Source organism: Shewanella sp. 30m-14 (assembly GCF_052977125.1).
Window position 1 is genome coordinate 57,672 of sequence record NZ_JBRILW010000013.1, and the last position, 57,671, is coordinate 115,342.

The 57,671-nt window shown below is 41.0% G+C and carries 51 protein-coding genes (2 of these 51 cut by a window edge); 21 read left to right on the forward strand and 30 right to left on the reverse strand.

The annotated features are described in order from the left end of the window. From ACVBIU_RS11360 to ACVBIU_RS11390, 7 genes are all read right to left on the reverse strand, one after another. A protein-coding gene (locus tag ACVBIU_RS11360) for a replication endonuclease (protein WP_447163797.1) crosses the window boundary here: on the reverse strand, positions 1-2,034 show its 5' portion. It extends 270 nt beyond the left edge of the window; only the first 2,034 of its 2,304 coding nucleotides appear in the window; the start codon lies at positions 2,032-2,034; its stop codon lies off the left edge, out of view. Next, on the reverse strand, positions 2,034-2,288 hold the full coding sequence (locus tag ACVBIU_RS11365) for a hypothetical protein (protein ID WP_447163796.1): 255 nt from the start codon (positions 2,286-2,288) through the stop codon (positions 2,034-2,036). The genes ACVBIU_RS11360 and ACVBIU_RS11365 overlap by 1 nt, the downstream gene beginning before the upstream one ends. Then, complete coding sequence (locus ACVBIU_RS11370) at positions 2,269-2,520, reverse strand: hypothetical protein (protein WP_447163795.1); 252 nt, start codon at positions 2,518-2,520, stop codon at positions 2,269-2,271. Before ACVBIU_RS11370 ends, ACVBIU_RS11365 begins: the two co-directional genes overlap by 20 nt. Beyond that, positions 2,521-2,754, reverse strand: coding sequence for a hypothetical protein (locus tag ACVBIU_RS11375; protein WP_447161154.1), 234 nt, complete (start codon positions 2,752-2,754; stop codon positions 2,521-2,523). 78 nt (positions 2,755-2,832) lie between these two features. Then, entirely contained in the window at positions 2,833-3,279 is a 447-nt protein-coding gene (locus ACVBIU_RS11380; RefSeq protein WP_447163794.1) for a hypothetical protein, read from the reverse strand. Positions 3,280-3,291: 12 nt separating this feature from the next. Continuing rightward, positions 3,292-3,834, reverse strand: a complete 543-nt coding sequence (locus ACVBIU_RS11385) for a phage regulatory CII family protein (RefSeq protein WP_447161152.1) — start codon at positions 3,832-3,834, stop codon at positions 3,292-3,294. 68 nt (positions 3,835-3,902) lie between these two features. After that, complete coding sequence (locus tag ACVBIU_RS11390) at positions 3,903-4,109, reverse strand: DNA-binding protein (RefSeq protein WP_447161151.1); 207 nt, start codon at positions 4,107-4,109, stop codon at positions 3,903-3,905. Between the two features lie 73 nt (positions 4,110-4,182). Here ACVBIU_RS11390 and ACVBIU_RS11395 point away from each other — a divergent pair, with 73 nt between their 5' ends. The 7 genes from ACVBIU_RS11395 to ACVBIU_RS11425 all read left to right on the forward strand — a co-directional run bounded on the left by ACVBIU_RS11395 (position 4,183) and on the right by ACVBIU_RS11425 (position 11,178). Beyond that, positions 4,183-5,250: a helix-turn-helix domain-containing protein gene (locus ACVBIU_RS11395; RefSeq protein WP_447163793.1), complete on the forward strand. Its 1,068-nt coding sequence runs from the start codon at positions 4,183-4,185 to the stop codon at positions 5,248-5,250. A 28-nt stretch (positions 5,251-5,278) separates the two neighbouring features. Beyond that, entirely contained in the window at positions 5,279-5,875 is a 597-nt protein-coding gene (locus ACVBIU_RS11400) for a hypothetical protein (RefSeq protein WP_447163792.1), read from the forward strand. Between the two features lie 43 nt (positions 5,876-5,918). Beyond that, positions 5,919-6,503, forward strand: a complete 585-nt coding sequence (locus ACVBIU_RS11405; RefSeq protein WP_447161148.1) for a hypothetical protein — start codon at positions 5,919-5,921, stop codon at positions 6,501-6,503. Positions 6,504-6,521: 18 nt separating this feature from the next. Then, positions 6,522-7,100, forward strand: a complete 579-nt coding sequence (locus tag ACVBIU_RS11410) for a hypothetical protein (RefSeq protein ID WP_447163791.1) — start codon at positions 6,522-6,524, stop codon at positions 7,098-7,100. 2 nt (positions 7,101-7,102) lie between these two features. Next, the gene (locus ACVBIU_RS11415) at positions 7,103-8,140 is read left to right on the forward strand and encodes a phage integrase (RefSeq protein WP_447163790.1); all 1,038 of its coding nucleotides are present in this window, start codon (positions 7,103-7,105) and stop codon (positions 8,138-8,140) included. A gap of 441 nt (positions 8,141-8,581) precedes the next feature. Beyond that, positions 8,582-9,604: a hypothetical protein gene (locus ACVBIU_RS11420; protein WP_447163789.1), complete on the forward strand. Its 1,023-nt coding sequence runs from the start codon at positions 8,582-8,584 to the stop codon at positions 9,602-9,604. A 380-nt stretch (positions 9,605-9,984) separates the two neighbouring features. Beyond that, on the forward strand, positions 9,985-11,178 hold the full coding sequence (locus tag ACVBIU_RS11425; protein WP_447163788.1) for an integrase domain-containing protein: 1,194 nt from the start codon (positions 9,985-9,987) through the stop codon (positions 11,176-11,178). 460 nt (positions 11,179-11,638) lie between these two features. Here ACVBIU_RS11425 and ACVBIU_RS11430 read toward each other — a convergent pair whose 3' ends face one another. The 13 genes from ACVBIU_RS11430 to ACVBIU_RS11490 all read right to left on the reverse strand — a co-directional run bounded on the left by ACVBIU_RS11430 (position 11,639) and on the right by ACVBIU_RS11490 (position 27,294). Continuing rightward, positions 11,639-12,727, reverse strand: coding sequence for an HNH endonuclease (locus ACVBIU_RS11430; RefSeq protein ID WP_447163787.1), 1,089 nt, complete (start codon positions 12,725-12,727; stop codon positions 11,639-11,641). Further along, entirely contained in the window at positions 12,727-14,499 is a 1,773-nt protein-coding gene (locus tag ACVBIU_RS11435) for a restriction system-associated AAA family ATPase (protein ID WP_447163786.1), read from the reverse strand. Before ACVBIU_RS11435 ends, ACVBIU_RS11430 begins: the two co-directional genes overlap by 1 nt. Positions 14,500-14,511: 12 nt before the next feature. Continuing rightward, positions 14,512-16,137: a restriction endonuclease subunit S gene (locus ACVBIU_RS11440; RefSeq protein WP_447163785.1), complete on the reverse strand. Its 1,626-nt coding sequence runs from the start codon at positions 16,135-16,137 to the stop codon at positions 14,512-14,514. A gap of 8 nt (positions 16,138-16,145) precedes the next feature. After that, positions 16,146-17,852, reverse strand: coding sequence for a type I restriction-modification system subunit M (locus tag ACVBIU_RS11445; protein ID WP_447163784.1), 1,707 nt, complete (start codon positions 17,850-17,852; stop codon positions 16,146-16,148). Positions 17,853-17,867: 15 nt separating this feature from the next. Further along, complete coding sequence (locus ACVBIU_RS11450; protein ID WP_447163783.1) at positions 17,868-20,678, reverse strand: type I restriction endonuclease subunit R; 2,811 nt, start codon at positions 20,676-20,678, stop codon at positions 17,868-17,870. 392 nt (positions 20,679-21,070) lie between these two features. After that, a complete protein-coding gene (locus ACVBIU_RS11455; RefSeq protein WP_447163782.1) occupies positions 21,071-21,646 on the reverse strand; it encodes a recombinase family protein in 576 nt (191 codons plus the stop codon). A gap of 156 nt (positions 21,647-21,802) precedes the next feature. Continuing rightward, a complete protein-coding gene (locus ACVBIU_RS11460; protein WP_447163781.1) occupies positions 21,803-22,897 on the reverse strand; it encodes a tyrosine-type recombinase/integrase in 1,095 nt (364 codons plus the stop codon). Further along, complete coding sequence (locus tag ACVBIU_RS11465; RefSeq protein WP_447163780.1) at positions 22,881-23,372, reverse strand: helix-turn-helix domain-containing protein; 492 nt, start codon at positions 23,370-23,372, stop codon at positions 22,881-22,883. The genes ACVBIU_RS11460 and ACVBIU_RS11465 overlap by 17 nt, the downstream gene beginning before the upstream one ends. Continuing rightward, entirely contained in the window at positions 23,365-23,565 is a 201-nt protein-coding gene (locus ACVBIU_RS11470; protein ID WP_447163779.1) for a helix-turn-helix transcriptional regulator, read from the reverse strand. Before ACVBIU_RS11470 ends, ACVBIU_RS11465 begins: the two co-directional genes overlap by 8 nt. A gap of 126 nt (positions 23,566-23,691) precedes the next feature. Further along, positions 23,692-24,681, reverse strand: a complete 990-nt coding sequence (locus ACVBIU_RS11475) for a hypothetical protein (RefSeq protein WP_447163778.1) — start codon at positions 24,679-24,681, stop codon at positions 23,692-23,694. A 420-nt stretch (positions 24,682-25,101) separates the two neighbouring features. Next, positions 25,102-25,965: a hypothetical protein gene (locus ACVBIU_RS11480; protein ID WP_447163777.1), complete on the reverse strand. Its 864-nt coding sequence runs from the start codon at positions 25,963-25,965 to the stop codon at positions 25,102-25,104. Positions 25,966-25,971: 6 nt separating this feature from the next. Then, the gene (locus ACVBIU_RS11485) at positions 25,972-26,367 is read right to left on the reverse strand and encodes a hypothetical protein (protein ID WP_447163776.1); all 396 of its coding nucleotides are present in this window, start codon (positions 26,365-26,367) and stop codon (positions 25,972-25,974) included. Between the two features lie 78 nt (positions 26,368-26,445). Further along, positions 26,446-27,294, reverse strand: a complete 849-nt coding sequence (locus ACVBIU_RS11490) for a hypothetical protein (RefSeq protein WP_447163775.1) — start codon at positions 27,292-27,294, stop codon at positions 26,446-26,448. 263 nt (positions 27,295-27,557) lie between these two features. Between ACVBIU_RS11490 and ACVBIU_RS11495 the strand changes: the two genes are divergently transcribed. From ACVBIU_RS11495 to ACVBIU_RS11505, 3 genes are read left to right on the forward strand one after another with little or no spacing between them, the layout of a single operon-like run. Next, positions 27,558-28,391 (forward strand): HNH endonuclease, encoded by an 834-nt coding sequence (locus ACVBIU_RS11495; protein ID WP_447163774.1) that lies wholly within the window; start codon positions 27,558-27,560, stop codon positions 28,389-28,391. A gap of 7 nt (positions 28,392-28,398) precedes the next feature. Further along, a complete protein-coding gene (locus tag ACVBIU_RS11500; RefSeq protein WP_447163773.1) occupies positions 28,399-28,788 on the forward strand; it encodes a (deoxy)nucleoside triphosphate pyrophosphohydrolase in 390 nt (129 codons plus the stop codon). A gap of 13 nt (positions 28,789-28,801) precedes the next feature. Further along, positions 28,802-30,697: a DNA/RNA helicase domain-containing protein gene (locus tag ACVBIU_RS11505; RefSeq protein WP_447163772.1), complete on the forward strand. Its 1,896-nt coding sequence runs from the start codon at positions 28,802-28,804 to the stop codon at positions 30,695-30,697. Between the two features lie 152 nt (positions 30,698-30,849). On the opposite strand, the gene ACVBIU_RS11510 is transcribed toward ACVBIU_RS11505, so the two are convergent. Next, positions 30,850-31,422: a hypothetical protein gene (locus ACVBIU_RS11510; protein ID WP_447163771.1), complete on the reverse strand. Its 573-nt coding sequence runs from the start codon at positions 31,420-31,422 to the stop codon at positions 30,850-30,852. 2 nt (positions 31,423-31,424) lie between these two features. Beyond that, positions 31,425-33,230, reverse strand: coding sequence for a hypothetical protein (locus ACVBIU_RS11515; protein ID WP_447163770.1), 1,806 nt, complete (start codon positions 33,228-33,230; stop codon positions 31,425-31,427). Between the two features lie 112 nt (positions 33,231-33,342). Here ACVBIU_RS11515 and ACVBIU_RS11520 point away from each other — a divergent pair, with 112 nt between their 5' ends. Then, on the forward strand, positions 33,343-33,993 hold the full coding sequence (locus tag ACVBIU_RS11520; RefSeq protein ID WP_447163769.1) for a hypothetical protein: 651 nt from the start codon (positions 33,343-33,345) through the stop codon (positions 33,991-33,993). Positions 33,994-34,472: 479 nt separating this feature from the next. On the opposite strand, the gene ACVBIU_RS11525 is transcribed toward ACVBIU_RS11520, so the two are convergent. Next, a complete protein-coding gene (locus ACVBIU_RS11525) occupies positions 34,473-34,814 on the reverse strand; it encodes a zinc ribbon domain-containing protein YjdM (protein ID WP_447163768.1) in 342 nt (113 codons plus the stop codon). 1,055 nt (positions 34,815-35,869) lie between these two features. Further along, positions 35,870-36,592 carry an oxygen-insensitive NADPH nitroreductase gene (nfsA, locus tag ACVBIU_RS11530; protein ID WP_447163767.1) on the reverse strand — a complete coding sequence of 241 codons (723 nt, stop codon included), beginning with the start codon at positions 36,590-36,592 and terminating at the stop codon, positions 35,870-35,872. 298 nt (positions 36,593-36,890) lie between these two features. Between nfsA and ACVBIU_RS11535 the strand changes: the two genes are divergently transcribed. Together ACVBIU_RS11535 and ACVBIU_RS11540 are read left to right on the forward strand one after the other, a co-directional pair. After that, the gene (locus tag ACVBIU_RS11535; RefSeq protein WP_447161141.1) at positions 36,891-37,451 is read left to right on the forward strand and encodes a CBS domain-containing protein; all 561 of its coding nucleotides are present in this window, start codon (positions 36,891-36,893) and stop codon (positions 37,449-37,451) included. A 262-nt stretch (positions 37,452-37,713) separates the two neighbouring features. Then, the gene (locus tag ACVBIU_RS11540) at positions 37,714-38,712 is read left to right on the forward strand and encodes a lipid A deacylase LpxR family protein (protein WP_447163766.1); all 999 of its coding nucleotides are present in this window, start codon (positions 37,714-37,716) and stop codon (positions 38,710-38,712) included. Positions 38,713-38,766: 54 nt separating this feature from the next. Here the strand turns inward: ACVBIU_RS11540 and ACVBIU_RS11545 are convergent, their stop codons facing one another. Genes ACVBIU_RS11545 through bshA form a run of 3 tightly spaced genes read right to left on the reverse strand, consistent with a single transcriptional unit; the run spans position 38,767 to position 43,008 of the window. After that, positions 38,767-39,588 (reverse strand): hypothetical protein, encoded by an 822-nt coding sequence (locus tag ACVBIU_RS11545; RefSeq protein ID WP_447161139.1) that lies wholly within the window; start codon positions 39,586-39,588, stop codon positions 38,767-38,769. Positions 39,589-39,631: 43 nt separating this feature from the next. Continuing rightward, positions 39,632-41,836, reverse strand: a complete 2,205-nt coding sequence (locus ACVBIU_RS11550) for a cation:dicarboxylate symporter family transporter (protein WP_447163765.1) — start codon at positions 41,834-41,836, stop codon at positions 39,632-39,634. Next, complete coding sequence (gene bshA, locus ACVBIU_RS11555; RefSeq protein WP_447163764.1) at positions 41,833-43,008, reverse strand: N-acetyl-alpha-D-glucosaminyl L-malate synthase BshA; 1,176 nt, start codon at positions 43,006-43,008, stop codon at positions 41,833-41,835. The genes ACVBIU_RS11550 and bshA overlap by 4 nt, the downstream gene beginning before the upstream one ends. Positions 43,009-43,367: 359 nt before the next feature. On the opposite strand from bshA, the gene ACVBIU_RS11560 reads away from it, so the two are divergent. From ACVBIU_RS11560 to ACVBIU_RS11575, 4 genes are all read left to right on the forward strand, one after another. Then, the gene (locus tag ACVBIU_RS11560; RefSeq protein WP_447163763.1) at positions 43,368-45,521 is read left to right on the forward strand and encodes an LruC domain-containing protein; all 2,154 of its coding nucleotides are present in this window, start codon (positions 43,368-43,370) and stop codon (positions 45,519-45,521) included. 14 nt (positions 45,522-45,535) lie between these two features. After that, positions 45,536-46,060 carry a hypothetical protein gene (locus ACVBIU_RS11565; protein ID WP_447161135.1) on the forward strand — a complete coding sequence of 175 codons (525 nt, stop codon included), beginning with the start codon at positions 45,536-45,538 and terminating at the stop codon, positions 46,058-46,060. A gap of 411 nt (positions 46,061-46,471) precedes the next feature. Continuing rightward, a complete protein-coding gene (locus tag ACVBIU_RS11570; protein WP_447161134.1) occupies positions 46,472-46,984 on the forward strand; it encodes a CIA30 family protein in 513 nt (170 codons plus the stop codon). Between the two features lie 352 nt (positions 46,985-47,336). Then, positions 47,337-49,574, forward strand: coding sequence for an acyl-CoA dehydrogenase (locus ACVBIU_RS11575; protein ID WP_447163762.1), 2,238 nt, complete (start codon positions 47,337-47,339; stop codon positions 49,572-49,574). 99 nt (positions 49,575-49,673) lie between these two features. Here the strand turns inward: ACVBIU_RS11575 and ACVBIU_RS11580 are convergent, their stop codons facing one another. Together ACVBIU_RS11580 and ACVBIU_RS11585 are read right to left on the reverse strand one after the other, a co-directional pair. Further along, positions 49,674-51,083: an ammonia-forming cytochrome c nitrite reductase subunit c552 gene (locus ACVBIU_RS11580; RefSeq protein ID WP_447161132.1), complete on the reverse strand. Its 1,410-nt coding sequence runs from the start codon at positions 51,081-51,083 to the stop codon at positions 49,674-49,676. Positions 51,084-51,171: 88 nt separating this feature from the next. Further along, on the reverse strand, positions 51,172-52,383 hold the full coding sequence (locus tag ACVBIU_RS11585; RefSeq protein ID WP_447161131.1) for an NnrS family protein: 1,212 nt from the start codon (positions 52,381-52,383) through the stop codon (positions 51,172-51,174). Positions 52,384-52,812: 429 nt separating this feature from the next. Here ACVBIU_RS11585 and ACVBIU_RS11590 point away from each other — a divergent pair, with 429 nt between their 5' ends. Both ACVBIU_RS11590 and ACVBIU_RS11595 read left to right on the forward strand, forming a co-directional pair. Next, a complete protein-coding gene (locus ACVBIU_RS11590; protein WP_447161130.1) occupies positions 52,813-53,433 on the forward strand; it encodes an NAD(P)H-dependent oxidoreductase in 621 nt (206 codons plus the stop codon). Then, a complete protein-coding gene (locus ACVBIU_RS11595; RefSeq protein ID WP_447163761.1) occupies positions 53,433-55,361 on the forward strand; it encodes a monovalent cation:proton antiporter-2 (CPA2) family protein in 1,929 nt (642 codons plus the stop codon). The genes ACVBIU_RS11590 and ACVBIU_RS11595 overlap by 1 nt, the downstream gene beginning before the upstream one ends. A 157-nt stretch (positions 55,362-55,518) precedes the next feature. Here ACVBIU_RS11595 and hpf read toward each other — a convergent pair whose 3' ends face one another. After that, the gene (hpf, locus tag ACVBIU_RS11600; protein WP_447161128.1) at positions 55,519-55,875 is read right to left on the reverse strand and encodes a ribosome hibernation-promoting factor, HPF/YfiA family; all 357 of its coding nucleotides are present in this window, start codon (positions 55,873-55,875) and stop codon (positions 55,519-55,521) included. A 593-nt stretch (positions 55,876-56,468) separates the two neighbouring features. Here hpf and ACVBIU_RS11605 point away from each other — a divergent pair. Next, positions 56,469-56,768 (forward strand): hypothetical protein, encoded by a 300-nt coding sequence (locus ACVBIU_RS11605; protein WP_447163760.1) that lies wholly within the window; start codon positions 56,469-56,471, stop codon positions 56,766-56,768. 3 nt (positions 56,769-56,771) lie between these two features. After that, positions 56,772-57,671, forward strand: the 5' portion of a protein-coding gene (locus tag ACVBIU_RS11610) for a PepSY-associated TM helix domain-containing protein (RefSeq protein ID WP_447163759.1). Its footprint extends 732 nt past the window's final position; the window shows 900 of its 1,632 coding nt (coding positions 1-900); its start codon is at positions 56,772-56,774; its stop codon lies off the right edge, out of view.

Below are 57,671 nucleotides of genomic sequence, written 5' to 3' on the forward strand. Positions count from 1 at the left end.
GCAACTGCCAACAGCAACAGCTTTAGGCTGCTTCCACTTAGGCATAGGCAGCTTGTCTTCTTTGTTCTCAATACTGGTGTTGGTTTTAAAAATGGCGGCACGCTCGGCTTTGAGCTTCTTATAACTGCCCTTCTCGTTTTCATCCATGGTTCTAAGCGTCCACTTTTCACCACGGGTAATGAGCGACCTAACTTTGGTATCAACACCATCAATAGTGGCCAACGCACAAAGCCCAAGCACGCGCTTGGTCATTTCGCCAAATTCGTTGCCGCACTCGGTTTCTTCATATTCAAGTTTGATAGGGTTAACCGCCAAAGCCTGTTCAAAGGCTTTCCAGTTTGAGCTTTCAGCCGCAGCCCTGGCATGTTCGATTTCGGCAGGTTGCGGGCACTCTTTTAAGCGCCTGAGTTCACGCCATACCTGCACAGATGAAGAGCCGAAGAATTGAAACTGGCGCAGGCGATAACGGCTAGCCCATGCCGCCGCATTTGCTGCACCGTCATTTGCCGACAAGCCAGATTCAAAATCTAACTCGCCCTGCATATGCTCACCCTTGATATTCTTTGAAAGATACTTAACGATGTAGCCCACTGCTGAACCCTTGGTTTTATCTATAGGTTCAATCTCTAAGCGGTGTTCTGCAGCGCCCTCTTCATCGCCATCCACCTCAAAGGCATACTTTTCGAGTAAGTCTTTGAGTACATCGCTATGATCAGGATGAACGAAGATCAGCATATGCCAATGCGGTGTGCCGTCTTTGTGAGGCTCGCTAACACGTAGCCCCTGAATCTTGATTTTGCGATATGACAAAGCGGAGCGGATTTTGCTCCATTGGCCTGACAGATAGGCTTGAGTGAACTGAGCGTTTTCGCAGTTCCATTTATCTGAATTGAAGTGATACTTACTCGGGGCCGTTAAGGTGACCATAAAGCCAACTTTGCCGCTCTCTTCTGCCACTTCTTCTAAGCCACGCGCTCTAACAATGAGTTCAACAAATCGGTTGGATGGATTAGCAGTACCCGCCATAGCCGCATCAATCAGTGGCAAAATCACCCCTGATTCAGATTCAATCATGGTGTTCTCTAACCACTCACGACCACTTCTTTGCTGCTCGCACCACTCGTTAAAACTCTCGCGGCTTAAATAAGGGCTGTCTTCACCCACAAGCCCTGCTGCAACATTCAAATGCTCACAACATAAATCACGTAATGACCGTAATTGATTATGCCACCACTTAGGGCTAGTCATGCGCAATATGGCGCACTCTGCCGCCTCAATAATTTGGTTTCGCTTTACGTCTGAGTAATAAGGCGGCTTAACTTGCCATTGCTGACACACTGCAGCTGCAGCGTCATAAGCCTTTAAAAAGGCAACATCACCGCTGTAATGGTTGGCGGTGTCTTTCACTTCATCTAAAACAATCAGAGCCAGTCGATTAGCCACATCTTTGAGTCTCTTGCTTTTGCGATATTTGATTAGGTCAAAGCCACCGAAATACGTGGTTCTTCTACCGTTACTTTCGTTAACGTGTTTTGACGTGGTACTTAAAAAACTGCCCACATTGTGAAATGGATACTTGAGCCATACCTTATTGATAAAATCGGTAGTCTTACGTAGATAAATATTAGCGTTGCGTAATCGTTTACCTGAGTTACCACCCGTTAGGCTAAGGCGGCGCTGATACTCTGCACTGATTTTAAGACGAATGTTATTCGGCAGGTGACTCAAACGCGCATTAGCAAAACTGCGATTACTATTTAGCACTGCAGGATTTGGCGAAACTTGCTCGAGTAGTTGGTTAACCTCTTTCAGTGCCTGGCGAGCATTGCCGTTCTTTGGCAATTCAGCGGTTCTATAGCCATCAAGAAAGGTTAGCTGTTGGTATTGTTCGAGTGTTTTGGGCTCAACTTTTTCAATATGCTGATAGTTAGCCGCAAACAAACACGTGCGCCCTTTAGGCGGTGTTTTGACTAATCCACAAAAAACAGCCGAGGGCAATGCCTCGGACTGTGGTGATAATGTAGGGCTATACATTACAGCCCCTCAATACCATGCATCGCTTTGGCTTTTTCCAGCGTTCGGCGGATCCCTTTAGCCAAATTGGTAAGGTCATTACCCAAGGCTTGCCAATATAGGCAGTTCAACGCGCCAGAATGTTTGGCAATTGAAAGGTAGCTTGAGTCAGCACAAGTATGCTTATTATCAACATACTGTTTTACGTCACTGACTAAAATGCGCTTTTCAGCCCGGTAATGGTTGAGTAAATGTCTAAAGGCAGCTGATTTCATTTTTATTCTCCGCCTCGTTTTCTTTCACCTCTTGAATACATTTAGGGCAAGCTGTAGAACAAACTTCACCACCGGTTTCGTAGCCATGCCAACCATCGGCAGCGGCTTTATTAATTGCCTCCCCCACCGTGCTGACTCTCGAAATATAATTTGTGCCGGTACACATGAAACAAGTGATCACAAAGACTGATAAAACTTCAACTTCAGTGGGCTCGACGTTGAGTAACTTCATCTAAGCCACCACTTGGTTAACGTGAATGTTGTTGCGAATGGCAACCAAACGAATACGCAGAGTTTTAGCCACTGGCAACTCAAGTGCTTCAGCAATACCCTGCAAGGCTTCAATCACCGACTCGGCCACTATGGGCTCAATGGGATAACTAGAATGGTTTAAAGCGGTTATGACTCTGTTTGCTTCATTGCGAATAGCATCATCTGTTGTTAAACTCTGTTTTGTCGGTTTCATAATGTAAATCCTTGAAAATCTATTGATTGAGTCGACACGGCCACATCCGCTGTAACGGAAGTGGCTTTTTTGTGCCTGTTAATAGCTAACTTGAGCCATTGCGGCCTGATTACTTGCCAGCTCACCTGCAAGTTCTGCAAAACTGTCTTCTGTTGGAGTCTCAATTTTTGCGGTAATGAATTGCTCTCGCCCCAGCCCAATAGAACTGATCTCTTTTACTAATTCACGAATGGCTAGCATCGACATACGCACCGCCTCTTGTTCATCAAACGTCATGTTTTCAAGCGGAATATGAATGTGGGTACTGGGTTTTAGGCGGGCGCCAAATAAGATGATGGCTTTTTTTTGCTTTGAAAGGCCGCTGTATAGACTGGCCGCGCGGTTGCGTCCAAGCATAGAACGCACAGCAGCAATACTCTGCTGACTAGACGGGGAAGCAATATCGTTAGCGGCAGCTTTTTCAATATGTAAGTCGGTTTCTATTCTGGGCACAGCTTCATGCGCAGTTTGCTTTAGAGCTTTCATATAATTCCCCTTCTACATCAGCCCAGGCATGGGCATGGCTTGCATTGCATCGCTCGCAACAGTGAGTACCGGAATAGCTTGAAACTTCTGTTCTACGTCATGCACAAAAATGGCTAACTCCGCCATCACGTAAGATGCACGCCTTACGGTTTCATGGCGCATCCGCTCAGTGACGCGTTTGGTGGCTTTAACATCTAAGGCCAGTGCACCTAGCTGAGCAGTATTGGCATTAATGTCGAGCGCCCTATCGGTTAACGCGGTTTTGCTTGCATTGGCTAAGTCGCCCAGTGACACCGAAGCCGCACAACCAAGATCCATCAACACCCCATCAACAATGCAACGATTACCACTGGCTCTGGTGATTTTCACCAACTCACTCACGGTCAACTGATGCGGTTGCTCGGGTAGCAGCTTATTGCGCAGCATCTGCGGGCGTTTCATTCCAGCGGCCTTGGCGATATCACTTATCACTTCGTCATTTGCAAACTGACGCAGTGCACCGGTTAGGTGAACTTGCTCATTTGAATACTGTGTGTTGCTCGAATTGGCATACATAGACGCAAAACTCCATTTTGCTAATCTTCAATTGAAGATAAAAACATTCAAATGACGACTCCAATGTTTTAGCTAACTAAGCAAAGCTCAGAGGCTTCTTTCATCAATGCCAACATGTTGATATACGGGCGTTCTTGCGGCTTACATTTAGGGCGAATAGGTAGGCGTCCTTCACGGACTAGGTAGCGAACATTATCAACTGAAGTGCCGGTACGGCGGGCATATTCTTCAAATGACAAGAATGGGGCGTCAATGTGTAGTGATAGATTGCTCATTTGATGCTATCCTCGAATTTATGTGTCTTTCTGTAATGTGGCGTTACAGACCGTTAAATCATTTGGTGAGACTATGATTGATCATATTTGTACTAACTTCAATAGTGACGACGATAAATTTCGTAACTTTATTGGTAAACCATTAAATGTGGAAGGTGGAAAGGTTCTAGTAGATAGGCTTTTACATCTGTTCAATCTAAGAAATAAGGTTGAACTATCAGAGATTATTGGGGTATCAACGGGGTCTATAGCTACTTGGCAAACCCGATCTACTGTTCCTTATGAGTTGTTAATTCGAATTCATTTAGCAACGGGGGTTTCAATAGAGTATTTACTCTTTGATAAAGCCGAAGATGATTTGAATGTAATGAGCTATTGTATTAACCCTAATGAAACGCCAAGTTTTGTGACCATAAATCAGAACATTAAGAGTTTTCATTACCCATTACATCAACCCATTCACAGTGATGGTGGCTTACAAATCATAAATCGCTTACAGGAAATATTAGAAATTGATAGTAAGGCTGAATTAGGAAGATTGTGCTCTATAAACATAGGGACGCTAGCGACTTGGCAAACAAGAAAAACAACGCCACACGAACTGCTATGTAGAGTTCATCTAGCGACTGGTGTTTCAATGCACTACCTGTGTTTTGGTAAAGAGTGGATTCCTCCTCAAATTGAGAAGCCTGAAATTAAAAACTGGATGGAAGCCCCTACCGTTAAGGCCGATGAACAAAAGTATTTTAATAGAAACAAAAAACAACGCATTCCTCTACATGATTGGATGCTCAAAGAATCGGATTCTAAAGCCTATCTTTCAGTTTTTGAGATTGATGAAGGAGATATGAAAAGAGTAGATAAAATAAAAATCAATGATGAGTTTCTTACTCTTTTCTCTATCGATGATGATGGATTATCGATAAGTATAAAGGATACTCACTACTTTATAGATCCTAAAATAACTACGATAACTAAAGGGCAATACCTATTCAGAGTCAATGACTCATACCAACTAGGTGAGTTACGCCACCTACCCGATGGAAATATTTATTTAATCGAAGACCAAGAAAAATTTATCTTCGACCCGGCTTCAACCATCGTACTTGGAAAAGTAACCTCAATTTTAAAGCGTGTTTAATTTCTAGTTCAACCAAAAGGAAGTGATCATGTCAGTAGAAAATTCAACTGTTGTCTGGCAAGGAAGTACCAAGGATATTGAGTTTAGTTATGCCGATTTCAAAGGCAACAAAACTCGACGTAAGGTTCAAGTGAACAAGGTTTTATTCGATAAAGATAAACAGCAGTTCTATATAAATGGTATCTGCCAAGAACGAAATTCTGAACGAGATTTCAAAGAAAACAACATATCAACCATGATTAAAGTCGGCTCGAACAGATATGACTTCCAAGAGTGGTTGACGACTCTTGATGTCGACATGTTTGGCTTAATAGATGATGACTCTCAATCCGTAAAAGCTGACCCACTGCCTATCACAGAACAACCGACACAGACCTTCAGCGACAAATTGGAAGAGTACAATAGAAAGCAACAGAAAAAATTTGAAGAAACAAAAGCAAATCAGGTTGATACTCCAGCTCAAGCCAAGGCTAGAAAACTCATCAAACCCTTGTTTATATCGATTGGAGTTCTGTTCATAGTGCTATTTTTGATTTTGCTTTCATCTGCTGCAGATACAGATACAACAGCTAAAATACTGACCTCTCCAGCAGGCGATACTGTCAACATGAACAAAAATGGGTAGATTTACCCTGCTCAAATAAATTTAGAGATTAAGAGTAATATCTATGAGTTTAGAAACATTGTTTTCAACCAATATCATTGTCCCAATTGTCGTTGCATTTATTGGTTTTTTGGTTGCTGTAACTACTGCAATTATTGCGAAAGAACATAAGGTATCAGAGTTTAGGCAAGCTTGGATAAATGACTTGAGAAATGATTTAGCAATTTCACTGAAAAGTGCTTTTGACTGTATTTACGAACTTCAAAACGACTCAAAAAATCACGATATTCAGAAATATAATGAATCATTTAGAGAGCTTGAATTTAGACTAACACTAATAAAACTTAGGCTAAATCCGAAGAAAGACGCCTCATTTATTACACTGACTAACAGCTTGTTACATCAGCTTTTTGAGGTCCATAAAGCCCCTAATAAAAGTAAAGCGATTAGAGAATGTCAGAACTCAGCAAAAATGATTGAGGCATTAAGCCATGAAATGCTAAAGAATGAATGGGAGCGGGTAAAGCTTGGTGAAAAGGGTTTTTTAAGGTTTAAGAGTTTTGGCAAGTTTTTGGCGTCGACATTCATGATAGCAATCTACGTTTTATTTGTAATTGCACTAGTTAACTCACCCATTTTGTTTAACTAAAGTAAAAAGAGTTTTTAAATGACACCTGATATGACTATTTGGATTGGTGCTGCAGCAACCATTTTAGCTGCTTTTATAGCTGGAACTGTTGCTCTAACCAGCACGGTTATAGCTAAAGAGCAAAAAATTTCTGAGTTCAGATTGGCTTGGATTGATGCATTCAGGAACGATATTGTTGAACTAATAGCTTGCGGCACTAAAGTCTCAGCACTAGCATCTATAACTGAAGTCAACTCCAATCACGCTGAAAAATCGTTTCAAGCTAGAGCTGAATACTTTTCAATAGCTACAAAAATAAACCTCAGGCTGAATTGTGGTGATGGCCTAAACCTTTTATACGAAATAGATAGATTAATGCATACAGTTACCTATGGCGAAAGTAAAAATCGAATGATCGCTGTGACTGATGTTAATCATGAAATAATAAAAATATCACAAGAAATCATATCTGTAGAGTGGGAGAAAGTTAAGCAGGGCGAATTACTAAATCGCTTTTTTATCGGAACAGGAAAGGTTTTGATGGGTTCATCAATAACAGCATTTTTCTTTTATGTTCTTTATTCTGGCTTCCCACGTTATTGCCCAGTGGTTGGTTAACCATGTCTATTCGTAATCTAAAAGATAGCAGCGATAAACCTTGGTTATGTGAATGCTACCCTAATGGTCGGGATGGTAAGCGCATACGTAAGAAGTTTGCCACTCGCGGTGAAGCTACCGCCTTTGAATTATTCACCATGAAAAAGGTCGATGACAAACCTTGGCTTGGTGAAAAAGTTGATAGCCGCCGTTTATCAGAGTTAATCAAACGCTGGCATGATCTTCACGGCCAGCAACTAACTAAGCCAGAGCTGCGGTTACGAAAGCTTGATTTGATTTGTAACGGCATGGGCGACCCGATTGCCAGCAAGATCACCGTTAATGACTTTGCCAATTACCGGCAGATGCGCCTCGATGGTGAAATTGAAGACGCTCAAGGTAAGATGAACAAGGTTAAACCCAACACCATTAACCATGAGCATGCTTATCTCAATGCGGTGTTCTCTGAGTTAAAAAAGTTAGGCGAATGGAAGTTACCCAACCCACTCGATGGTATATCTCAATTTAAAATTGAAGATACCGAGCTGGCGTTCCTCTACCCAGAAGAGATCCCTATTGTTCTAACCGAATGTGCTAACGCTGAATATGAACACCTCACCACGATTGTGCTGATATGTTTAGCCACTGGTTGCCGCTGGTCAGAGGCCGAAGGTTTGCGCGGCAGTCAAATAGCCCACAACCGCATTACCTTTGTTAAAACCAAAGGTAAGAAGAACCGAACAGTGCCAATAGCGAAAGAACTCGCCGATAAGATACCGCGTGCAAGAGGCCCATTATTCAGGCCATGCCGCAAGTCATTTGAACGTGCTATTAAACGCACCAAGTTGAATTTCCCAGATAGACAGATGACCCACATTTTACGCCACACATTTGCCAGCCACTTTATGATGAACGGCGGCAATATTCTGGTACTAAAACAGATACTCGGCCACTCCGATATCAAAGACACCATGCGTTACGCCCACTTCGCCCCCGATCACCTTGATGACGCAATAACCAAAAACCCAATAGCAGGGTTGTTAGAGAAGCATACATTATGATTACTCAAAAACTTTGTGGGATTTTTGTTCTTATCAGTTGGAGTTTATTCCTATTTATACTCCAATTGTCAGAAGCAAAAGATGACATAGCATACTCATACTTAATCTCTTTAACTCTACCTACATGTGTTTTGTCATCAATCCTTTATAGTATGAGTAACAATATAGTAGATATAGAATCAAACCATTTCACAAAATCTTGGGCTTATTACGTATATGTTATCGGATTAGTTACCTGCATGGGAGCTACCTTCGCTTCCATCGCTTGCCTAATTACAATACGCACAGACCTTGAAACAACTACATATAGTTTTGCATTTTGCCTTATTGTGCTGTTTGTGTTCAGACAAGTCCAAGTCAGAATAATCAAAGATGCATCCGCTTCTAGAAAATATTTAGAAAGTAACCATAAAAACCAGCAACTAGATTAGTAAAATAAAAATGAATGAACTCCTAAACCTTGTAAATATTGTTGCCACCCCACTAGTGGTTTTTGTTCTTCCCATATTAATGTTTTTGTATAAATATCGGCATTCTGATAACAAAGACATCTCTTTTATCAAGTACTCCTGTACCTTTGATGCCACTCATGGCTTAGCTAGGCAACCATTATTTTGGGTAGCAATCGTCTATCCAATAGGATTGTTCTTTTTTACAGGGTTGTACGCTTGGGCTGGTACTAACTTTGATATCTCTGCGACGGGGTTTAACCAGTTTATCGAAATAAGTAAGCTACCTCTTGGTTTGCTTGCACTATCGCTCCCCCTTGCAGTTTTAACAGCTCGGCTTCATGGCACTAAACAAACAGCAATGCAAATCCAGAAGACTGAACAGCAAATAAAAGAAGCACAACAAAAGAATAAAACTGACCTATATTTAGCTCACTACAAACACTTCTGTGAACACATAGACTCTATATTAGAAATTATTGAACTGGATTATGGGGAAATAACAATTTTAAAGAAAGACCTTTACAGAAAACTATACCCTGACTCATCTTTAATAAATGGACCAGGGGATATATCTCACAACATTTACAACATCACTCTTAAACACATCCAAGGAATTAACGTTCTGATTAGCAAAGTTAAATATCAAAATATTGATATAGAAGAATTTTGTAGCATTTTATCCATTTTAACTAATCGCACTATCGCGACACTACAACAATTATCAGTATCAAATTTTGATAAAACAATTGAACATCAGCTTATGACTTATAACTATTTTGCTGAAAAAACACTTTTCATTAATTATAGTAGTTTTTCATACATCCCGAGATTGATTAACTCTATTACAACATTAATATACTCCTATGAAGCCCCGTTACCAGAAGAGATGCAAAATAAACTTGTCTATACTAGAAAAGAGCATGAAAAAACTAATAGATCTCGAGTTCAAAGTTTGTTTAAAGCATCCTCATTAATCACTGTAGAAGAGGAGAAAAACCACTCCCCATTTTAAAGTTATAAAACGGATCTTCTATCTAATTTTACTTCGACATAAATTTAACTATCACAGAATGGCGGCAGAATGGCGGCAACCATTTAGAAAGGCTAACACCTTCTAACAGATGCCAACCCGTAACATATTGAAATTATTCTAATCACGCGTTATTACGGGCTATTAGATAGGATGTAGGCTTTTTGGACGCGGGTTCGAGCCCCGCCGCCTCCACCAAATATAGGAACAAAGACGTCTCAGGACGTCTTTTTTTCTGCCTGAAATTTATAAAATCAATGACTTAGCGTCCATTAGCGTTTATTGCCATCCCATAGCAGCTTGAGTTTTAGTTAACACCTAATGTAACATCGGAGCCAAATCCTGATTTAGGTGTTACAACCATGCCAAAGATAATTAAACCTCTCACAGCCACCTCAGTCGAAAACGCAAAGCCTAAAGATAAAGAATACAATCTCTCAGACGGAAGAGGACTATCGCTTAGAGTCAAAACCGGTGGTTCCAAGTTTTGGTTGCTTAACTATTCCCGTCCAGAAACAAAGAAACGAGCCAACCTAGGTTTAGGCACCTACCCTGATGTTTCACTAGCAGAAGCTAGAAAGCGCAGAGAATCAGCCAGAGAGTTGCTTGCTAAAGATATCGATCCACAAGACCACCAGCTACAACGTAAAGCTGTAGTAAAAATCGATGCTGAAAATACTCTCAAATCTGTAACTGATGCTTGGTTTGAAATAAAAAAGCAGAAAGTCTCTGAAAATCACGGTCAAAAGCTCTATCGACGCCTGGAACTATATTTGTTCTCAGAGCTGGGTGAAAAACCAATCAGTGCCTTAACCGCCCCACAAGTCATTCAAGTGCTTAAACCTGCCGAAGCTAAAGGCAATATAGAAAGCTGCAAACGGGTGATCAGCTGGCTAAACGAAGTGATGACCTTTGCAGTTAATACTGGCCTGATACATTCAAACCCGCTTATTGGCATAACAGCAGCCTTTGGCGTCCCAGAGAAAAGGCAAATGCCTACACTCAAGCCAGCAGAGCTACCTGAGTTTATCGAAGCACTTACCTACTCTAGTATAAAGATAACCACTCGCTGCTTAATTGAACTGCAGCTGCACACTATGACCCGCCCAGCAGAAGCTGCAAAAGCGAAGTGGACCGAAATTGATTTTGATAAACAGCTTTGGACGATTCCAGCTGAGCGCATGAAGATGAAGCGTGAGCACATAATCCCTTTAACACCTCAAGTTCTCGCATTGCTAAAGCGCATGCAGCCAATCAGTAGTCACTTGGAATACATATTCCCTGCTGACAGAAACCCGAACAGACATACCAACACTGAAACCGCCAATATGGCGATCAAGCGTATGGGCTATAAAGGCCGTTTAGTGGCTCATGGCCTTCGAGCATTAGCCAGCACTACACTGAACGAGCAAGGCTTTGATGCTGAACTTATTGAGGTATCACTGGCTCACGTAGATAAGAACACCGTTCGAGCGGCCTACAACCGAGCAGACTATATCGAACGACGCAGAGAGCTTATGTGTTGGTGGAGCGAGCATATCTGCCAGCCAGGATAAGTGATAAGCGCCTTAATATAACTACATAGTCACCTAATCAGGTGTCATTTAATTTATATTTAGATAACGGCATGGGTGTCATGGGCTACATGGGAGCTCACTGCTTACATCATGCTGCACAGCAACATCTAAGGCGCTGATTTAAAGTATTTTAATATTAAGTAGGATTTATATACCCCTGAATGTACCCGTAGGATATTCGACTGAATAATTAATCTGAACCTTTACCCCTCCAGCTTTCGTCAGTGTAATTGGCGGTTATTTTTGTTACCATTATACTTTTTAAACAGCCTGAGCAGAAATGAACAGGTTCGAGCATTGTGTAGACCGCAAAATAATGAAAAGGTTTATAAGGGCTTGCTAATTATAAATCATAGGTTCCAATCGCGGGCTTGTATTCTTCACGGCTCAAGCTTCCTCCTAAATAATTTACTTATCTATAAGCAATCTTACTACGGCATTAGTTATCAAAAATACCTGCATCGTTGCAGCCTATTAGAAATGCTTTTTTGAGAAAGTTACTATCTGAGAAAGGCTGGTTGGTTGCAGTGTCAATTTCGGCTTGAAACATGTCTTCAATTGAGAGTTTATAATTCTTTCGCTCTTCCAGAACTCGGTTAATCCATGCTTTACCATCGGTTTCGATACAGCATTTAGCTTTGTAACGCTCGTCAATGCCGTATACATCTTTCCATGTTTCAATCTCTTCTTCGAAGTGTTCGGCCCAAAAGGTTATAGCAATATCATTAGGCTGTAAGTTGTCGACATTAGAAGATTTTAGAACGATGCTAATATCTATATGGCAAGGTGTTTCTGAGTACGGGTAAAAGCTCTTTCTTTTTTTTGCTTCTTCATTTTTAATGATTCTCTTTAGTACAGGGTCTTTACTCAGTTTATAAGCACTATTACATTCATGGCATGCGGGAGCTAAATTTTTAAAATTTAAAGAATTAAAGGGATACCTAAATTTGGGAAGATAGTGATCATATGCCTCTCTGCGAGTGTGATAAATCCCTCTTAAATCATTTATTCCACAGAAAGGACACTTACCGACTTTATTTTCGGTAAAGAAAGCTTTGTTATGGAGAACCATCCCCTTAAAAAACTCCTTAATTTTAGCTAAACCTAGAAACGAATTGTCATACAATCCTCGATAAAATTTTGCCAATTGCTCTCCTAGTTTCGGATAAATCGACATTAGCGTGCTATACAAAACTATATCTTGCCCTTCTGGATTACCACAAATATGCTCTATAGAGTTATTTGCTAGATACCATGATTTTAGCTGTGAAATGTCATTGGAATTAAGTGAACCAAATAACTTATATATTTCTTTTACATCTTTATAAAACTGCCTCCCTCTTTCTGGGCCTTGTTTAGAAAATCCAAAATAGGACATTAATTCTTTATAAGTATCATTAGATTCAAAAAGATCAGGAGAAAAACTCACTCCGATTGGCGCTGAACACCAAACGTCTTCAAAGATGAAATTGAGTAGCTCTTGAATCTTTTCCATTTCATGAGGCACATAGGTGTATGGAAATAGCATTACCCATTCCCCTCCATGCTATCGAGTATTGTTTTAATCAATAGAACTTTTTCAATAGAGTCCCCAAGCTTATTGTTGATGTCATTTACGAGTTGTTTCTTATCTACATCTTGTTTTTCAGATTTAACTTTAAAGTCATTTAATAATGATTGAGCAAGGCCTCCAATGGTTTCTGGTTTATCAAAGGTTGCCATCGTAATTTGATTTATAGATGCGCCTAACGTGTTGTATTCAGGGTTGCTAACTGAGACATTCTGCTCATTTTTCTCAAATACTAAAACCTTCTCTCGCACGCTATCAGAAATAAGAAAAGGTGTATGAGTTGTAATGAGCATCTCTTGACTATCACTATCGCTCAAACTCTGGCGTAAACGAGATATAAAGTTCGCTCTCCACTGCGGGTTAAAATGAGTTTCAGGCTCATCCAGCAAAAACAGGCTATTGGTATCCCTGAACAATAGGCATAAACCTAATGTATGAATAAGCTGATGTTCTCCATCAGAAAGGCTTTTAAGCAGTACTGGTTGTTCAATATTTTTTTTATTAACCCAAAAATGTTTGATACGCATTATGCGTTCATCAGAGGGGAGACTAGGCACAGTTTCGCCTACATAAAGGCTATTCGACTGGTATAAATCTGTTTTTAATTTATCACTTACAGAATAAAGGTTTAATGTTAGTAGCACTTGCAGCGCTTGAAACAGATCTAATGCCGAATTAAAGTTGTTTTGAAAAGCATTACGCGTAGCTTGGTTTACGCAATAATCTAAATATAACGAATCGGTTGAGTCATCTTCAAACCAACTGGTAGCACAACGTTTGAGGCGAGTAATTGCAGGTGAAAATTTTCCGTAGGAACTAATCGATTTGGCTTGCTCTTCTCCGATCTCATCTGAAATCTCTTTTTGCATAGATTCGTCAGCTTCCAAAAGGGATACTAAATCTACCTGATAAGTATTGTTTTCACTGTCAAATTTTAAACTAGGATTGTTACTACCAAAAGCATTGGCAGCTTCAGAAGTCACTGTAAATTGTCGCTTGATAATAATGCGAAATTCATTAAGTTTTTCTATACCTACTTCTTCTCGAAAAGGAGCAAGCGTATTGTCAGTTTGATAAAGTAGATTACTTAATAGAATAGCCTGACTGAAACTGTTATCTAAATAAATCAAGCGAGAATCAGGTGTGCCTGAATAGGGTAGTTGTTGCTGTAATGCTTGCAAGTATTCATCATACTGTACAAAACGCATTTTAAAAAACGGCAGGCTGAGAATCTCATTTTCACCTGATGAATAACCGATGATGTATTGGGGCAATAATATGTCAGCATACCCACCAGAAAAAACTTCATTCTTATCAGTTTGAAATTCACTTTGATTGTTCCAAAGAAAACGAACTGATGAGCCAGGTTCTTTCCACACACTTACACTTGCCCATTCAGGACCTTTAGGCGATATATAGTCTTTTGGTACCTTTATCAGGTAATCAAGTTCGAATGAGCAGAGAGCCTCGTCTTGCTCATTATCTTGTAATATTTCAGGCAAAAAATTACGACGGATTCGAAGTATTTCTAACTGATAAGATATGGCTGCTAACGCCTCCAGCAAGTTGGATTTTCCACTGCCGTTAGGCCCTGCACAAATAAAGGGCGCAAACTCTGAAAGCGCCTTTTCTTCTTCAATCTGCCTGTCTTTACGAAAATAATGCTCGAAACCTGATTGCAGGCTTCGAAAGCCTTTAGGGTCTGAGATTTTTATTCTTATTAATTTCATCCGTGAATTCGCTTAATTTAGCTTCTTTAAAAGTATTTTATTGCCTGGCTCAATTGTCGATTTGCCATCAACTTCAACTTCAATCATATCTGTAGTTTGTTCAATGCTTCCATTTTTAATAGCATCAAAAATTTCACTTTTGATATGGTCGTAATCGCTCAAGCCAACCTCAAACGGGTTATCATTCTCGTCTAAACAATCTTGGGTGGTGAAGCTAACGCTTTGCCAAAAGAGGCTGATATCTAAATCACTTTCTTTCTGATAATGCTCAAGCCATTCATTAAACCATTTACTTAATTGTGCTTTACGCAATTCATGGGCTGTTAAAATTTTAGCATCAAACGGGCTAAGAAGCCGTATCGAGTTTTCGGTACTACTTACAGGTGTTTTCATTAGTTCATCAGAACTAATATTGTCCGTATGGTCTTCTTTTTCACTAGGAAGTGGCACTAGAGACAGGTCTAGTTCGCCTTTGAATGCCTTTTGACTCAATGCGCCATAAAGTGTTTCTAAATCATCTAAACTGTTTTGATATTTAGCTTTGATGTTTTCAATTTTGCTATGAATTTCTGAGAACGCTCGTTGGACATCAATAGGCGGAAGCTTAATTTTGGTTTCTTTGATAATCCCAAGGTTAAGACCACTCATAATCGCACCTCTATTCTTACTTTTGAATTGATTCAAAATATAGGGACTAGAGTGGATTGAATACGATATGAACGTAGGGTTTGCAAGTTCCACATCAAGAGTAATAGCAGCTAAATGCTTTGTATTTATTGCTAAAGGAATGTCTTCCGGAATAACTGCACTTCGGCCTATAGTGCCCATTATTGTTACAATCACATCACCTGGAAAAATTGTATAACTCTTTAACTCTTGATATTTTTTTTCAGTAATAAATCGCTTTTCACTCCAAGCAAATTTATTTTGAACGGCATTATCTATACCCAATACTGCAACTTTTCCATCAGGGGTAAATTCATCATGTTTTAAGTTTGAACCAAATGGCCCCGTTCTCATTGCCCTTTTATGAGTAGCTGCAAGGTCTTTTATTTCTTTTAGCGGCCACTTTTCGTAGCCTTTTGACAGTGGAGAAAACATATCCAAAAATATACTTTTCACTAAATCATCAAGTTGCTGAATACTTTGCTTACGTACAATAATAAGCGCTTCAACGCTGTCAAGAAGATGAGCAATTCGTTTTTGGTCATTTATATCGTCAGGTATGGGGATCTCGATTGCCGCAAGTGATTTTGAATTTAGTGTTTTACCCATTGCGGCTTGGTTGGAACCTAATAGCCTCGCTGTTTTCAAAGCGTAATATAAATAACTCGAATCTAATTTTTTTGGATCTTTAATTACAAATGCCGCTATAGCTTCATTTGTATATAGATCAGTGCCCGCAAAAGCCATTTTACCAATTGTTAACTTAAAACTAAAAAGTAACGTGCCCTTGGTAACTAATTTGATTCTAGTTTCGTCAACTGCTGAGTCTGTTATCTCCTCTTTGGTTTTGGTAATCACTTTTTCATTTAGGTCACGAATAGATACCCATTTATGCCCTTTACCCCAGTATCTCTTTTCTTTTCTTGCTGGGGTCTTTCCCATAGAAATATCTAAGAGTTCTGATAGCTTCACAAGTCTCATTAAAGCATTTCCTCTAGATCTAGCAAATCTCTTATAAGGCCACTTGTTATTTTGTTTAGTTCATTTGCGCCAATGTCACCGACCTCACTTCTCAGCAAACGCTTCAAAATCACTTTTGGAGCTTCGTATTCAACTTCTTCAAATACATCCTCTTTATAACGAGAGAGGGAAAGATCATAGTTATTTTCTTTACTGGCAATTTCATCCCTTGGCACCATAAAGCACTTGCGTTCAGCGGTAATCTTTCTATCTTCGCAATCTGCTTCTGCATCACGACTATAATACTTAGTAAGCACATCTTGCACGTCACCAAAACCTTCTTGTTTGGTACGTTTATCATCTAATGAGTAACCATCAGCTTGTAACTCGTAAAACCAAGTGTATTTAGTCGCTGGTTCTGTGACTTTGTCTTTTGCACCCCAGACTTTTGTAAACAGCAATATTGCGGTGCTAACACCAGCGTAAGGCTTAAATACACCGCTAGGTAGAGTAACGACTGCTTTTAAGTCGCAACTGTCAACTAAAATTTTTCGCAGGTCTACGAAGGCTTTACCCGCGCCAAAAAGAACACCTTGTGGAATAACAACGCCAGCAGTACCGCCTTTTTTCAATAAACGATAAATATTTTCTACAAATAACAGTTCGGTTTTTGTTGTGCTAAGGGTTAGGTTTTCGTTGATGTCGCCTTTATCTATGCTGCCGGTAAAAGGCGGGTTAGCCATAATGACGTTATATTCACCTTCTTCGGTATAGCTTTTACTGAGTGTATCTTTGTAGTCGATGTTTGGCTCATTAACACCATGCATCATTAAGTTCATTAAACCTAAGCGCACCATAGTGGCATCGATGTCATAGCCGTGTAGAGAATCTTGTAAGATATTCTGTGCATTTTCAGTAAGACCGGCAGCAACAGATGTACGGATAAAACCGTCTTCATCCGGCGTTAAGTCTTTTGCACCTGCTTTTTTAGCCAAATCAGTTACTATGTATTGATAAGCACCTAATAAGAAGCCACCTGAGCCGCAGGCCGGGTCTGCAATTTTATCACCTAACTTAGGTTGAACTAAATCGGCAACTAATTTTATGATATGACGTGGTGTTCGAAATTGGCCATTTTTACCAGCACTAGCAATTTCTGATAATAAGAACTCGTATACATCACCTTGAATATCTTGGAAGTTATCGGTGTCTTCTAGCATTAATGCAAAGATTTCATCGATAGTTTTTACTGCTTCGACTAATAACGCTGGCTTTGGAATAATAAATACGGCATTACGCATATGGTGGGTAAATTTAGACTCGCCACCATTTAAGTCTTTTAAAAATGGGAAAACCTTGTTTTGAACGTGTTGCAGCATGTCTTCTGCTTGCATGCGTTTAAACTCGCTCCATCGTAAATTACTTTTATCAATGGCATAACGTTTTTCGTCTTCAAGTTTTTTTTGCCACTCTTCATCAGTGTCTGAATCATCTTTACGTGCACGATATTCTGGGGGGATCCATTCGCCAACGAATTTTGATGTATAAGGCTCATCGCTCCATTCTGCATCGGCCTGACTCTTTTGGTCATTATCATCAAGCTTTTTCATAAACAGTAGGTAAGTGATCTGTTCTATAGCGGTTAGTGGGTTGGAGATGCCGCCACTCCAGAACTTATTCCAGAGTTGGTCAATTTTGCCTTTTAGTTCAGGGTTGTTTTGTAACATTTAAATACCTATTGCTTAAGCCGCTAACTGCTGGGTTAGCTGTAAAATTTCGTTGATTTCAGCAGGACTAAACACACCACGAATACCTTGTGGATGAATAATAGTGAACGGAGAATTGATGAGGTCTTTTTTGACGACCTTTTCACGTTCGATAATAAAAGTTTTTAGTAAACTCAAAAATTCTAGTTGTCGGCTGCTGAGGTTTGTATGCTGTTGGTTGAATTTGTCAAAAGCTTCGCTGACGGTTTCAGGAAAGCTCTTTAACGTTTCAATGCCTAAAATGTGGCGAATGAACTCAATAAATTGAGCCTTTCGGTTTTTGTAGACCTGCCTGAGCAGGTCTTCTGTAATATGCGGATGTTCGGCATGCAATATGTCTGCAAGTTTTGCTGCATCAGTGGTGCTTACTGTTTGACCATCACGTATTTGTTGTAAAGTCGGATTAGAAAGCGTCAACTCAGTAATAAGTTGTTCAACCATTTCTTTATAGCGACTGACACTTACGGCCTCATGTTGAGGACCAAATTCAACCATTTCTTTGTTGTGTAGGATATCGGTTAGGTCTAATTCTGTTTGACCTTGTCTTTCGTCCGGTTCACGAAACTTCATTAGTGGACCAAGCTTAGTATTTAGCTGTTCTAGCGACAGGTCGAGCTCATTGAATATTGTGCTGTTCCAAAAGTGATTAAATTGCGCTTCACGAATGATATTTTCTTCTGCTTTAACAAAGTTAACCGACAGAGGCAATTCACTTATTTGAGCTACTATGCCTTCTTGCAGCACCTCAGCCTTTTGTTGCTCGTCATTGAGCTTGGCTAGGGAGTATTCGGCTAAGTCACGTTCGAAACGCATCGCTTTAAAGTCTAGCTCTGATAATATTCTGAATAATGGCTTTATTTCAGCTCTTAAAAAACCCATTTTTTCATGAGTGAGCTTTATCCAAAAGTTATCGTCGTCGACTTTGGCTAATGAAGCTGAAGCTTCGTTTATTACCACTGAATTTTTTGGCAGTAAATTTATAAGTTCACGCAGCTTTATTACTTCTCTTTCGGCTACTTCAGCTTCACCAATATCATTAGCTTTTTCAATTTTATCGAGTTTAATTCCGACAAGCTTAACCGGTAAAGGTAGCTGTGGCTTTAGCTCCTTTCCTTTTGGATTGAGTTTGAAGTACTCGAAGTTATCCCAACAGTCGAGGATAAGAAATACGTCTTTTTCTGTACACCATGGTTTTATTTTTTTAGGTTCTAAAAGACGTGTGCCTCGGCCAATCATTTGCCAGAACTTTGTGTATGAGTAAACAGGTTTGGCAAAAACAAGATTGACTAGCTCGCGTATATCAATACCTGTATCAAGCATGTCAACACTAATTGCCACACGAGGCATATCGTTGTTGGTGAATTGGTCTAGCAAACCACCTTTGCCATAAACCCTAGGATCTTCTGATACTAAAACCTTAGCAAGCTCGCCATTATATTCGGGATATAGTTTGTCGAATATTTCTTCAATTCTTCTAGCATGTGCTTTTGAACCACAAAAGAAAATAGTTTTGCCTGGTAACACTCCATCAGAATCTTTAATGGACTCTTCCATAAATTCTTTAACGATGAGGGTGTTTGTGCCTTTGTTTATGACTTGTTTTTCTAATTGGGTACCTTCGAAGTTAATTTCTTCTACATCCTTACCTTCAAGGATCAGACGCTTTTGATCTTCTAATGATATTGTCCGTTTACTAATTCCTTCAATTTGGAATTTTGTCTGGATCTTCATTACTTGGAAGTTACTTAAAAACGGTGGTGTGTTGTTTACCGCTTCTTCGTAGGTATATGCAAATGACGGAAGGCCATCTTCACAATAGAACAGTTGAAATGTGTTGTGATCAATAACATCAGTAGGTGTAGCGGTTAGACCAAGTGTAATAGTTTTAAAGTAATCTAGTACTTCTTTATAGGTGTTATATATAGAGCGGTGGCTTTCATCAACCACTATTAAATCAAAGAAATGTGGAGATAAATGTTGAGACTCATCACGTATGATATTTAGCATTGTAGGATAAGTTGAAACATATATCCTACGGTCTTTTGCTATTAGTTTCTCACCTTCGTTTGGCCAGCGTGGCTCATTAGGTAAATGTTCTTTAAAAGCTTCAATGCCTTGTTCACGCAATGCAATTCTATCCACTAGGAAAAGGACTTTTTCTGCATGCTTAGCTCGCATGAGAGCATCAACTAAAGCAATACATGTACGAGTTTTACCTGTACCTGTAGCCATAACTAACAAGAAGTCGCGTTGTTTTTTATCAATTCCCTCTAGAACAGAGCGAATTGCACGAAGTTGGTAATCTCTGCCTGCAATTTCTGTATCGATTAGCTCTTGAGTGAGCTTTTTCTTGTTTCTACGAATATATTGGAAACGTTCTAAGTCATCTATTGTTGGGTATCCAACAACTTTTCGAGGTGGAGCGTTTTCTAAATCCCAAAAATATATGTCGTGGCCATTTGTATAGAAGCAGAAAGGTAGTTCGCCACCTCGTTGTTTCTGAATGTTATAGCAATACTGTTTTGCCTGTTCACGGCCAAGTGCAGCGTCTTTACTGGATTTCTTGGCTTCAACAACAGCTAATGGCTTACCATTTTTTGCGAGTAATACGTAGTCACTGAATTGGTGACCTTGATAAGGCGTTTGAGGCTCTTTAATGCCTTCAGGGAGATCAACAAGGATGTCAAACTCATGAACAACTTTCGTTGGATCCTTCACATCCCAACCGGATTGCCCAAGTTGTTTGTCAATTATCACGATTCGAGTTTGCGCTTCTGTTTTTGTCATCCTTTACCCCCCAAGCTTCAAAAAAACTCTTCGTCAATTTTTTGGTACGATACCGGTTTATGTCTGCTGCCGAAGATGTGCCGTTACACTAGCTTGGTTAGTTTTTTACCGTTGATAGGTGACGAAACGAAATGTGTTATTTTAGCCAGCTTCCTATAACCTATCTCTAGTTTGAGGTCGAATTTAGTCCACTATTCAGAAACAGGTCTAATGATATTTTGATTTACCATTTAGGATTGAGAGATTACGTTAAAAATGCCTTAGCAGCAATGATCTAGGTATAGAGATACAAAGTAATCCCATTTCATGCTAAAAAGCTAACACGTATATTAAAGAAACTTATCTAACTAATACAATATGGAGAAAATTTCCGTCCTAAAACGCTAATTAACCTACAGATTAGATTTATTCCAATGTCTTTTAACGGTGGCAATTCCCAAACCTAATACTTCAGCAGCTTTAGATTGAGATAGGCCCTCTGTTTTCTTTGCTTGTACAGAAACTGTGGTGGCGTGAGCTTGTGGCCTGCCCAGCTTTTTGCCTTGAGCCTTAGCTCGCTCAAGTCCTTCTTTTGTTCGCTCTCTGATCCGATTCCGCTCGAACTCGGCAAAGGCAGAAAACATCTGTAGCATCAGCTTGCCCTCAGCACTTGATAGATCGACTACGGGGAGATCAAGGCAAACAACCTTTATACCTTTTTCGGTAAGCAAGTTAATAGTGTTCTGTACGTCGATGTTATCTCGACCTAATCGGTCTAGTTTTAAGACCACCATCATATCGCCACGTTCCATCTGGTGATTGATAAGCATCTTAAACTTCTCACGCTTCATCGCTTCAACAGAACCAGAGATTGTTTCACTGATAGTGCGAGCATGATTCACCTCATACCCTTTTTGCCTGATAGCAATAATTTGATTCTCTGTGGTTTGCTCTGTCGTAGAAACACGACAATAGGAAAAGATACGCATTGGTTACTCACTTTATGGAAGGTATCAAATATAGGGGTATCATATAATTAAGGTACCATAAAAGATAGACCCTAATTTTATGACACCGATATTAAATAGGTAAAGCTGGTATCAATATACGAATGTTTATTGATACCAGCTTTGAGATAATGAAGTTTACTTATTTAGCATCTTCATCATGGTTTGTTGAATTAACGCTTCCATGTCAGGTGATGCCTCCACTCGAGGTTTAGCTAACGTTTTTAACAGCTCTTCCTGCCTATAATCAGGCACATCACCGTAACTATAAAAACTGGTCAACACGCTTTCATGCCCTAAATTTTGGCTCCATGCTTTAAACTCTTCAGGCGTTCGGCAAAGGTTCTCACCTAGCCTTACCAAAGTATTACGGAAACTGTGAGGGTTAAAGTAAGGCAAGCCAACAGCTTCAAAGGCATGTTTAAAGCTCTTGCGGATTGGGCTTGCATTACTCCAACTCTCCTTAAGCAATCCTACAGCTGTGAATTGTTGATTGTCGTTGTGTGCCAGCTTCGTCTTAGGAAACAACGGATCATTAGGAGTATACCCAAGCTCTCCAGTCAAACACTCAACCCACTCTGCCAAAATTTTTGATGGCAGCTCTCCCACGGGAAAAAAGTAAGTGACAAACGTTTTACTAAACTTGGTCTTAACTTCCCTAGCATCTTGATAGAAGCTTTGTTCAGCAAGATCAACGTGCTTGATCTTAACCGAAGCAACCGCCCCATCTCTTGCACCAGTTAGGAGAACAAAGGCAAGTAATGCTCTATCACGCATTTCGAATAATGTTTCACAAGGCATCGCTTCCAAGGTCTGCATTATTTGCTCGACCGTTGCTACGTTTCTTTTACGCTTGGTATTTGCAATACGGGTATCTTTTTCAGAGAGATTGAAATACTCAATATCGCTATAGTTAATTTTTGCTCCATAGCCTTTTTGCGTTACCAGAAATTGGAAGAAACCTTTCAAGTGTCTCATGGCCGTAAGTACCGTGGCTTTGCTCAATTTATCACCTGTAGCCACTGACTTTTTAGAAAGAAGTTGCTTCTTAAAAGCGATTGCATGCTTAGCCCGAAATTTTTTAAAGTCTAAGAAATTTGTTGCCTCGTCAAACCGATTAATCGATCTCAGTACACCATCAATCGTAGAGTCATCTAGCTGTTTTGCTTCTCTCAAATACTTTGCGTATTCGTATATAATTCGGGTGTTTTTCGCACTATTTTTTTTCATCATTAAATACCTTAGCTAAAGGATAATTTAAGGGCTTTTGACCTATCAGGATTAAGTGCTTTTCAGCTATCGGTAATTTCCCTCCAAGATCTGTCCAAATTTGGTTAACATCACACCAAGAAACATACTTATTTGCCCGCTTTCCACACTCACCACAGCGGCCTGTCATTTGCGCCATGCCTGCAGGCTTTGCTATAAACTCAAGCGAATTTATACTTGGTTTTTTGGGGCTTTTGCACTTGAAGCAGGGCACCTCTTTAAGCTCACATCGATACAGATATGTTTTACGCTTCTGTTTTAAATACAACTTCAAGTCAGCACCTTGAATTAGTAAAGGACGTGTTTCGTCGATAACTGGCAAGCCAGCATGAATCCAATTACGTACAGTTTTAGGGTGAGATCCCAATGTTTCGCTAGCTTCATCAACGGTGTAGCTGCGATGGATTTTAATTCGGTTAGGATTAAAACGCTTACTCATTATTAGCCGCCTTAGATGCTGTAATGCGATCATCAAGCCATTGCTCAATGTCTGATTCAAGCCAACCGACCGCACGATCACCTATTGAAATACTTGCGGGGAATCTCCCCTTTGAAATACGTAAGTAGATAGTGCTGCGTGATAAACCAACCTTCGCTATAACTTCAGGTAAACGCATAACTTTTTGGAACATAAAAAAACCTCTTAGCTGTTAATAGGACAGCGAAGAGGTTATGCAAAAGAGAGGCGCAGAAAACGCAACTGCGGAAAGCAAAAACGCAATTGCGTTTTTATTTTGCTATGAATCAGTTAGGTCGTATCAACTTTTAATCTCACGCACCTCTTTGATTATTTTTAGAATGGTTTTCTCCGATATTGACATACCAGCCTTATCGGCCATTAGTTTAATTGGAGATGTGAGACCTTTAAGGAAAGGGTTTATCCCCTGCTCTTCTAACAATACACTGATGAGAATAAGGTACGAGTTTCGTTCTCTTGTGCCCAATGGCTTTTCGGTTTTGGCGAGATCTATATGTTCTTCATCTAGCGATTCCACAAAACGTGTTAGCTCATTTTTTCTAATGACAAATTGACAACTATGATCTTCAAGAGTAATCGAATCTTCAAACATCTCATCATCAGTAAGCCCAACTTGCATGATGTCAGACAGATGTCCTAAGGAATCGATTTCAGCTCTGCTTAAGTATTCTGATACATCATCACAATTTAAAAAGTCATCTATTGTTAGGCCTTTAGGGTGTAAAAAACTCTCCAATTCTTGTTCCAACATCACCATGTTTTCAAGTGTTGGCGGAGGTAAGAGGCTAATTTGAAGTTTACAGATCAACCCTTCTCGCTTTAGAAAGATCCCTGTTACTGGAGCAACTAATGGCTCTGGTCCACCAACCTCTTTTTGATAAAGCTGCTCAACATCTAAAGTCTCCATCCCAATCATGGCCAAATCCCAAATACCATCGATTAGATGCACTTTGTCGTTAAATACAAGCCACTTATTGTCTTCAACCTCCAAGAAATCATCTAAGGAAATTAGATATTCTTCATCTAAAGCCTCGTTCGTCACCAAGTCATACGCTACTGGATGGCCGTTATTGTCGATATATGGTTGAGTTATAAACTGCCCGTTTAGTGCATATGCCTGATTAAGCAATCGAACTGACAAGGTTAGTTGCTTTTCTAGTGCAAACATATATATATCAGTTAAAGAGACTTGCTCTTCCAGAGAAGATGACAAGTAATTAGCTGCCTCTCCCAACGTGAAAAACTTCTTTAATTTAAATGTTTTACTCATTTAAGTTTACTTTAAACCTATGTTCCAGCAGCAATTGAAACTAAAATTTTCCATTAGGCCAATATATAAAAAAAACCAATGCAAAAAATAACTTTATGCTGCCATGACAGAATATGGCGGAAAGTATCGTAACCAATAAGAAAACGCGAATTTATTTGATAAAACTGATAGCTACATGCTTGTCGTCTCGACAATGTACCCGACCAAGAGCAGTGCCTCTACGGCAATTTAATGTTGTCATTTGCTTGGGACGCTAAACTGGAGAAACAAGAGAAACAGGAGCTTTCTAGCATTTACTTGAGGTAATGATTCATGCTTCAGCAACAATCATTTTCAACTCAAAAAAACTAGGTAGGCATGCCATTGTTACGAAGGATGCTGTCAGCAGGTATACCGAAGATATAGGGGCTAATCTAGCCATCAAACTACATGAAAGTTGGTCTCCGAATATTTGTTTTTCCTATTAGCGTTAAAGCTTGGATCTAGGTTGAGGTTTGCATCTATGAGCTCACCAGTTCCAAGGCAATCATATAAATCTCTTAGCAACGCTTTCGCTTGAGGTAAATATACGTAGCGAAATTCAGTACTTGGATAAATTTCTATATATTTTTTGACTAACTCCCCTATGCTAATACCCACCTGCTCTATCTCTTGCCACTGCATTCCATCTTTCGTACCAGAGCAATGAAGGTAGTTTATATAGATACCTAAATTTTCAATCTGTTCTTGATCTAACACTTCATCAAAAATCACTCCTTCAATAACGCTTTCACAAGTCACTAGCTCATTGGGAGATTTTTTTATATTTAGTTCAGCCCTCAGGTTATTTTGATTTATCACTTTGTTTTTCAGCAACTCTTGATACTTATTCAACTGAATATTTAGTAACCGGTCTAGCTCGCTCAAGCGCGCTTCCTTTTCTAAATGCGCAACTTGTCCTTCAAGTGCAAGACGACTTTTTTCTGCTTCTTCTTTGGTTGCTGTTAGCTCTTCTCTTGTTAACCTCAATTCTTTCATCTGCAGACGTATAGACCAAATGAGTAAACTAACAGTGGCAAAGCCCAAGATTGGGTTGAGCGTACCACCGATAAAATCACCAAACTGCGCAAAGGTTTCCTGTGTACCTAAGGAGCCTTTGAACTGAAAGAAATATAAAACCAAAATACCAATTGCTGCAAATACAACAACTATCATAGAAGCCTTCAGCAAGCTTGGAAATATATCTTTTTGATTCCTATTAGGGTTAACAGGTTGATTTGAAACTCGACCATTTTTATCACTCATATCAAATTAACCTTCAGTAGCATTAGCTGTAAAATCGTGTAAGCAATTAGCGAAAGCATCTTTCTCGCCTGTAGTATTTATCCAACCAGCACTAATACTCTCATTTAGTACAACTTTGCCATCGTTAAACACATCTGCACTCACCAAAAGATAATTAAAACTACCGGTATAAGTTTCTACTCTATAACCATTAGCACGGTTGAATTGTCGAACCTCGAAATTTGTTATACCGGAATGAGACTGTTGAAAGCCATCAGATAAACAATCAACAAAAAATTCAATCTTGTCTATCGGTATGTTGCCCAATGAAACGACAAAAAAGTCATCTTTATCACTACGGGTTGGCGCTGAGCACGCCGAAAGGAATAACAAAGCAAACAAAAGGAAAGAGAGCTGTTTCACAAATACACATCCATATGAGATTTTCATACACAATATCATTTTAGAACAATTAACCATAATCAATTATTAATCAAAGAGCTAAGCAGATAATAACTTTTTAAACGACCTCTCGTAATCACCAAAACCAGAATCCATTAGGCTTTGCTGGTGATAATCAAGCCATAGGGCAATTGCGTTATCTATCCCGAATTGACCTTCGTTCAAAGCTTGTGAGTAAAACGCAGGACTTGTAGTGAGCTTTTCTGCGTTAAACCTTTTACCTTTAATTTCTGTCAGATCCAGCTGACTATCAGGCACATATTTAAGGGAAGTGACTTTACTAAAGACTCTAGGATTAATGTGACGTCCTGATACATAACAATTACGCTTCCAGGCTTGCGCTATACATGCGGCAATATCAGCTCTACATTTCCAGTAACCATAAACCCACAATTCGCAGAAATGATAGCGGTAAATAGCTTCTTCTCCGAGCTCACCGATCTGCTCTCTCATTAAAATTAATGTATCGTATTCATCAGTCGTGTACTTCGTTGTTAACAACCAGCCATCGACTTTACTTCCACCAGCAGCGGGCAACAAGGAGTCCATCCAGTCACCAAACAACTTTGGCTGTTTGTAAAAGTGCCTAAGCTCATACAACTCATCAGTACCACCTTCCAACCACTCCAGTTTTATGCCAAAGAGCATTGCGGCAGCTTGCAACAAATTGCAATCTAACGCCTTCAGAAGTTCGGTCTCATCTTCAACTTGATGAATAGTAAGTTTATAGCCAAAAATACGAGGGATTTGCCCCCTGGCTATTCCATGCGCTTCAAAAAGTCTAATAAAGCGCTGTGCGGTATTAGTAACGATACGCTCAGGGTTACGCCACTTTTTGAACCTATCTCTCAATGAGAAAAATGCTTCGATATCACCTAATCCAACCATGAATAACTTTCCTTATCATATTTAGCCAATCTTGGAGCACTGTATATCCACCATCATATTTCATAATCAACTAGTAATGCAGCCTTATTTTATCGAGTACTATATCCTCGCATTATGCTCAGTAAATCAAGTAGGTCTTAAAGCTTATCTCATCATAATAAGCCGCCTAAATTTACCTAGCAGGGGTTGTTCCAGAGATTGAAAACGTGTAAAAGTACAACTACAAATACTTTTAAAACATAGCCTTACTAGTGGATGACCACATGACGAAAAGTGCGATAGCTCGACTGATTCAGGGGGATAAACTAAACAACAAACAACTGTGTGATACGTTTGGCTGCAGCCCTCAAGGCGGTATGAGAAAGTCTAACTCTACTCATTCACTCGTTATAGTTTCAAACCACATCAAATCTATTTACGATGATAGATGGGACATAGATACACTGCATTATACAGGGATGGGCACTAAGGGCGATCAAAGCCTAAACTTCGCTCAAAATAAAACACTTAAAAACTCTGAAACAAATGGCATATCCGTTCACCTTTTTGAAGTGTTTCGAGATCAAGAATATACCTACACTGGCGAAGTGATCCTAGTCGATGATCCATACACCGAACAACAACCTGATCAAGATGGTAATCTTCGCCAAGTCTATGTTTTCCCCCTTCAACTTAAATCTAAATTTCATAGCATTCTAGCCGAAGATAAACTGCACGTTTATGAAGTAAAACAGAAGAAAGCTAAGAGGCTTAGCATAGAGGAACTAGCTAAACGTGCGACTCAATCGACTCGCAAGGTTAGTTCTTCACTTCAAACCACCACTACCTATGACCGAAATATTTGGGTCGCTGAATATACAAAAAGATTAGCCAACGGAATATGTCAGCTGTGCCATCAACCTGCACCTTTTAATAACCAAAAAGGTGAGCCTTATCTTGAAACCCATCATATTGTATGGCTATCTCGCAATGGTATCGATACTCCAGAAAATACTGTTGCACTATGCCCTAATTGTCATAAAAAAATGCATGTGCTCGACTCAGCAAACGATGTAGCATTGCTCACCAACCGAGTAAGAAAGCTTTTAAACACCTAGAGAGTATATGAAGAAACAAATCGAAGTCGTAGCGGCCATTATTCAACGTGATGGCAAATACCTTACAGTTCAGCGTGGACCCGCAGCTTTAGATTACATAAGCCACAAATGGGAGTTTCCAGGTGGAAAGGTTGAAGCCGGTGAATCTCTTGAGGCGGCTATTGAGCGAGAATTGCAAGAGGAGCTCAAAATAAGTGTAAGCGAGCTGAAGTTACTCACTACCGTAAATCACGAATACCCCGACTTTCATATCACTATGCACTGTTTCCTTTGCCACTTAGAAACGAAGGATGTCACGCTCACTGAGCATATTGACTCGCGTTGGCTCAACAGTACTGAGCTTTGGGATGTTGATTGGGCAGCAGCGGATATCCCCGCCGTAAAGAAATTAACTTAAATAGGGTTATGTAATGATTTTGAGCCAATCTGGTTGGGCTGGAACATGGGGAGACTTTTTAAGTATCCCACAAGACCGTTTCATCAGTGCACTAAGAAGCTTCTATGCCGGGCTCCCCTGGACTAAAGAGCTATCTCCTAGCCAAGAGCATGCCTGGCACATTGAATATGATGTAATGCAGGCAACATTAACCAAAGTCATTACAGATACCAATATTGACTCAAATTTATGCTGGATAGCGTTCGAGCAAGAATTAGTAGGTGAAGGCGGAAAACGTGCTGCGGATGTTAATATCGTTTTGCCCACAGGGGACCTATTCGTTGTAGAGTTCAAGCACAAAACAGCAGCTAGCCAGCAAGAAGTCACTCGGGCGCTGTTTGATTTACAAACCATGATTAAGTTTCACAGTGAGTCCCATCAGTTGGCCGGACACTGTTATCTTGCACTCACAAGGAATGATGCACACAGCTTCGAACATGAAAGCGTCGTTTGTGATATCACCACCGATAGCATTCTTCCTAAATTGACCAAAAAACTGTGTGATTCACTTACAACACAAAATATTAATAAATACGATGTTATCAAGTGGCAGCAAGGATCAATTAATCGCCAACCCAGTATCATTCACGGCACAGTCAGAGTCTTTTTTGATAATGACATCCCTAACCTAAAAACTGATACCGGAAAAAGTATAGAGCAAGCTAGAGAGCACCTAGTTAAGCTATATCAGCATGCCAAGGACAATCAACGGCGTTACCTAGTGGTCATTAATGGACGACCAGGCGCAGGTAAAACACTGCTAGGTATGAGTGTTGTTGCTGATCTAGTGACAATGTACGGAGCCGAAACATGCAAGCCCTTATTCTTATCAGGCAACAGACCATTGGTAGAAGTGCTCCAACACACTTTAGACTTCTACGGCAAACACTCCCAAAAAGAATTACAGATAGATGGACGTAGTGTAATTCAGCACTTAATCAACTTTAAAAAATCTATTCAAAAACAAGTTAGAGAAGAGAACTTTGTCGTTTTTGATGAAGCTCAACGGGCTTGGGAAACTGTGGGCGGTGGAAGCCAGGCATCTGAACTGGACGTATTTTGTAGCTGGTTAGCACAAAAGGAATATGGTGTCCTGGTACTGCTGGTGGGAGATGGTCAAGCTATACATAATAATGAAATGTCTCTTGAAAACATGATGACCTCACTAGGTCATGCTATTCAGCCATTACGAGAGCGAATCACTCCAATTATGCCAGCTATACACGCTCATTTAGTTGAAGGAATCAAACCAAAAATAAGAGATAAGTTTTACTTAAAGACTCCCATTAGACAAAACTATACCGACGATCTTGATAGCTGGATTGAAGCTGTACTCAATGGCAACAGCAAGACGGCCTATGACATAGCAAAACCAATGCGTAATAATTACCCTCTTCGAATTACCACCAGCAAAGCAGCTGGTGATGAATTTGCGCAATCACTGCAATCTACACTGCACGAAGACAACGCAAAAATTGATGCCTTTAGAATCGGGTGGTTAAAATCGAGTAAGTACGATAAAAACAACACCGATATCGCCGAGTTAAAAGGTAATGTAGGCCCCTGGTACGTTGATGCACCTAACTCTCCAGATTCTTGCTGCCAACTACAAACCGCTTGCACAGAGTTCTCCTGCCAAGGTTTAGAGCTATCTATCGGCCTTTTTGAATGGGGACCAGATCTCCACTACCGAAACGGAGTTATGCAGTTATCACCGAACAAAGTTTATCGTAGGAAGTATGATGATTATACCTATGGCAGCTATCGAGTTTTGTTAAGCCGTGGTCGCACCGGACTGGTGGTTAAGTGCAACGATCAAGAGACATATCAATACTTGGTCAGTTGTGGGATGGAAGAGCTCCACATATAATATGTAATTATCTCCTGGACAGAGCCTTCTTTGAGCATTTAATTAATTTTAGTACCATAAAATTAACAGTAGTATGGTAGTTTCTTATTTTCGATTCGCTAGCCAAACTATCTGTTTTGGTTAGCGAATCGAAAACGAAACGAAACTTTGATTTAAGGGATTTCTTGAGTGTAAAACTGACAATGAGGCAATGCTAATCCAAGCAAAAACTTATCAGTTGTTTCAACGGATAAGACCCCATCAGACATGCTTGCAATTGTTTCACCGGCCAAAGAAGTTGCAGCCTCTTGAGGCTCCAAATAGCAGTATTGCTCCAATGGTTCAACTAAATTATCTGGAAGATAATTCTTACCCGTTACAACATACTCTCCAGTTTCGATCTGACTTCTCAAAAAAACGGTAAAACTAGTATCTATGACTTTATCAGGGTCAGTATTTGCCTTAGCAATTTCTTTCAATGACTGGCTTGTTTGTTTGTCAAAGCTTTGCACAATTGATGGAGGCGGCGTACTGAAAAAAAACAACCAGTAAATAACTACTACCATCAATACTACGATTGCAATACTAGAGGTTATTAACAAGCCAATCATAGATTTATTCAAGGTTCGTTGAGAAGAGTATAACCTTGATAACTCACCTCTTTTATCTACTTCAACATCAATTGCATCATTCACTGCTGAGAAATTTGATGTACTAAATGCCTTCTTAGGCTTCAAAACATCCATACTTATGCAACACCTTGCTTTTTATTATCAGAGAAATTGCTATTGGTTATATTTATCAGTGTTTTATCATCAGTATACAAAGGAACATGTACGATCTCTTTTTTGATAACCTCTACAGGAATATCTCTGAATACAACCTTCTCTACGGGTACCTCTTTGATCACTTCTTTAATCGTTGTCTTATATACAGGTTCTCTTGTCATTTTACGTCTATATGTAATATAACGCCTAAAGGTCATGAATAATTTAATTAGCGAATTTCTAATGCCTTTTGCACTTGGGGAACGTTCTCCTCTTTCAGGGATCGTTTTATCCCTTATAACCAATGAAGCTAGGGCTAATATGATTCCAGTAAAGGCGATTAGCAAAGCTAAAGAACCAAACCAAATGCTAGCAACAGTCATCACATCTTTTCGCCTAACATCAGCAGCACTTTCGATCCCCCAGAACCATTGAGCCATTCTGTAAACTTGATTATCGCCCACTTTCACATTAATTTGATTTCTTAGCTCGACTCTCTTGTTCTCGAGATCTAAAATTAACTTATCAATATCTGATATCACCTGACTGTTATTAGCCAGTTTTTCATAATCAGCCTTCCGTACAACCTTATTCTCGTCCTGTTGAAGCTGAAATTGCTCTTCTGTATCGAGTAGCTCTTTTTGATGCTTTACAACAATAGCCTCTATGTCTTTCTCTCGGCTGCCTACGCTTTTGCTAATTTCAACATTCAGCTTTTTAATCTCAGAATTAATAGCACTAATGCGAGTTTCAAATGCGTTTCGGATATCGCTAGAAGCCCTTTGCTGTTCGTTTCGCATTGTTGTTTGCTGACTAGTCGCGTTTAGCCCATTTAGCTTATTACGTAACTCTTCAACTATCTTGCTCTTTTTCTCTATTTTAGCGTTCCATTCTCTTTTTACTGAGCTTGAAGTAAAGAATGCGTCATCAATCTCGACTTTTGCTTCTTCTTGCATCTTTTTCAAAATGAGCTGTTCAGAAGTAAGCTGACTCTGTAATGTTCGCCTCTGGGTAGATAATTCCGTAGATGCATTCTGAATAGCAAAAGATTGCTGCTCCGCTAATCTAGTGCTCTCTTCCTTGCGTTCTTGATATACGACAGCTAACTCTGACTGTTTAGCCTCGACTTGTTGTCTAAGCGAGGTAACAAACTCCGTTTGAATACTCGCTCTAAGGCTCTGAATTCTATCTTGAATGACTAAAGACTGACTTTGACGTTGCTCAGAAATTTTAGAATGCCTTTCGTTATACTCCCTCTCAATTAACTCAGACGTAAGGTTAGCTAGTTTCTCGCGTCGTTCAATTTGCGGAGGAAGGCGCTCTTCGACATTGACTAACTCTTTCTTGTATTTATCAATACTAAAAATTAAAGACTGAAAATTTCGTTCAAAACCGTTCATTGCACTTTCGAATGTTATTAAAGCAATAAAAAGTAAACTGAAACCAAATACAACTTTCCATAACACTCGAGAGGTATGATAAAAAGCTTCTACAAAAGGAATTTTTGTTGCTTCGACAACTGCAACCATTAAGAAAGGAACCGCTGCAATGAATACATTGGTATAATCACCAAATCCCATTTTACCATTTTGATACAGTTGCACTTCAGTGAAACTAGTTACCATTGACATTAAAGCAATAGCGACCCCCATTAGGACTGCAAAAACTTCAATGACCCAAGCAAATCTATATAAGAACCTTCCTACAGTTTCTCTTTCAGGTGAAACCTCTCTAGCTTGAAAATTGGTCTGATTCAATACTATTCCTTCAGTGCTATTAGCATTCATTTTCTACTCTGATATTTTAATATTCGGTTGATAAAAACAATAATGTGATAGAGTATAAACACACAATTAATTAAATTGCCTCCAATAAGTCATCCTGATGCTCAGTATCTATATGAAAACTGCTTTATGTCACATGATAGTATTATTCTTAGTGGGTTGCTCAAGCGGAAATATTAGAACGGGCCAATCTAATGAAGAGAGTGATAGTTCAAATGAAGTATCAACTAATATTAATCCTAATAAGGAAGTACTAGGTAAAGCATCCCCTCAGAAAGTTGAACCAACAGAGCTATCTTCTCCCCAATATAAGAGGAAGTATCCACTAGGAGACATGATACATAAAACCTCAAAGGAACACTCTACCCCACTGATAACACCTAAAGAAGAAAGTAAATCGGCATTAATTATTGATGTTCCCTCCCCTATAAAACCTATTAAAAAACAGAAAAATAGTAGCTCTCAAGAATCTAGAGAAGAATCAATTACCGACGTAATTCCCGAGCTAAACGGGTCAGCCATAGAAGAGCAAAAACTACCGTCCCCTCCCCCCAGTAACAAAGAAGACCCACTCAACAACATATCAGGGCCTCAAACAGATAGTACAGCACAAGAAGCAGCGGCAGGATCACCAATTAGCGCACAGCCAAATGAAGCATTACCAATACCACTCAAAAAAGACATGGAAGAAAATGTAAAAAACAAAAGCACCAAAAAGTGGAATATACAGCGAAGAGTTTCATCAAATAAAAAAATCAAAAAGTAAATTCACCTATATTCACTTACTATGGGATGTAAATAAGCTAAAGGTTATTAAGCAGAAGAAAAACTAACCAATTTAGTTAAAAGAGTGAAACTACCAAATTAAACACTTAGAACAAGATTTTTCAAGGCTATAACCCTTGTGCTTACCAATTCTTGGAAAATCATTTAACTATTTTCAAACATTATTCCCTCCACCACACTAAAGTAACACTTAACGTAACACCTAGAGCAACAAGACCAGCAAAACACACGTAAATACAACCAATTAAACCATAACCAAGAGCCCCGCCGCCTCCACCAATACTAGGTTAGCAATAACCTTCAAAGGCCGCTAAACCCTTACCAGACGGGTTTAGCGGCTTTTTTGTATCTGCAACTTTTCCACACAAATAATTGATACCACCAATTTTAGACACAAAAAAACCTGCACTGGGCAGGTTTTCTGTACATTCAAGCAGTTCTAGCTGCTTGGCAGTTCGATTAGTTCTGTTTTTTAACGAACTTAGACTTAAGCATCATTGGGCCGTGACCATCAACTTTACAGTCAATATCGTGGTCGCCATCAACAAAACGCTTAATAACCGCTTTAGTACCTACTTTAAGTACTAACGAAGAACCCTTAACTTTAAGGTCTTTGATTAGCGTTACTTTGTCTTCTTCAGCCAATAAGTTGCCAACGGCATCCTTTAAGATGATTGCGTCTGGATCCACGATAACTTCGTTTGGATTCCATTCATGAGCACATTCAGGGCAAACTAAGTTTGAGCCATCTTCGTATACGTAGATTGACTCACATTTTGGGCATGGTGGGATAGCGCTCATGGCATTTTCTCTTTAATAAATTATTTGTTGAATCCTATTAATACGTCACACCTAAAGCTGACGATTAAACGACTCACCTTTAAAGACACATTATAATAAAAATTTCGAATATCAGCTAGGCTCAAAAATTAGTCTTGTGAACAGGCCGCATTTTACATATGACATAGTTCGATCAAGTTAACAAAACCACCAAAAACAGATTGATTTACGTTCAACTTATCTAGCTCTAGTTGTTTTTTCAACGCGTGCAAACCACTGCCAACGATTCTGCTCACAGCAAATGATAGATATTGATGTAGCTCTCACCGAATGTGACAACATTCGATTAGCGCCATAATCTGAACTTGGATTGCTAGAGATGGCTTAAAGCGCACACGTCTCTTTCTAGCTTCGACAGTTAGCAAGCCTGAGATAAATACACGAAAGGAGCGTTTTGAACAGAAGTAACTCAAACAGAAAACAAAAAAGGCTTACTAAAAAAGTAAGCCTTGGGAATGAGTGAAAAGCGCGTCGGGGTTAGCCATTACATACAACAACTCAGGGTTATGCTACATCCCTCGTTGACCGCGCTGTAAGCCCAGAAACTACACGGTTGCTACTCTTAGAGCCATGACCTCACACCTACATATTAGCTAACGTCTGCATTTACTTTACACACACTTTACACACACTACATACTCTCATAAATGCTTAGCTAATAGACTTACTACTTACAAAATAGTCACTGTCTAAGATACGCTTTTCATTATTCAGTATAGCCGATTTTCGCCCAGCCACAGGGCTGACAGTCAATATTTACCACTAATTCCCCCCTATTTCAGATGGGGCGAAAATAGCTTATTGTTTTAATAGGCTTTCAGCTTGTTAGCGCTCTCAAATATTATTTTAATGAAATACTAAACGGGTTTAAAAGCATTGACTCAAGCGCGTTTACGCTTAGCTCGAAGGAGCAGAGATTCTAACTGAAGCCTTACCGTTTAAGCACTATGTTCAAACCTCTCAGACGGTCAACAATAACAACAACGGAATCAATTGAAACTTATCCCATAAGGTAGTTACTTAATGCTGAACCCTTGGCTATTAATATACGCTCGCATAAATGGCCTCGACTCTTTATTCAGTGTCGATGTGATCTGTTCTGACCAAGAAACATGTTTATTATTGCTACTTCTAGCAGCGTAGTACTCTCTAACATGTTGATCATAAATGGCGAGTATTGCCTTATCCATCGCTTGATAGCGATCTTGATGCACCACAATACTCAGCGGTAAACGAGGTTTGACTTCAGGCACATTGGCCGGATATCCCAAGCACATGCCAAATAAAGGCATCACGTTTTTAGGCAGACCTAAAAGTGCTGTCACCTGCTCAGGATCATTGCGGATCCCACCAATGTATACGCCTCCTAACCCCAAAGATTCGGCTGCAATGATGGCATTTTGTGCCATTAAACCGGTATCGATAGCCCCTATCAAAGTTTGCTCTGTAAAGCCTAATTGTGCATCGGGATGTACTTGGTGATGGCGATTAAAATCAGCACAGAACACTAAAAACTCAGCTGCCGACTCGACATAACTTTGTCCACCTGCGAGCTTGGCTAACAGCGCCCGAACCTCTGGAGCACTCACACGTATAATGCTGGAGCATTGAATAAAACTTGAGCTAGAGGCGGCATTGGCACAACGTAAAATCTGCTCAAGCTTTGGCGCTTCGATAGCCTGTTCCGTGAAATGCCTAATCGATCGGTGCTGTATAATTGTTGCTATGGTCTGATTCATATTCAGTTGGTTCTCTTATGTTCACAAGACTTAGCCAAGCAGCTACTCTCGCTGGTAATGAAAAAGGTTTTATATTCAATAAGTAGCTGTATTAACTACGCCATATACGACTTAACTAAAACCTAAAACAGTAGAAAAAAACATCGATTTGGTAACAGATACATCAAAAGCTTAACTAAAATTAAATGTAATTCATAATTATTGACCCAACAGGCACTTGAGGAATAGGTTAGTCATTATGGAACGGAGATCACATTCTGCCATCTCGGTCAGCCATTTTTAGTCATGGAGTATTCTGATGCGAAACCTCGAATTATTTAGTACTGCCTCTATCGATCACCTTATGTGGTCAACCAAAGAGTATGAAACCAATCTCAACGAGTCAGCCCTGACTATCTTTACTGATTTTGATCACACTCAACCTATGGTTGTAGACGCCTCGACGACTGCAATTAATACCGCTGAGATTATGGAGAAAACCCATGCCTTTATGCGACTAGTTGTAGATAAAGATAATAAATTTCTAGGAGTCATTAGCAAGCATGAACTGTCCCCACACAGGATGATGAAACTTGCTGCGAAACACTCAATGCATATTAATGAGCTGCAAGTTACCGATATGATGGTAGCGCGTGACGATTTAATGGCTCTTGATTTCCAAGAAGTGCTGACGGCCAATGTCAGCGATGTTGTCAGGACCTTACAAGAGAATGGTTTACATCATATGTTGGTTATCGACCATCAGAAGCACCATATACGTGGGCTTATTTCCGCCAATGATGTGGCCAGAAAACTCAATGTGCCAATTAATATCCAACAGCCACCTTCATTTATGCAAATATTTAAGGCAACAAAATAAGTTAGCTAACTCAAGTCTATTCATAGAGCGATAAACTTGAGCTCTGAGATTAATCAATCTAAACGTCAAACCGTTTCGTTTATCCTCAGCGTTTAACAAAATCCCCTGAGTAACCGCACTGTTACTCAGGCTCGCAGCCTCTTTCCCCCTCATGCCCAGTAGCGCTTGCACCGCTTAATGATTTAAGGCTATGCTAGGTGCGTTAGCGTTATGTAGATCCTAGCCTGAAATCATACATTCCTGACCTATGAGGAGTCATGCATTGACCTTCTTATCTCCCCTGCGAGCATGTTGTGCTCTTAGTTTGGCTAGCGTGCTGGTTTTCATCCCCCGCCCCTCCTTAGCAGATCAATGGCACTTTAGTTTTGATAATGACGTGGTTATTGGTCAAGATGGTGATTACTCCAATGGGTTTGTATTTGGCTGGCAAGCTCTCCCTCAAGCAGACTTTACTCAAGCTCCTTGGCCCTTTAGTTGGCAAAAAAGTTTACGGCTCTCCAGCCATAGCCATACTGCCCAGTGGGGGGCCAAAGTCTATCAAAGGATGTGGACCCCAACTGAGATTAAGTTTGACTATGCTCAGCCCAATGAACGTCCTTACGCCGGCATACTGGAACTTGAAAGCTTTACAGGTAGCTTTAGTGAGACGTTAGCGCAAAAGAACTGGTTTAGCATTGGTGTTATCGGCCCGGTGTCGGGTGCACAGACTATGCAAGAGTTAGTGCATAAAATTACCTCTTCAACCCCTCCTAAAGGATGGCAATATCAAGTCGAAAACCAACTTACTGTGCAACTGGCTTACGAGGTTGATGCATTAGCATTTAGGCAAAAAAGTACTGACGATAGCCAATGGGAACTTAGTGGTTATAGCCATAATATGTTGGGAAATTTTCGCTCAGAGGCGAGCCTTGGCCTTACACTACGCTGGGGAGATGATTTAGTAAAAACATTTGGCCAATTGAGTAGCCATGCAGGTCATTTTGGTCAATACAGCGCGAGTGCACGCCAACATGGTAGCTGGACAGTATACGCCCGTGCGCAAGCGGGATACCGCTTCAACGACCTGACTATTGACGGCTCATTACCCTATGACTCGTACCTGCAGATAAAGCACCAACAAGCCAGAGCTAGCACTGGTGTTATTTGGGCATTCCCCACTTGGTCTGTCAGTTGGAGTTTCGATCTCTACACCAAGGAATATGAGTCAGATCCTGATAAATGGCATGGTTATGGCGTATTGAGTTACAGTTTTATGTTGTAATTCAATAAGGCTTAGCTCGCTGTTAACGCCCTTTTCACGCCTCTGACTCGGCACTTAAAAACTAAAGGCCCAGCCAATCTGTGGGCCCTTTTCAACAAAGTCCATCTGATATTTTACACCATCGACTTCTGAGTCATTGCCAATTTGCAGGTAACGATAACCAATCCACACATTATGTAGGTCGCCGAACCGATATAGAGCCGAGGCATTGAAGCCATAATCTCGATCATTGTCACCATAGATTTTAGTATCGGCGCCTACTGACACGCCCCAAGCTTTTGTCATCCAATATCGATAAGTGGCCCCCACCAACCAGTCGAACAGATGCTCATTCGCAATCGGTACCTGAGTATTAATATTGATCAGTCCATCATCACTCAATGGTTTTATATTTAAATCAATTTTACTAAAGATATGCCGGACACCTGTAAATACACGCAAGCCAGGCGCGACTTCATAGCCCGCTAGCAAATCGTTAACGGCTAAATGCATATCGGTTTCGACATTGTGACCCGGGGAGATAATACCGCCAGAGATGGGCCCTTTAAGGCCCTCGGTCTGACTATCACTTTTAATCCTTAGGTAATTAACTCTAAGGCTATAGAGCCAATCCCCTTTCTGAGCATACAGCTCACCAATAACACCGAAGTTCAAGTTATCAATGATGTCTTTAAACGGCACGTCGATATCAACTCGCTCGCTATCTGCAGCAATTGAGCCAGAGATATCTGGCGCCCAAACCATGGGGAAAGCGATTAAATAGTTCCACTGCAGCTCTCCCTCATCATAGGAATCCGGGCCAACCTCATACTCTTCACTTGCAAAGACTGTAGAGTGAGTCATCAACATGAGTAATACCAAAGACGCTTTTTTCACCCGCTATACTCCTAACCATTTATGGCCCATTGTTTATCGACACTTAATCTACCCAATGCAACACATCTTTAATAACCGACCACCTAGGCTGTTTTGGTTTAGCGTTCTCACCTAAAATCCAATATCCATAGAGCTTGTCGACAAAACCTGACGACTTTTGTAGCTCCAACCAACTGTTTAAAAAGGTTTGTAATGACCCATTGTCAAGAGCCACCGCATAGGATGCTGGAAATGATTTAATCTCTTCTCGATTATAAAGAGTGGTGTATTCTGGGTATAATATTGTCCAGGTTTTACCGGCCTCTAGGCTTATCATCAAGCCATCCCATGTATTACCGTCGTCTTCAAAAAACATCCTATCCGATTGTATGGTTTCAAATTCAAGGTTAGGAAATTTCTCCTCTAAATGCGGAATGATTGAATAGCTGCCAACAGAAGCGATGCGAACTTTGCCCGCATCTTGGATCAATTTATCGGTTTTAAACTCATCGGCTCGATGGTCTTTCACCACAAAGGCGTAGTGCAGATCGAGTACAGGCGTAGTAAAGCCCACCAGCTCTAATCGCTGAGTTGTCATCTGCAAGCCCGATATCGCAATATCAAACTGGCCTTGATTAATCCCTTCAAGTACATTAGCAAAAGTATAAGGGATGAACGCAATGCTTAGATCCATCTCTTGGGCTAACTTTTTCATTAGCTCAACATCAAAGCCAACCAACTTTTGCTCCGCATTGTAGAAAGAAAACGGCACTTGTATCGGGTTATAGCCGACTCTAAGTACACCACTTTCTCTTATCTGTTGTACACTGCGAGGCCCATTCGCTGCTGCGACATCCCCCCAACTGTATGCGATCACTTGATCCGGCACTTTTTCTGCAGAGCTCATCTGCGCAACCACCTCATCCATCTCATATTCAGTATCTACAATCGAACTCAATAACCAACTTGAGCCTAACAAACATATACCAATAAACACTGGCGTTAACGCACTGTATATAACTAAACGCTTCATGCTGATTTTCGCGACACCCACCAGCATTGCCGTGCCGCCAACCGCTAAAATAAAGATATTCATCGCTGCTAATAACGAGGTAAAGCGACTGGTAAACAAACTTGAAACCATATAAAGCTGGAATAAGTCAGAAGACAGCTCTAATGAATCTAGCAACATAGGGATAGTTAAATAGACACTACCAAACAGGCTAACCAGACCATTTAATGACATAGGTAGATAAGTCAAAAAATCCAGCTCTTGGCCAGAAAACCACGCCGCAAACAGGACAAACACAATAGTAAGTAACTTACCGAGGTTAGGGAAACTAAACACAACCGGAATGATGATATTGGCATAATCATCACTTTGCTGACTGCCAATATTATATTTATGGAATAACTCTTTAGTCCGCTCAATTAAAATCGGGATCACGATAAAAATATTACCCGCTGCAAATGCGGTGACCATGGCATCTTTAGCAATACCGGTTATATCGCGATAAGAAAATGGCGTGATCACGGCCAGAATGGCTGGTAACACCCAATAAGTTAAAATAATAGTCATCACTACATGAGCAACAAAATACACCTGCAGCTTTTGAAACTCATCGAAATCCATGGTACCAGCTGTTGCGGCAGTCATGGCAAAAATGCCTATAGGCATCAACTTTACAATGCTTTGAGTCACTTTATTAAACGACTCACCCAATAGCTGCATCGGCTTCATTAACGAGTCTTTATTGTCGATAGAGATAAGCGCTATTCCCGTTGCAACACAAAATAGAACAATCGCAGGAATATAACTATTTGATAATGAGAAGAATGGATTTGAAGGGATATAAATATCAAGCAGATTAATCGAATTAGGATCTTCAAGCGCTGTCAGGCTAAAGAACTCCCCTGCCTGCCAGTCAGGAAATGTGTACTTAATAAAGTACATCGTCAGCAAACCAAAAGCCCAGATAACCAACATTAACTTACCGACTTTCACGCCAAGAGATTTGGCTTGCTCCATACTTAGGCTACCTAAGCTAGAAATCAAAGATACGATAATGTACGGAATAATGGTCATCTGCAGCAGCTTAATAAAAGCATCACCGATAACCGACATCCAGGCCAACATCTCACCAAAAAACAATCCCGCAGCAATACCTGCTGCAAACGACAATAACACCAACGTCGACATACTCATTTTTTGTTTTGGCTTATCGGCAGACTCTTTTTCTGGCGCTATTGCTGCAGTTTTGCTGGTCATATAATGCCTCCTTGCTGACCCATATCGGCTACCTCTGTTTGAGAGTCCTTAATGGCGTCTTGATAACACTTAAGATATTGTAAAATCTTCTCTTCTGGATTAAACAGTTTAGCCGCTCGAGCTCTTCCAGCCTTGCCTAGATTTTGTTGCGTGTGTGGTTCAGTCAAGATGCGCTCCATGGCTTTGGCCATACCTAACGCATCATTAGGGTCAAACATAAAACCTGTTTTACCATTGTCTACCACTTCAGGAACACCATCGACGTTACTGCTAACCGTTGGAACGCCACAGGCCATCGCTTCGAGTAACACCATACTAAAAGACTCTCGATAACTCGGTTGGATCATGCAATCAGCATTAGGGAGATAATGCTCAACATGGGTAGCATCTCCCACAAAGACAACATGCTTTAAAATCCCCAACTTTTCACATTGCTGCTTGATACCATCAATATCAGGGCCACTCCCGAGCAGTACCAGCCGAGCTTTGACTTTCCTAAGTAGCATGTGAAATGAGCGGATCACTGTGTCGCTGTTTTTTAGCGGCCTAAAATTAGACACATGCATCACGATTTTCTCATCGTCTCTCGCTAACTGACGTCGAACATTAATGTCTGCAAATTTGGGGGAGAAAACGTCTAAATCAATAAAATTATGAATAACATCAATCGACTTACTTTTATCGAAATGACTGTATATATAGTTACGTTGATAGCTCGAAACCGTCGTGACCTTACTACTTTTATGGATACTGAAACGATTAAGTGGATACAGAGGTTTATCTTGACCAACAATCGTCACATCGGTGCCATGAATAGTCGTGATGGTTGGAAACTTATGCTCGGTGATTTCACCCGCTAGATAAGCGCATAATGAGTGAGGAATGGAGTAGTGTGCATGTACAACATCAAGCTTAAATTGCTCGACCACTTCCACTATTTTAGCCGTCAATGCAAATGTATATAGAGGATCGGAAAACAGGGGGTAATTAATGGCTTCAACGGAGTGAAAGAATAAGCATTCTGAATCCTCTATCAATTTAAAAGGCCGAACACTGGAGATAAAGTGAACTTCATGGCCAAGCTTAGCAAGCCCTAACCCTAATTCTGTTGCTACCAGCCCCGAGCCCCCGATACTTGGGTGGCACACTATCCCTATGCGCATCTTCGACATAAATTCCTCACCACCAAAACAGTTAAGAGAATGTTACAGCAAAAGAAAACTTAGCATCATTAGGAACTTAATCCAAGTAAATCCTTTTACGCTATTAATGAATAGTTATCATGAAAATAAAGGTGAATATTAGCGGTTGATGTCATCATTCGAGCCGATATGGTGAGTCACACCTTTCCCTCAACTCTTACATCCAACACCTCACTCCTCACATATATTTTGATTTGCAAAATGCAAAAACTGATCTTTACCTTAATCTTTCAAAACAAATAAACCAATGAAAGTAAACAATAAAAATTAATGGCACAGCTTATGCTTTCACTGAATATATTAATAATATCGACAGTGAGAGATGCATTATGAAAATATCCAAAACAATCCCATTACGCTGCTCCCCATTAATTTTAAGCTTATTAATTTCTGCCAGTGTCAGCGCGTCCGCTCCCTTTAGTGCCTGTCCAACTGAAGCATTTGTGATCCAGAAGCAATCTAATACCCCCAAAAGCTACGGTGTAAACCTAGCAACTGGTAGCTATGTGGTGTTATCTGAGGATATGGGGACAGGCAACGGCTACAACGGCGTTGGGTTTAATTACCATGATAACTACATTTACGGTTGGGATTATGCAACGGGATCATTAGGCCGTGCCGGCAACGATTATCAAATTATCTCCCTTTCTGTTACCAAAGATACAACCGCTGCGAGTGCCGGTAATTTCTATGTCGGAGACGTCGCAATCAATGAAAACGTTTGGTATGGCTATCGAAAAGGTAAAGGGTTATTCAAAATCCCTCTTGATAACCCTGCAAGCTATAACATGACCTTAGTGCCTGGCAGTACCGCCTATGCGACCTATAATATTACCGACCTCGCCTTTCATCCTACCGATGGTTACATGTACAGCATTAGTAATGGATCTATAGGTAGGCTGTTGCGTATCGACCCCGCTAGTGCAGAAGCCACCGACTTAGGCGTGGTCATTACCTCAAATTCGGGAAACTTTATTTTTGGCGCACAATTTTTTGACCCTGATGGCAACCTTTATGTCAGTAATAACAGTAACGGTAATATCTACAAAGTTAACGTTGATTCGGCTTCACCAAGCGCAGTGTTATTTGCGTATGGCCCAGCCTCATCAGCCAACGATGGAGCCCGCTGCGCGTTAGCAGAAGTGGTGGTAGGTGATAGTGTCGACTTTGGTGATGCTCCTGATTCTTACGGCACCCGATTAAACTCAAATGGTGCCAGACACAACATCAGCGATAATCTCTATTTAGGCGCGAGTGTCGATAATGAGTCTGATGGTTATGCCGCGCCACTCTCCGATGATGCCAGCGATAGCTCTGATGACGAAGATGGCGTATCAATGCCTACGGGGTTTGAGCTTGGCGAGAGTGCAATACTACTCGTTACTGCTAGCGGTGGAAATGGCTACCTTAATGCTTGGTTTGACTGGGATCAAAACGGCGAGTTTGACTTAGAAGAACAGATTATCTTAGGTGAACCACTTGATAATGGTCTCAACACCCTCAGTATTGAAGTTCCTAGCTGGGCGAAGGCCGGACCAACTTGGGCACGCTTTCGTCTAAGTACTCAACAAGATATCACTCCAACAGGTGGTGTTGGCGACGGTGAGGTTGAAGATTACCCGGTAACCCTTACCGAAACTGGCGTGACCATTAATTACTACCCCTCTTCGTCTACCTATACCACCCTTGCCTATGAGGATCTTTACCCAGACCAGGGTGACTTTGATATGAACGATGTGGTCGTACAATTACGGATCATTGAGTATGTCAAAAATAATAAGGTTAGACGTATTGGTTTCGAAGCACAGTTAGCCGCTATGGGCGCTGCATATCACAATGGCTTTGCGGTTCATTTACCTGGTGTCAGTCGAGGGAAAATTAAAGAGTCTTTCATTAGTTGGTCGATTGATAACATTGCACAAACAGTGTCGCCATTAGAAACGGGGCAAACCAATGCTGTATTTGTATTTACTCAAGACCTATCGGACTACGTTACCTTAGAACAAGGCTGTGAATACCTGAGAACAGAAACAGGTTGTGAATCCGCCTTTAGAACCACCTGGTCACTGGATATTCCCTTCGATACCCCGGTTGATGAAAGTCTGGTGCCGGCCTTTCCGTATGATCCCTTTATATTTGCGACACCAAATACCGATCATGGTCTGGCCGCGAAAAATGTAGTAGGAGCAAATCCAGGCCGACAATTAGAGATCCACCTGAAGAACCAAGCCCCTACTGATAAGTTCTCAACTAACTACTTTGGAGCCCGAGACGATGCATCTAACCCAAGTGCGTCACAGTATTTCCAAGACGAAAACGGCATGGCGTGGGCAATTGAGATCCCAGTAACGTGGAAGCACCCTAAAGAAAAAGAGCGTTTAGATAATGCCTATAGTGAATTTGTTGATTTTGCAGCAGATAGCACAGGTAACACCAACCCGACTTGGTACGAAAATGCCAATGACTCACTCATCTTTAAATAACTAAGGGCTATGCCATGAATAATCAAATAAAGCGTTTTTTCAATCTACCTAATAGCTTACTGGCATGTATTGCCTTGTTGATTACAGCATGTGGTGGAGGCGGTGATGAAGGCTCTCCTGCTACACCCGCCCCCGTAGAAACGACCGCATCTACAACGACAACGACAGATACCACAAACACCACCACAGAGGAGCCGGCTCCAGATCCGACTTCACTGGACGATCTTGTAGTAGATGCAGATAACAAGCTAGAGTCTGCATATATGTTGACGATAAATGTCGATAAAGACAACACACAAAGAGGTTACTTCTCACTTTGCGATGACTATCAGATCTTAGGGGATAGTTACGCTGTAAATTTTGACTCCTGCTTGTTTAGAGGGCCGCTAAACCAAGGCAAGCTCAGCAAAGAGGTCAAAGTCGCTAACCATGAAAGCCAACTTATTGCGGTTATTTGGTTTTACGAGGGGCAAGATCCACAGTATTTACCGTGGCAATATACGCAAGACTCAAACACTCAGGTGTTAACCATCAATTAGCTTAATAAACATTGTTTAAACCATTGTTTAAACCATTATTGCAGCGATGGATTCCCCCTATCGCTGCTTTGTTCATTTAAAAAAGCTCCCCTTCTCACGTCAATCCAATATGAGTCTGAGTAAAAGTTAAAGTAAGCGTCGAGTACAAGTTCGGCGACGGAATACGTCAAATTAATCCCAATAAATTGAATTAATCAAAACTTATAAACCAACCAGCCCGTTATAACGTATAAGCTATCAAGGTTTACAATTAGGCGACACACTATGCCACCAGCGAGACCAATAAAACACTGCAGCTTTCCCCCCCATGTTAGCTCTGGATATAGTGCTGCAATAAGAACAATTTTACTTAGTGTCAGCCTGTTAAGCCTCACCACAACCAACCAGGCCCTTGCTAAGGAGCAAGCTTTAATGACAAATCAACAGATGCCGTGTTATTTATCCGTGATAAATGAATTGCAAACCCCTAATTGGACATTGATTAACGATACCGTTATGGGCGGGATTTCAAACAGCCAGATTGAAATTATATCCGATATAGCCACCTTCAGCGGCCAGTTATCTTTAGAGCGAAATGGTGGCTTTGCCTCAACCAGAGCAGAAATATCGGTCACCATACCTGAAGGACTTGACCTTATTCGCCTTAACGTCAAAGGTGATGGTAGACGCTACCAATTACGCCTAAGAACAGATAAACAGTGGGACTCTTTTGCCTACTCAAGCGCCTTTAAAACAGAAAAAAACAAATGGCTTACCATTGAGTTTAAAGCTGATGATTTTGAATCAGTGTATAGAGGACGTGTGGTCAATGCCCCAAAACTTAGCTTTGGCGATATCAAGCAAGTCGGTTTTTTACTTGCCGACAAACAAGCGGGTTCATTCGAGTTATCATTTAAAAGTATCGAGTTGGCCACGTCGAAATAAGGCCTAATCGCATTGGCCATGACTTTTCATCTTCAATTTGACTTCTATCTCATAAGCCGTGCAAATTCGATGTAGACGATACACTGAATAATTTACTCCCCTCACACAATCAAATTGTATTCTGTAGCCGCTTTTCGTTTTTTTTTCGCCAATAAAATCAAATCGGTAAAAAATAATTTCATTTAAGCGTACAGGCGTAAGCTTATGAAATTTGTATTGTAAATATTCAAAATCAAACACAATACCAGCCCAAATATAAACAAGCGTTTAAATTTATCGTTTGAAAATTTGATCTGGCGCTCTTTTTGTGACGTAATGTGAAGCATAACTTCTGGTCGGACGAGCATTGAATATGAGCATTAGAACTAAACTAAAAAAAGTATTGCCAAGTATTTCTACCACAGAACAAGAGGCACTCGATGCCGGTGATGTATGGTTAGAAGGTTCGATTTATCAAGGGGTACCTGATTTTGCAGCCCTACGTGACATTCCTGTTGCCACCCTGTCTAACGACGAACAAGCCTTTTTAGATGGTCCTGTCGCTACCTTGCTAGCGATGGTGGATGATTTTGAGATCCAACGCAGTAAGCATCTACCAGACAGCATTCTTAACTTCCTAAAAGAAAATAAGTTTTTCTCGCTTATTATTCCAAAGTCATTTGGCGGTCTTGAGTTCAGCCCGTATGCCAACTCGACGATTGTGGCGACTATCGCAGCTAAAAGTTCTGCCGTAGCTGTAACCGTAATGGTACCAAACTCACTCGGCCCAGGTGAGCTACTGATGCATTACGGTACATCAGAGCAGCAAGATTACTGGTTACCGCGTTTAGCCAACGGTCAAGAGATCCCCTGTTTTGCACTAACCAGCCCAGAGGCGGGTTCAGATGCTGGCGGCATTCCAGATATTGGTACCGTGACCATGGGTGAATACCAAGGTGAACAAGTACTCGGTTTAAGCGTGACTTGGGACAAGCGTTATATCACCCTTGCCCCTATCGCCAGTGTTTTAGGTTTAGCCTTTAAAGTGGAAGATCCTAATGGTTTGCTCGGTGGCAAAGAAAACCTTGGCATCACCTGTGCGCTTATTCCTAGGTCGCATCCTGGTGTACAACTCGGTAATCGTCATGATCCTATGGGCATTCGTTTCTATAACGGTACGACTCGTGGCGAAAATGTCTTTATCCCGATGGACTTCATCATTGGTGGCCAAAAGAACATCGGCCGCGGCTGGGCAATGTTGGTTGCTTGTTTAGGCGCTGGACGCGGTATTTCATTACCAGCTCTAGGTGTATCGGTAAGCCAGGCCTCATTTAAATCATCGGCAGAGTACGCAGCGGTACGTGAGCAGTTTGGTTTGTCGATTGGTAAATTTGAAGGTATTCAAGAAAAGCTCGCCGATATTGCCGGTAAAACTTACCTGCAAGAAGCGATGCGCGTTCTCACAACTGAAGGGCTAGGCTTAGGCTTAAAGCCATCGGTGGTTACCGCCATCGCCAAGTATCACATGACAGAGCTAGGCAGAGATGTACTCGATTCAGCCATGGACATTCAGGCAGGTAAAGCTATTCAGTGTGGCCCGCAAAATACCTTAGCCTCTGGCTATGTCGCGCAGCCTATTGCTATTACCGTTGAAGGTGCCAACATCCTGACTCGTAACCTAATGATTTTCGGTCAAGGTTTGATGCGTTGTCACCCGTACCTACAAACGATGGTGGAATCAATTCACTCTAACGACAAAGGTGCAGACAAAGAATTTAACAGCATTTTACGTAAAACGGTTGGTTACAGTGTCGCTAACAGCTTACGTGCGTTTAAACTAGGTCTACTGCCTTTCACTGCTGCTGCGGGCTCAAGCCTTACAGAAGTCAAACCTTATGAGCAATCAGTCCATAAACTTGCCTCTAAGCTTGCTGTTTACGCTGACTTCTCACTCTTAGTGCTCGGCGGTAAACTGAAACAAGCTGAGATGCTATCAGCGCGTCTAGGTGATGTGATGAGCTACCTATACGCAGCAATGGCGTCTATTCGATATTACGAAAAGAAGCTAACCGCTGCAGAGCGACAAGAAGCTGCTCCCTATTTCCATTACGCTACCCGCTGGTCACTTTGTCAGGCAGAGAAAGCCTTGTTGGATTTCTTAGATAACTTCCCGTCATCAGCGACCCGTAAGTTCATGCGTTTAATCACCGTAACTTATTCGGCGAAGATGCCTAAAATCAATGACAATTTAGTGCGCGAGTTAGCAGAGCAAGCTCAACTTAATACAGAGTTTAAGAAAAATCTTACTCACCTGATTAAACCGATTGCCGGTGATGGTAACGATATCAATGAGCAAGCTTATCTGGCGAAAATGGAATGTCTACCACTGCTTGCTAAGGTTAAGAAAGCCCTAAGAGCACGTACTTTTAAGGCTGGAGTCAAATTCTCGTTAACTCTTGATGCCGCTCTTGGGGCCAAGGTAATTAGCAGCGATGAGCACAAACTGCTGCAAGATTACAATCTAAAACGTGAGCGAGCGATCCGAGTCGATGAGTTTGACTTTGATATGAACCTCATTAGCGATAGAGCTGATTTAAAGATCGCTAACTAAGCCGGTCTCAATACAAACAAGCCACCTTGAACTGATTTTTTATTAAAAGTTTATAAGGTGGCTTTTTATTTGAGCCTTCAAAACCAGAGGTGGCAATATCTAGTAGCCGTATCGAGTCACTTCCGACCAGTTGTTATCGACTTCCTGTTTGATAAATTGCTGCTTTTTTCCCGTCAGTTTATCAAGCTCAATCCCTACAGCAGCTTGAGCCGTTTCTTTACTACTAATGTCTGGATAATCAACCTTAGTCACGGCAAACTTATTTAGAATTTCAGCTAATGATTCACGAGCATACTTAACCTGTTTAATAGACATATCGAGTAGTTCATTACCTTCTTGAGGATTGTGTGCATACAAACCATGCGACGCCATAGCAAAATCCCAGCGCCACTGAGAATGACGAATAGCCATAATGGCATCATTCATTAACGGCCATGTTGCCCCCGCTTCCCAGGCCGCTGCCGCCTCGTAATGCGCTTTTACCAATAGCCCTTCAACTTCTCGCGCCTTGGCATTAATTGTCGCCTTGCTGTTCTCAAGGGACTTAATAATGGTCTTTTCACTCTTATGGCAGTTTTGGCAAACCGAATCAAAATGGTCCAGCGCTTTACTCACCTTATGACTGGTAAAAGTATTGCCCTTATCGTCCTTTTCTTCTGGCATATGGCAGGTGATGCAAGTCACTCCGGCCTCTGCATGTTCACTGCGACTCCAATGTTCAAATTCAGGGTGACGCGCCTTTAAGATGGGGGTTTTTGAGATAGGATGGATCCACTCATAGAATCGACGGGTGTCATAGTACTTCTCGATATCATCAACATTGTTACCAAAGATCCATGGAATATTGACTTTATCACTGCGCTCAGGCTGGAAATAATAAGTCACATGGCATTGGCCACATACCTGCGCGCCTTGCATATTGATATCTTGCTTATCAAAAGGCAGGTGCACCTTGGCCATCGCATCCTGAGCATGTGGACGTGGCATAGCGAGCTCAGCCTTACCGTCCACGTGACAATCGGTGCAATACACCACACTGTTAACTTCAGTGCCTACGTCGGTAAAGTTTTTGGCAGAGAAACCTTCAACACCTAACTCTTTCATCAGTCTTGGGGCATCTGGAGTTTTACAAGTCCAGCAACTAGCTGATAATCCCTTTGAACCGGGTTCAGGAGGTATGCCTGTGCGTAGCGTATGGGTTACATCCGCAACGGCAAAGTGATGTCCCCGAGGGCTGTTATATTCTTTGGCAAAGGAAGAGCCTGCCCATAAAATAATCGCAGCGGGGTAGCTTGCCAGCATATCCTCACGCTCTGTTTGCTCCGAGGTTTCTTGCCAGCTTTCATACTGAACCGGAAACTTAGCACGTAATGCTTTATCTCTTAGCTGTTGCTCCTTAGCTGCAGTCGTTTGAGCATTAGCATTATCCGCTGCCTGCACACTCATGGCTGGCAATAGCAAAGCTAACGATATCGACCCAAGCATTTTTATCAGATAATTTACTATCATTGCGTTTTCTATCAACCTTATCTATTTTCTTATTCGTCTGTTTACTTTAGCCTGCTTCTGTAAGCCAGTTTCTAGTTAACAATTAACACTAACCTGGTCTACCGTCGATGCGTGGTTTAGACAATATAGCGGCATAGTTCACCACAAACATCGCAAATGCAAGCGACCAGAAACCACCCGCTAACCACAACCATAGTTGGTACTCTGCTGGTGCAACTATCGGCATGATTGAACGCAATATGGCGGCAATAGGTATACAAGCGAATGCAATCGTCATATTCGGACCTTGATAAATATTGCGGCTGGTATGCCCCAGTGACACCCTTGAAATCATCGACAGACATATTCCAGCTAACGTACCAATTGCAAATAGATGCAGTAAATGGCGATAAGCGTTGGCGTCATTAATGTTCCACGCTAACAAAAACAACGTCACGGGTAAAAACAGATACGCGCTATGCAATGACCATAACATTGGCTCTTTTAGGGTCTTATGAGGGTACCAACGTAGCCAACGCACTAAGTGCAGCGCCGCAGCAATAAATAGCAGAACTTGTTCTAGCTCTTTAGGCAGCACTTGGCTAATAGCCTGTACAACTAAAAGCACCATGATAACAATCAAACTATTGTCAATCATTGCAATAGGATTTGGTTTAGTTTGCTTTATGCGAATGGCAGTGAAAAATGGAATAACTCGACCACCTACAATTGTAATTAGCAAACCTAGCCACCAAAGCATAGCTTGCCAAATTTGATGGCTTAGCGAAAAGTCTCTCTGACTTAATGCGTAATAACTCAGCAAGTTTATGCACATTGCTGCCAGTAACATGATTGGGAAACCAATGTTATGCCACTGCTTCACCTTATAAATACAGCGCCAGAGCTTAACTGCGGTAAATAGTAAAAATAAAGAGTCCAGTAACGCTGGCAGCCACAGTGGGATCGATATGGGTAGCAACAAGGTTAAGCGTGCCAGTAACCAACAGCCGAATGTAACCGCTAAAGCCCAGCCCTTCATACCGGGCTGATTGGTCCATGTTTGCACCGAAGTCAGCAAGAAACCGCACACGATTGCCAAAGCAAAGCCAAAGAGCATTTCATGGGGATGCCACCATAGAGGCACCACTTTCACCCAAAAATCAGTCTGAAATAAACTATATTGGGGGTAGAACCAAGTCACTAACCACAAAGGCACAAACAACATAGCAACGGTTGCACCACCTAAGAAGAAAGGTCGGAAGCCTAAACGAAAAATAGCCGGGATTTTTTCTGTTGCGGTGGGATCATCAATATTTAGCATAGCTATACCTTAATACATTAACCGGCATTTTAAATGCACCTTAAATTCAGTCTATCCTTGTCCATTTGTGAAAACAATCACTATTCTCTTTGATTATAATTTCTGTGACTCATACCGCTATCTCACTGTTTTGATTCTATATCTTTATGAGTAGACTACGCACAAAACGGCGCTAACTTTACTCTACACTTAGCCATATTACTGACTATTTTTATCGACATAGCCAATACGGCAAGCCGCTTTTTACCGTCGAGCTCAACAATAAAATATACGGTCAAACAAGCTCACTCATTCCAATCAATGTTAAGCCGTCATACACGCTAATGGGCTTACGAGATTTCCTGCTAAATACTTAAAATTACTTAGTGCATCTTGCTGCCTATGCTAGATTAAATAGCAATCTGTTTAAGTAAATCGACTGGATAAAAAATGGCACTCGCGGCAAAAAAAGTCCTCGTACTGTATGCACACCCTTCCCAAGAGCGTTCGGAAATTAATACCCCTCTTTTTAAAGCGACCCAATTACAGCCAAATGTGACGGCCGTGGATCTCTATGGTGAATACCCCACCTTTAGGATCAATATCGACAAAGAACAGCAAAGACTCAGAGACCACGACATAGTGGTCTTTATGTTTCCGCTTTACTGGTACTCCACCCCAGCCATTTTAAAAGAGTGGCAAGATCTGGTTTTAGAGTACAACTTTGCCTACGGCGCAAAAGGAAAAGCTTTATATGGTAAAACCTTTCTGTGTGCCCTTAGCGCTGGGGGAAGTGAATCAGCTTACCAAAGCGATGGTTACAACCACTTTACCTTAAAAGAACTATTAAGCCCGCTAGAACAGATGGCTAACTTAACAGGCATGAATTTCTTAGCACCATTTGCACTCTTCTGTGCCCGAACGGCCTTTGAGGAAAATCGAGTTCATATTCACGTTGAAAAATGGATCCGAATTCTAACGGCCCTCAGTGAAGATAGATTCGATATCGAGCTAGCCCAATCACTCGACAAATTAAATGGCCATCTAGACCAATTGATCCAGGAGCACTAATGACAGCTTATTTTATTCAAGCTTTTATCTATTTATGCGCAGCGGTTATCGCCGTCCCCATCGCAAAGCGATTAGGTTTAGGCTCTGTACTTGGCTATTTAATGGCGGGCGTCGTGATTGGTCCAATCATCGGCCTGGTCGGTACAGAGACCAATACGCTGCAACATTTTGCTGAGTTTGGCGTGGTTATGATGCTCTTTCTTGTTGGTTTAGAACTTGAACCTAGAATGCTGTGGGACATGCGTAACAAGCTAATTGGATTAGGTGGGCTGCAGGTTGGCTTATCTACCCTTGTAGTGATGGCAATCGCTCTTAGCTTTGATTATGGCTGGAGTATCGCCCTAACGGTGGGGATGATTTTTTCACTGTCTTCGACCGCCATCGTGTTACAGACCTTTAATGAGAAAAACCTAACCAAGACTGAAGGCGGCAAAAATGCCTTTTCAGTGCTTTTATTTCAAGATATAGCCGTGATCCCCATGCTGGCATTTATTCCGCTGCTAGCCTTGCCTGAATTAGTCGAAAAGGCGCAATCTGTTACCCAAAGCGCCGCAGAGCACCATGAAGAACTGTCATTAGTTGCCGGATTACCTGGCTGGGCTTACGGTATCGTTGTCATGATGGCAATTGCTAGCGTTGTCGTTAGCGGCCACTACTTAAGTCGCCCACTGTTTCGTTATGTGGCAAGCTCAGGCCTTAGAGAGATTTTCACCGCCACCGCCTTGATGTTGGTGATAGGCATTGCTGCGCTAATGAGCCTAGTGGGGCTGTCTCCTGCTTTAGGAACCTTTCTTGCCGGAGTCGTACTGGCAAACAGTGAGTTCAGACACGAACTAGAGTCCAATATCGAACCTTTTAAAGGCTTACTCCTTGGGTTGTTTTTTATCACCGTTGGTGCAGGGATAAACTTTGATGTGCTCATCAGCCATTTCGGTCCTGTCATGGCGATGACCGCTGGCGTGATATTAATTAAAGCTTTGGTTTTATTAGTACTGGCCTTAGTTTTTAAAATTAGAGGCAGTGACCGCTGGTTGTTTGCCTTAAGCTTGGCTCAAGCTGGTGAATTTGGCTTTGTGCTACTTAGCTATACCGTGCAAAACCATGTCATTCCAAATGAGTTAGCACAACTGTTATCGCTGGTTGTCGCGATATCCATGTTCCTCACCCCGGGGTTATTTATCTTATTTGATAAAGTCATACTGCCTCGCTATGAAAAATCAGAAAATACTCGTGAACCCGATGATATCGATGAGAAAGGCACTGTGATTATTGCCGGTGTGGGCCGTTTTGGACAAATTGTTAACCGCTTACTAGTGACAAACGGTGTTAAAACAGTGGTGCTTGACCATGAGGTACAACAGGTCGAAAACTTAAGGAAAATTAATACCAAGAGCTATTACGGCGATGCAACACAGCCCGATCTACTCCATACCGCAGGCATTGAACAGGCCAAGATGTTAGTTGTCGCTATCGATAACCCTGAACGCGCAGTAGCTTTAGTCGAATATATAAAACATACCTATCCTCACGTAATTGTGATGGCGCGCGCTTTTGACCGCAGACACCTTTACCGCCTTCGCAAAGCTGGGGCAGACTTTATGGTCAGTGAGACCTTTCATTCGGCGCTTAATTTAGGCAAGCATGCGCTAATAAGATTAGGTGTACATCCATTTAAAGCAGAGCAACAACGAGCCACCTTTTATGAGACGGAAACCACTCATAAGGACACCCTTTACGAAGCTTGGAAGCAGGTGACTGAAGACGATAAATACATCGTCCACTACCGGGATATGTTTATCCAGCTTGAAGAAACGCTGAGCGCTGCAATGAAGGATGAACGTTATCGCAGCTTCTCGAAAGTGGAACGCAGTTGGACGCCTCCGCCAAAAGAAAACCATACTGAGTTTTCAAAAGCGGAAAACGATTAAAAGCGCTAAATAGTTCAGAACAGTTGAAAAAAATAGAGCGATAAAGCACCTGTTCATGGGTGCTTGCGCCATAAAAAAGCCCTCACAACCGTTAGGTAACGAGGGCTTATATCTTATGTCTGCAGACAAATCTGCTGACAAAAAATACATTTAGAGATTAGACTAAGTTCATCTCTTGAACTTTTTCATGTGCAATCTCAGGTGTAGTCACAACAGGCTTAGAATGTAGATCAGCCTTTAGTTGTCCTTTTCGATGCTTTAGTGCCGCATCGAGTTTTTTAGCTGCGCTGGTAATTGCTGGATACATAACGGGATCATTACCAGAAGCTGAAATACTGCTTCCCTCATAATTGGTTCTAATTTCAACCTGGAATTCGCCGTGCTCTTTAGTAACAATAATATCGAGTGCGATCAGGGTTGGAAAATGACTCTCTATCTTCGAAAACTTCTCTTGGACATACTGTCTTACAACATCTGTTACATCAACGTGGTGACCAGAAAGATTTATTTTCATAGGTTTTCCTTTTTACAATGACTTCACCTAATACACTTGGGGTTAACGCTTTAAATTACAAGCTTTTATTAAAAATAATTTATATAAAATTTTGTATAAATTATCAATTTATTCGCTACAGCCCAGTGTTTATCAGGTAAAAACAAATTTTGTTATATTAATGATTTTTATCAAACGGTCATTTAGTTATGGTTAAAGCATAAGCTAAGATGACTTTCCTTTAAGGAGTTAGATAATTAGCAAACAGCCAGCTAAATCTAATTGTTCCTCTACTAATTTAGACAAAAAAAGCTGCCTTGGCTTGATTTTTATCACGCTTTACCCGAATAAAGTAAAATTTATTCGGTTCAAGATCCCACATCAAGCACTTACGCACAAAATAACAGCAATTGGCGGTTATAAACTCACCCACCTTACCCAGTTCAATCACCTAATGCCTTCTCCGCCCCAGTTTATTTGAGACATGACTCGCAACTTCAGTATCATAACATTAGATACGAATGAAAACAGTTCTCATTCACTGCGATTTATGTACAATGCCTAACATAGATCTCTTGGTATTTTTAAACTGACGTTTTTAGGTGTGCATCGAAGTGAAACCAATAAAAGCAAAATTACTTCAAACCGTTGTGCCAAATAAATTCAATATTGGGTTACGCGCATTCTCAGCCATATTTGCAGGTTACCTATTAGCCGCAACGGTATCGGCCTGGCTCGCATTAGTACTGCCTCTGTCACCTCTTGAAAATACGCTAACCGCGATGATGTTGTCATTTATCGTCTATGCCTTTGCTGGGCTCTGGGCTTTTAGCGTGCAAACTCACTGGCGTGCCCTTAGCGATCTAGTCCTCCTTAGCGGAATTTTTTACCTGTTTATTTTGGTTATAGGTTAAACAATGAAAGACTCATTTTTTCGCAGTATGACTTGGCTACACACTTGGGTTGGCTTACTGGTTTGTTGGGTATTACTGTTGGTCTTTTTTGCTGGCACATTAAGTTATTACCGTTATGAAATCACACTATGGAGCAAACCTGAGCTGCATAAGAATGTTATCCAGCAATATGACAGTAACCTAGTTGCTAATGAGCTAACGCGGGCTCAGAACTACTTAACTGAGCATGCAAAAAATGCCCGTGATTGGCGGGTCAATTTTCCCACCGACCGCAAACCTTATATGAGTTACGCCTGGCAAACACAACCAGAAGAGGGGCAACGACGCGGTAAATTTATTGAACATATCGTGCCAATTGAAGGTGATAACTTAATTACCGATATCCGAGAATCTAAAGGTGGCCATTTCTTCTACCGTTTGCATTTCGACTTACACTATATGCCAGCCAAGATAGCCCGCTGGATAGTCGGATTCTGCACTATGTTTATGCTGATTGCCCTCATTAGCGGTATAGTGATCCACAAGCGTATTTTTAAGGACTTCTTCAGTTTCCGTCGCAACAAGAGCAGCCGTTCATGGCTCGATGCCCATAACGTCAGCTCGGTGTTAGCGCTTCCCTTTCACTTAATGATCACTTACACCGGATTAGTCACCTTGATGGTGATGTATATGCCCTGGGGAATGATGACAGCCTATGATGGCGACGCTAAGTCATTTAGCAAAGAGTTGCGCCCTAGCCGAGTGCAAACGCAACCGCTAGGGATTGCAGCGCAAACCGTCTCTATTAGCGCATTACTACCAGAAGTTAACACTCTTTGGCCTCACGATCCTATCAAGCAAGTCGTAGTCAATAATCCAAGTGACCAAAATAGTAAAATTAATTTTTATCGAGATACTGGCCAG

Bases quoted from the DNA above. Each gene is read 5' to 3' on its own strand.
- ACVBIU_RS11400 (WP_447163792.1), top strand. From the start codon at position 5,279: ATGTCAGTAGAAAATTCAACTGTTGTCTGGCAAGGAAGTACCAAGGAT.
- ACVBIU_RS11475 (WP_447163778.1), bottom strand. From the start codon at position 24,681: ATGAGTAAAACATTTAAATTAAAGAAGTTTTTCACGTTGGGAGAGGCA.
- ACVBIU_RS11570 (WP_447161134.1), top strand. From the start codon at position 46,472: ATGACAAATCAACAGATGCCGTGTTATTTATCCGTGATAAATGAATTG.
- ACVBIU_RS11585 (WP_447161131.1), bottom strand. From the start codon at position 52,383: ATGCTAAATATTGATGATCCCACCGCAACAGAAAAAATCCCGGCTATT.
- ACVBIU_RS11535 (WP_447161141.1), top strand. From the start codon at position 36,891: ATGCGAAACCTCGAATTATTTAGTACTGCCTCTATCGATCACCTTATG.
- ACVBIU_RS11425 (WP_447163788.1), top strand. From the start codon at position 9,985: ATGCCAAAGATAATTAAACCTCTCACAGCCACCTCAGTCGAAAACGCA.
- ACVBIU_RS11565 (WP_447161135.1), top strand. From the start codon at position 45,536: ATGAATAATCAAATAAAGCGTTTTTTCAATCTACCTAATAGCTTACTG.
- ACVBIU_RS11495 (WP_447163774.1), top strand. From the start codon at position 27,558: ATGACGAAAAGTGCGATAGCTCGACTGATTCAGGGGGATAAACTAAAC.
- ACVBIU_RS11380 (WP_447163794.1), bottom strand. From the start codon at position 3,279: ATGAAAGCTCTAAAGCAAACTGCGCATGAAGCTGTGCCCAGAATAGAA.
- ACVBIU_RS11410 (WP_447163791.1), top strand. From the start codon at position 6,522: ATGACACCTGATATGACTATTTGGATTGGTGCTGCAGCAACCATTTTA.
- ACVBIU_RS11525 (WP_447163768.1), bottom strand. From the start codon at position 34,814: ATGAGCGCTATCCCACCATGCCCAAAATGTGAGTCAATCTACGTATAC.
- ACVBIU_RS11370 (WP_447163795.1), bottom strand. From the start codon at position 2,520: ATGAAGTTACTCAACGTCGAGCCCACTGAAGTTGAAGTTTTATCAGTC.
- ACVBIU_RS11500 (WP_447163773.1), top strand. From the start codon at position 28,399: ATGAAGAAACAAATCGAAGTCGTAGCGGCCATTATTCAACGTGATGGC.
- ACVBIU_RS11435 (WP_447163786.1), bottom strand. From the start codon at position 14,499: ATGAAATTAATAAGAATAAAAATCTCAGACCCTAAAGGCTTTCGAAGC.
- ACVBIU_RS11515 (WP_447163770.1), bottom strand. From the start codon at position 33,230: ATGAATGCTAATAGCACTGAAGGAATAGTATTGAATCAGACCAATTTT.
- ACVBIU_RS11375 (WP_447161154.1), bottom strand. From the start codon at position 2,754: ATGAAACCGACAAAACAGAGTTTAACAACAGATGATGCTATTCGCAAT.
- ACVBIU_RS11520 (WP_447163769.1), top strand. From the start codon at position 33,343: ATGAAAACTGCTTTATGTCACATGATAGTATTATTCTTAGTGGGTTGC.
- ACVBIU_RS11575 (WP_447163762.1), top strand. From the start codon at position 47,337: ATGAGCATTAGAACTAAACTAAAAAAAGTATTGCCAAGTATTTCTACC.
- ACVBIU_RS11480 (WP_447163777.1), bottom strand. From the start codon at position 25,965: ATGAGTGATAAAAATGGTCGAGTTTCAAATCAACCTGTTAACCCTAAT.
- ACVBIU_RS11490 (WP_447163775.1), bottom strand. From the start codon at position 27,294: ATGGTTGGATTAGGTGATATCGAAGCATTTTTCTCATTGAGAGATAGG.
- ACVBIU_RS11420 (WP_447163789.1), top strand. From the start codon at position 8,582: ATGAATGAACTCCTAAACCTTGTAAATATTGTTGCCACCCCACTAGTG.
- ACVBIU_RS11390 (WP_447161151.1), bottom strand. From the start codon at position 4,109: ATGAGCAATCTATCACTACACATTGACGCCCCATTCTTGTCATTTGAA.
- nfsA (WP_447163767.1), bottom strand. From the start codon at position 36,592: ATGAATCAGACCATAGCAACAATTATACAGCACCGATCGATTAGGCAT.
- ACVBIU_RS11550 (WP_447163765.1), bottom strand. From the start codon at position 41,836: ATGACCAGCAAAACTGCAGCAATAGCGCCAGAAAAAGAGTCTGCCGAT.
- ACVBIU_RS11580 (WP_447161132.1), bottom strand. From the start codon at position 51,083: ATGATAGTAAATTATCTGATAAAAATGCTTGGGTCGATATCGTTAGCT.
- hpf (WP_447161128.1), bottom strand. From the start codon at position 55,875: ATGAAAATAAATCTTTCTGGTCACCACGTTGATGTAACAGATGTTGTA.
- ACVBIU_RS11415 (WP_447163790.1), top strand. From the start codon at position 7,103: ATGTCTATTCGTAATCTAAAAGATAGCAGCGATAAACCTTGGTTATGT.
- ACVBIU_RS11430 (WP_447163787.1), bottom strand. From the start codon at position 12,727: ATGCTATTTCCATACACCTATGTGCCTCATGAAATGGAAAAGATTCAA.
- ACVBIU_RS11465 (WP_447163780.1), bottom strand. From the start codon at position 23,372: ATGAGTAAGCGTTTTAATCCTAACCGAATTAAAATCCATCGCAGCTAC.
- ACVBIU_RS11590 (WP_447161130.1), top strand. From the start codon at position 52,813: ATGGCACTCGCGGCAAAAAAAGTCCTCGTACTGTATGCACACCCTTCC.
- ACVBIU_RS11445 (WP_447163784.1), bottom strand. From the start codon at position 17,852: ATGTTACAAAACAACCCTGAACTAAAAGGCAAAATTGACCAACTCTGG.
- ACVBIU_RS11595 (WP_447163761.1), top strand. From the start codon at position 53,433: ATGACAGCTTATTTTATTCAAGCTTTTATCTATTTATGCGCAGCGGTT.
- ACVBIU_RS11505 (WP_447163772.1), top strand. From the start codon at position 28,802: ATGATTTTGAGCCAATCTGGTTGGGCTGGAACATGGGGAGACTTTTTA.
- ACVBIU_RS11365 (WP_447163796.1), bottom strand. From the start codon at position 2,288: ATGAAATCAGCTGCCTTTAGACATTTACTCAACCATTACCGGGCTGAA.
- ACVBIU_RS11450 (WP_447163783.1), bottom strand. From the start codon at position 20,678: ATGACAAAAACAGAAGCGCAAACTCGAATCGTGATAATTGACAAACAA.
- ACVBIU_RS11560 (WP_447163763.1), top strand. From the start codon at position 43,368: ATGAAAATATCCAAAACAATCCCATTACGCTGCTCCCCATTAATTTTA.
- ACVBIU_RS11510 (WP_447163771.1), bottom strand. From the start codon at position 31,422: ATGGATGTTTTGAAGCCTAAGAAGGCATTTAGTACATCAAATTTCTCA.
- ACVBIU_RS11460 (WP_447163781.1), bottom strand. From the start codon at position 22,897: ATGATGAAAAAAAATAGTGCGAAAAACACCCGAATTATATACGAATAC.
- ACVBIU_RS11405 (WP_447161148.1), top strand. From the start codon at position 5,919: ATGAGTTTAGAAACATTGTTTTCAACCAATATCATTGTCCCAATTGTC.
- ACVBIU_RS11395 (WP_447163793.1), top strand. From the start codon at position 4,183: ATGATTGATCATATTTGTACTAACTTCAATAGTGACGACGATAAATTT.
- ACVBIU_RS11470 (WP_447163779.1), bottom strand. From the start codon at position 23,565: ATGTTCCAAAAAGTTATGCGTTTACCTGAAGTTATAGCGAAGGTTGGT.
- bshA (WP_447163764.1), bottom strand. From the start codon at position 43,008: ATGTCGAAGATGCGCATAGGGATAGTGTGCCACCCAAGTATCGGGGGC.
- ACVBIU_RS11385 (WP_447161152.1), bottom strand. From the start codon at position 3,834: ATGTATGCCAATTCGAGCAACACACAGTATTCAAATGAGCAAGTTCAC.
- ACVBIU_RS11455 (WP_447163782.1), bottom strand. From the start codon at position 21,646: ATGCGTATCTTTTCCTATTGTCGTGTTTCTACGACAGAGCAAACCACA.